Annotated in this window: 52 protein-coding genes and 1 pseudogene (1 of these 53 running past the window's edge); 13 read left to right on the forward strand and 40 right to left on the reverse strand. The window is 52.1% G+C overall.

Annotated elements, in window-relative coordinates; translation table 11 throughout:
* Nucleotides 1–412: 412 nt before the first annotated feature.
* Together ACFO1S_RS00540 and ACFO1S_RS00545 are read right to left on the reverse strand one after the other, a co-directional pair.
* Nucleotides 413–844 carry an SRPBCC family protein gene (locus ACFO1S_RS00540; protein WP_204604049.1) on the reverse strand — a complete coding sequence of 144 codons (432 nt, stop codon included), beginning with the start codon at nt 842–844 and terminating at the stop codon, nt 413–415.
* Nucleotides 841–1,344, reverse strand: coding sequence for a MerR family transcriptional regulator (locus ACFO1S_RS00545; RefSeq protein ID WP_204604048.1), 504 nt, complete (start codon nt 1,342–1,344; stop codon nt 841–843). The genes ACFO1S_RS00540 and ACFO1S_RS00545 overlap by 4 nt, the downstream gene beginning before the upstream one ends.
* Before the next feature lie 223 nt (nt 1,345–1,567).
* Between ACFO1S_RS00545 and ACFO1S_RS00550 the strand changes: the two genes are divergently transcribed.
* Together ACFO1S_RS00550 and ACFO1S_RS00555 are read left to right on the forward strand one after the other, a co-directional pair.
* Entirely contained in the window at nt 1,568–2,065 is a 498-nt protein-coding gene (locus ACFO1S_RS00550; protein ID WP_204604047.1) for an RNA polymerase sigma factor, read from the forward strand.
* Between the two features lie 121 nt (nt 2,066–2,186).
* On the forward strand, nt 2,187–2,642 hold the full coding sequence (locus ACFO1S_RS00555; RefSeq protein WP_204604046.1) for a hypothetical protein: 456 nt from the start codon (nt 2,187–2,189) through the stop codon (nt 2,640–2,642).
* Between the two features lie 58 nt (nt 2,643–2,700).
* Here the strand turns inward: ACFO1S_RS00555 and ACFO1S_RS00560 are convergent, their stop codons facing one another.
* Nucleotides 2,701–3,579 (reverse strand): alpha/beta fold hydrolase, encoded by an 879-nt coding sequence (locus tag ACFO1S_RS00560; RefSeq protein ID WP_204604045.1) that lies wholly within the window; start codon nt 3,577–3,579, stop codon nt 2,701–2,703.
* Nucleotides 3,580–3,732: 153 nt separating this feature from the next.
* Here ACFO1S_RS00560 and ACFO1S_RS00565 point away from each other — a divergent pair, with 153 nt between their 5' ends.
* Nucleotides 3,733–4,446 (forward strand): MerR family transcriptional regulator, encoded by a 714-nt coding sequence (locus ACFO1S_RS00565; protein WP_204604044.1) that lies wholly within the window; start codon nt 3,733–3,735, stop codon nt 4,444–4,446.
* 50 nt (nt 4,447–4,496) lie between these two features.
* Here ACFO1S_RS00565 and ACFO1S_RS00570 read toward each other — a convergent pair whose 3' ends face one another.
* The 3 genes from ACFO1S_RS00570 to ACFO1S_RS00580 form a co-directional block, all read right to left on the reverse strand.
* Nucleotides 4,497–5,168 (reverse strand): YdeI/OmpD-associated family protein, encoded by a 672-nt coding sequence (locus ACFO1S_RS00570; protein ID WP_204604043.1) that lies wholly within the window; start codon nt 5,166–5,168, stop codon nt 4,497–4,499.
* A 198-nt stretch (nt 5,169–5,366) separates the two neighbouring features.
* Nucleotides 5,367–10,832: a cadherin-like beta sandwich domain-containing protein gene (locus tag ACFO1S_RS00575; protein WP_204604042.1), complete on the reverse strand. Its 5,466-nt coding sequence runs from the start codon at nt 10,830–10,832 to the stop codon at nt 5,367–5,369.
* A 165-nt stretch (nt 10,833–10,997) separates the two neighbouring features.
* Nucleotides 10,998–13,046, reverse strand: a complete 2,049-nt coding sequence (locus ACFO1S_RS00580; protein ID WP_204604041.1) for an ATP-binding protein — start codon at nt 13,044–13,046, stop codon at nt 10,998–11,000.
* Between the two features lie 118 nt (nt 13,047–13,164).
* Between ACFO1S_RS00580 and ACFO1S_RS00585 the strand changes: the two genes are divergently transcribed.
* The gene (locus tag ACFO1S_RS00585; protein ID WP_204604040.1) at nt 13,165–13,872 is read left to right on the forward strand and encodes a response regulator transcription factor; all 708 of its coding nucleotides are present in this window, start codon (nt 13,165–13,167) and stop codon (nt 13,870–13,872) included.
* Nucleotides 13,873–14,005: 133 nt separating this feature from the next.
* On the opposite strand, the gene ACFO1S_RS00590 is transcribed toward ACFO1S_RS00585, so the two are convergent.
* The 8 genes from ACFO1S_RS00590 to ACFO1S_RS00625 all read right to left on the reverse strand — a co-directional run bounded on the left by ACFO1S_RS00590 (nt 14,006) and on the right by ACFO1S_RS00625 (nt 21,608).
* Nucleotides 14,006–14,170, reverse strand: coding sequence for a hypothetical protein (locus ACFO1S_RS00590; RefSeq protein ID WP_378126034.1), 165 nt, complete (start codon nt 14,168–14,170; stop codon nt 14,006–14,008).
* Between the two features lie 233 nt (nt 14,171–14,403).
* A complete protein-coding gene (locus ACFO1S_RS00595; RefSeq protein ID WP_204604039.1) occupies nt 14,404–15,210 on the reverse strand; it encodes an ABC transporter ATP-binding protein in 807 nt (268 codons plus the stop codon).
* A complete protein-coding gene (locus ACFO1S_RS00600; protein ID WP_204604038.1) occupies nt 15,210–16,241 on the reverse strand; it encodes a FecCD family ABC transporter permease in 1,032 nt (343 codons plus the stop codon). The genes ACFO1S_RS00595 and ACFO1S_RS00600 overlap by 1 nt, the downstream gene beginning before the upstream one ends.
* A complete protein-coding gene (locus tag ACFO1S_RS00605; protein ID WP_204604037.1) occupies nt 16,238–17,278 on the reverse strand; it encodes a FecCD family ABC transporter permease in 1,041 nt (346 codons plus the stop codon). The genes ACFO1S_RS00600 and ACFO1S_RS00605 overlap by 4 nt, the downstream gene beginning before the upstream one ends.
* Nucleotides 17,271–18,374, reverse strand: a complete 1,104-nt coding sequence (locus tag ACFO1S_RS00610; RefSeq protein WP_204604036.1) for an iron-siderophore ABC transporter substrate-binding protein — start codon at nt 18,372–18,374, stop codon at nt 17,271–17,273. The genes ACFO1S_RS00605 and ACFO1S_RS00610 overlap by 8 nt, the downstream gene beginning before the upstream one ends.
* Before the next feature lie 508 nt (nt 18,375–18,882).
* Nucleotides 18,883–19,593: an ABC transporter permease gene (locus ACFO1S_RS00615; protein ID WP_204604035.1), complete on the reverse strand. Its 711-nt coding sequence runs from the start codon at nt 19,591–19,593 to the stop codon at nt 18,883–18,885.
* Nucleotides 19,590–20,435: an ABC transporter ATP-binding protein gene (locus tag ACFO1S_RS00620; RefSeq protein ID WP_204604034.1), complete on the reverse strand. Its 846-nt coding sequence runs from the start codon at nt 20,433–20,435 to the stop codon at nt 19,590–19,592. The genes ACFO1S_RS00615 and ACFO1S_RS00620 overlap by 4 nt, the downstream gene beginning before the upstream one ends.
* Before the next feature lie 138 nt (nt 20,436–20,573).
* Nucleotides 20,574–21,608 (reverse strand): LytTR family transcriptional regulator DNA-binding domain-containing protein, encoded by a 1,035-nt coding sequence (locus ACFO1S_RS00625; protein WP_204604033.1) that lies wholly within the window; start codon nt 21,606–21,608, stop codon nt 20,574–20,576.
* 275 nt (nt 21,609–21,883) lie between these two features.
* On the opposite strand from ACFO1S_RS00625, the gene ACFO1S_RS00630 reads away from it, so the two are divergent.
* The gene (locus tag ACFO1S_RS00630; RefSeq protein ID WP_204604032.1) at nt 21,884–22,618 is read left to right on the forward strand and encodes a DUF4386 domain-containing protein; all 735 of its coding nucleotides are present in this window, start codon (nt 21,884–21,886) and stop codon (nt 22,616–22,618) included.
* Here the strand turns inward: ACFO1S_RS00630 and ACFO1S_RS00635 are convergent.
* The 7 genes from ACFO1S_RS00635 to ACFO1S_RS00665 form a co-directional block, all read right to left on the reverse strand.
* On the reverse strand, nt 22,611–23,195 hold the full coding sequence (locus ACFO1S_RS00635) for a Crp/Fnr family transcriptional regulator (RefSeq protein WP_204604103.1): 585 nt from the start codon (nt 23,193–23,195) through the stop codon (nt 22,611–22,613). The two genes, ACFO1S_RS00630 and ACFO1S_RS00635, sit on opposite strands and share 8 nt — an antisense overlap.
* A gap of 262 nt (nt 23,196–23,457) precedes the next feature.
* Nucleotides 23,458–24,621, reverse strand: coding sequence for a tryptophan synthase subunit beta (gene trpB / locus ACFO1S_RS00640; RefSeq protein WP_204604031.1), 1,164 nt, complete (start codon nt 24,619–24,621; stop codon nt 23,458–23,460).
* Between the two features lie 101 nt (nt 24,622–24,722).
* Nucleotides 24,723–25,670, reverse strand: a complete 948-nt coding sequence (locus tag ACFO1S_RS00645) for an alpha/beta hydrolase (protein ID WP_378126039.1) — start codon at nt 25,668–25,670, stop codon at nt 24,723–24,725.
* A 264-nt stretch (nt 25,671–25,934) separates the two neighbouring features.
* Nucleotides 25,935–27,302 (reverse strand): sensor histidine kinase, encoded by a 1,368-nt coding sequence (locus ACFO1S_RS00650; RefSeq protein ID WP_204604029.1) that lies wholly within the window; start codon nt 27,300–27,302, stop codon nt 25,935–25,937.
* Complete coding sequence (locus ACFO1S_RS00655) at nt 27,299–27,973, reverse strand: response regulator transcription factor (protein ID WP_204604028.1); 675 nt, start codon at nt 27,971–27,973, stop codon at nt 27,299–27,301. Before ACFO1S_RS00655 ends, ACFO1S_RS00650 begins: the two co-directional genes overlap by 4 nt.
* 309 nt (nt 27,974–28,282) lie before the next feature.
* A complete protein-coding gene (locus ACFO1S_RS00660) occupies nt 28,283–28,888 on the reverse strand; it encodes a DUF4304 domain-containing protein (protein WP_204604027.1) in 606 nt (201 codons plus the stop codon).
* Nucleotides 28,889–28,954: 66 nt separating this feature from the next.
* Complete coding sequence (locus ACFO1S_RS00665; protein WP_204604026.1) at nt 28,955–29,650, reverse strand: hypothetical protein; 696 nt, start codon at nt 29,648–29,650, stop codon at nt 28,955–28,957.
* A gap of 632 nt (nt 29,651–30,282) precedes the next feature.
* Between ACFO1S_RS00665 and ACFO1S_RS00670 the strand changes: the two genes are divergently transcribed.
* Both ACFO1S_RS00670 and nspC read left to right on the forward strand, forming a co-directional pair.
* Nucleotides 30,283–31,524 carry a saccharopine dehydrogenase family protein gene (locus tag ACFO1S_RS00670; protein ID WP_204604025.1) on the forward strand — a complete coding sequence of 414 codons (1,242 nt, stop codon included), beginning with the start codon at nt 30,283–30,285 and terminating at the stop codon, nt 31,522–31,524.
* A 2-nt stretch (nt 31,525–31,526) separates the two neighbouring features.
* The gene (nspC, locus tag ACFO1S_RS00675; RefSeq protein WP_204604024.1) at nt 31,527–32,654 is read left to right on the forward strand and encodes a carboxynorspermidine decarboxylase; all 1,128 of its coding nucleotides are present in this window, start codon (nt 31,527–31,529) and stop codon (nt 32,652–32,654) included.
* Between the two features lie 96 nt (nt 32,655–32,750).
* Here nspC and ACFO1S_RS00680 read toward each other — a convergent pair whose 3' ends face one another.
* Nucleotides 32,751–32,897, reverse strand: a complete 147-nt coding sequence (locus ACFO1S_RS00680) for a hypothetical protein (RefSeq protein WP_204604023.1) — start codon at nt 32,895–32,897, stop codon at nt 32,751–32,753.
* A gap of 71 nt (nt 32,898–32,968) precedes the next feature.
* On the opposite strand from ACFO1S_RS00680, the gene ACFO1S_RS00685 reads away from it, so the two are divergent.
* Nucleotides 32,969–33,670: a glycosyltransferase family 2 protein gene (locus ACFO1S_RS00685; protein WP_204604022.1), complete on the forward strand. Its 702-nt coding sequence runs from the start codon at nt 32,969–32,971 to the stop codon at nt 33,668–33,670.
* 80 nt (nt 33,671–33,750) lie between these two features.
* Here the strand turns inward: ACFO1S_RS00685 and ACFO1S_RS00690 are convergent, their stop codons facing one another.
* A complete protein-coding gene (locus ACFO1S_RS00690; protein WP_204604021.1) occupies nt 33,751–34,092 on the reverse strand; it encodes a DUF1801 domain-containing protein in 342 nt (113 codons plus the stop codon).
* 406 nt (nt 34,093–34,498) lie between these two features.
* Here ACFO1S_RS00690 and ACFO1S_RS00695 point away from each other — a divergent pair, with 406 nt between their 5' ends.
* The gene (locus tag ACFO1S_RS00695) at nt 34,499–34,738 is read left to right on the forward strand and encodes a hypothetical protein (protein ID WP_204604020.1); all 240 of its coding nucleotides are present in this window, start codon (nt 34,499–34,501) and stop codon (nt 34,736–34,738) included.
* Between the two features lie 46 nt (nt 34,739–34,784).
* On the opposite strand, the gene ACFO1S_RS00700 is transcribed toward ACFO1S_RS00695, so the two are convergent.
* The 3 genes from ACFO1S_RS00700 to ACFO1S_RS00710 all read right to left on the reverse strand — a co-directional run bounded on the left by ACFO1S_RS00700 (nt 34,785) and on the right by ACFO1S_RS00710 (nt 36,073).
* Complete coding sequence (locus tag ACFO1S_RS00700; protein ID WP_204604019.1) at nt 34,785–35,249, reverse strand: phage tail protein; 465 nt, start codon at nt 35,247–35,249, stop codon at nt 34,785–34,787.
* Nucleotides 35,250–35,348: 99 nt separating this feature from the next.
* Nucleotides 35,349–35,747 carry an SRPBCC family protein gene (locus ACFO1S_RS00705; protein ID WP_204604018.1) on the reverse strand — a complete coding sequence of 133 codons (399 nt, stop codon included), beginning with the start codon at nt 35,745–35,747 and terminating at the stop codon, nt 35,349–35,351.
* Complete coding sequence (locus tag ACFO1S_RS00710; protein WP_204604017.1) at nt 35,744–36,073, reverse strand: ArsR/SmtB family transcription factor; 330 nt, start codon at nt 36,071–36,073, stop codon at nt 35,744–35,746. Before ACFO1S_RS00710 ends, ACFO1S_RS00705 begins: the two co-directional genes overlap by 4 nt.
* A gap of 259 nt (nt 36,074–36,332) precedes the next feature.
* On the opposite strand from ACFO1S_RS00710, the gene ACFO1S_RS00715 reads away from it, so the two are divergent.
* Nucleotides 36,333–36,668: an ArsR/SmtB family transcription factor gene (locus ACFO1S_RS00715; protein WP_378126042.1), complete on the forward strand. Its 336-nt coding sequence runs from the start codon at nt 36,333–36,335 to the stop codon at nt 36,666–36,668.
* A gap of 95 nt (nt 36,669–36,763) precedes the next feature.
* Here the strand turns inward: ACFO1S_RS00715 and ACFO1S_RS00720 are convergent, their stop codons facing one another.
* From ACFO1S_RS00720 to ACFO1S_RS00730, 3 genes are all read right to left on the reverse strand, one after another.
* Nucleotides 36,764–37,726: a permease prefix domain 1-containing protein gene (locus ACFO1S_RS00720; RefSeq protein ID WP_204604015.1), complete on the reverse strand. Its 963-nt coding sequence runs from the start codon at nt 37,724–37,726 to the stop codon at nt 36,764–36,766.
* Between the two features lie 9 nt (nt 37,727–37,735).
* Complete coding sequence (locus ACFO1S_RS00725; protein WP_204604102.1) at nt 37,736–38,002, reverse strand: PadR family transcriptional regulator; 267 nt, start codon at nt 38,000–38,002, stop codon at nt 37,736–37,738.
* Nucleotides 38,003–38,222: 220 nt separating this feature from the next.
* Nucleotides 38,223–38,666, reverse strand: coding sequence for an SMI1/KNR4 family protein (locus ACFO1S_RS00730; protein ID WP_204604014.1), 444 nt, complete (start codon nt 38,664–38,666; stop codon nt 38,223–38,225).
* A 169-nt stretch (nt 38,667–38,835) separates the two neighbouring features.
* Here ACFO1S_RS00730 and ACFO1S_RS00735 point away from each other — a divergent pair, with 169 nt between their 5' ends.
* Nucleotides 38,836–39,528 (forward strand): YetF domain-containing protein, encoded by a 693-nt coding sequence (locus tag ACFO1S_RS00735; protein ID WP_204604013.1) that lies wholly within the window; start codon nt 38,836–38,838, stop codon nt 39,526–39,528.
* Nucleotides 39,529–39,631: 103 nt separating this feature from the next.
* Here ACFO1S_RS00735 and ACFO1S_RS00740 read toward each other — a convergent pair whose 3' ends face one another.
* From ACFO1S_RS00740 to ACFO1S_RS00765, 6 genes and pseudogenes are all read right to left on the reverse strand, one after another.
* The gene (locus ACFO1S_RS00740) at nt 39,632–40,465 is read right to left on the reverse strand and encodes a hypothetical protein (RefSeq protein WP_204604101.1); all 834 of its coding nucleotides are present in this window, start codon (nt 40,463–40,465) and stop codon (nt 39,632–39,634) included.
* A 42-nt stretch (nt 40,466–40,507) separates the two neighbouring features.
* Nucleotides 40,508–40,681: a hypothetical protein gene (locus tag ACFO1S_RS00745; protein ID WP_378126044.1), complete on the reverse strand. Its 174-nt coding sequence runs from the start codon at nt 40,679–40,681 to the stop codon at nt 40,508–40,510.
* 250 nt (nt 40,682–40,931) lie between these two features.
* Nucleotides 40,932–44,111 (reverse strand): S-layer homology domain-containing protein, encoded by a 3,180-nt coding sequence (locus ACFO1S_RS00750; RefSeq protein WP_204604012.1) that lies wholly within the window; start codon nt 44,109–44,111, stop codon nt 40,932–40,934.
* 86 nt (nt 44,112–44,197) lie between these two features.
* Entirely contained in the window at nt 44,198–45,310 is a 1,113-nt protein-coding gene (locus tag ACFO1S_RS00755; RefSeq protein ID WP_204604011.1) for a response regulator, read from the reverse strand.
* A 7-nt stretch (nt 45,311–45,317) separates the two neighbouring features.
* Complete coding sequence (locus ACFO1S_RS00760) at nt 45,318–48,338, reverse strand: ATP-binding protein (RefSeq protein ID WP_378126047.1); 3,021 nt, start codon at nt 48,336–48,338, stop codon at nt 45,318–45,320.
* Nucleotides 48,339–48,481: 143 nt separating this feature from the next.
* A pseudogene (locus ACFO1S_RS00765) lies at nt 48,482–49,017 on the reverse strand (MerR family transcriptional regulator).
* A gap of 166 nt (nt 49,018–49,183) precedes the next feature.
* On the opposite strand from ACFO1S_RS00765, the gene ACFO1S_RS00770 reads away from it, so the two are divergent.
* On the forward strand, nt 49,184–50,038 hold the full coding sequence (locus ACFO1S_RS00770) for an SDR family NAD(P)-dependent oxidoreductase (RefSeq protein WP_204604008.1): 855 nt from the start codon (nt 49,184–49,186) through the stop codon (nt 50,036–50,038).
* Between the two features lie 271 nt (nt 50,039–50,309).
* On the opposite strand, the gene ACFO1S_RS00775 is transcribed toward ACFO1S_RS00770, so the two are convergent.
* From ACFO1S_RS00775 to ACFO1S_RS00795, 5 genes are all read right to left on the reverse strand, one after another.
* Nucleotides 50,310–50,924 (reverse strand): response regulator, encoded by a 615-nt coding sequence (locus tag ACFO1S_RS00775; protein ID WP_204604007.1) that lies wholly within the window; start codon nt 50,922–50,924, stop codon nt 50,310–50,312.
* A gap of 14 nt (nt 50,925–50,938) precedes the next feature.
* Nucleotides 50,939–53,236: a sensor histidine kinase gene (locus tag ACFO1S_RS00780; RefSeq protein ID WP_204604006.1), complete on the reverse strand. Its 2,298-nt coding sequence runs from the start codon at nt 53,234–53,236 to the stop codon at nt 50,939–50,941.
* A gap of 87 nt (nt 53,237–53,323) precedes the next feature.
* The gene (locus ACFO1S_RS00785) at nt 53,324–55,291 is read right to left on the reverse strand and encodes a serine hydrolase (RefSeq protein WP_204604005.1); all 1,968 of its coding nucleotides are present in this window, start codon (nt 55,289–55,291) and stop codon (nt 53,324–53,326) included.
* A gap of 260 nt (nt 55,292–55,551) precedes the next feature.
* Entirely contained in the window at nt 55,552–56,133 is a 582-nt protein-coding gene (locus ACFO1S_RS00790) for a YdeI/OmpD-associated family protein (protein ID WP_204604100.1), read from the reverse strand.
* A gap of 83 nt (nt 56,134–56,216) precedes the next feature.
* A complete protein-coding gene (locus ACFO1S_RS00795) occupies nt 56,217–56,681 on the reverse strand; it encodes a VOC family protein (RefSeq protein WP_204604004.1) in 465 nt (154 codons plus the stop codon).
* A gap of 100 nt (nt 56,682–56,781) precedes the next feature.
* On the opposite strand from ACFO1S_RS00795, the gene ACFO1S_RS00800 reads away from it, so the two are divergent.
* On the forward strand, nt 56,782–57,671 hold the 5' portion of the coding sequence (locus ACFO1S_RS00800; protein ID WP_204604003.1) for a helix-turn-helix transcriptional regulator. Its footprint extends 61 nt past the window's final position; only the first 890 of its 951 coding nucleotides appear in the window; it begins with the start codon at nt 56,782–56,784; its stop codon lies beyond the right edge, outside the window.

Genomic DNA, 57,671 nt, shown 5'->3' on the forward strand with positions numbered 1-57,671 from the left:
AATAGTGCTGCAAAGTCGAACTAACGGCCTGCACGGAGCAGGTGAGGAGCAGAGTAGTGCTGCAAAGTCGAACTAACGGCCTGCACGGAGCAGGTGAGGAGCAGAATAGTGCTGCAAAGTCGAACTAACGGCCTGCACGGAGCAGGTGAGGAGAGGAATAGTGCTGCAAAGTGGAACTAACGACCACGTAATCGCTATGTCGATGCGCTCTGATGAGTCGCCTCGGTACCACTTGAACATAACATTTTCTCGGACGAGTTAAGGTGACATTTTCTCAGACGTTTGACATCGTTCCGAACCTAAGAAGAGGGAATTCCGAATGCTGGAGATACAGCATGCGAAATTCCCTCTTTAGCTTGCTCAAACTCCGCCGAATTCCGGCCCGGAGCATCCGCCATGGCCGGCCTTCCTGTCAGAGAATGTTGTCCAGAGCTTTAAGCATCTCATTCGTGCCGTGCTCGCGCACCTCCGGCGTATCGTAGCCGTCGAAGAACGCCCCCTGCTCGGTGAAGACCAGCTTCGTCCCGCCCTCCACCGCGATGAGCTCGATCGTGGTCAGCGAAACGGAGATACGCGTATCGCCCGAATCCAGAGAATAGGTATACACGATGCGCTGCCCCGGAACGATCTCTTGATAGTGCGCATCGAAGGTCATAATCGGCCCCTCGGGCGCGCCTCCGGTGCTGTGTTCGCGTCCTCCGACACGGAATTCAAAAACATCGGCCCTGGAAAACCATTGGGCTTTGACATCCGGATCGGCCCACGCCTGGTAGACTCGCTCCGGCGATGCGTCATAGGTTCGTTCGACGACGAAGGTCGCATGTTTGACATAATGCTCGTTCATGTTTTGTCCTCCTTGATTTTTGCTTCTTTATTCGCGGCCAGAAAATCGCCCAATAGATCCAGATGGCGTTCCCAGCCCGTCCGACGCTCGATAACCAGCTTCTCCTGGTTCTTCTTCATTGCTTGCAGAAGCCGAGTGAAATCTTCAACGGATAACGCGGTCTTCCCTTGCAGCTGCTTGGACACATGCTGGAGCTGTTCAAGGAGCTTCTGCTGCAGCTTGATTTGCTCCTTGAGCCGGGTCATTTGCAGGTTGACGATCTCAAGCGGACTGATCTGCTCGCCGGACAGTGCAGATTTGATCTCTTCAAGCGACAGACCCATCTCCTTCAGCGACAGAATCTGCTGCAGCTGCGCCAGATCGGACTCGTCGTACAGCCTGTGGCCGGACTCCGTCTGTCCGGAGGGCGAGAATAAGCCGATCTGGTTGTAAAACCGCAGCGTCCGCACCGTAAGTCCCGTTAGTTGGGCAAGGTCCCCCACCTTCCAATGTCGTTTCATAGCCGCTCCTTCGTTAGCGCTAACTGTTTACCGGTAGCTTAACTATAAAACATGACGTTACGTAAGGTGCAAGCCCTAAATTTATCCGCCCTTGCGATTGGATGGATTTTCAAATTCACGATTGCAGTCATTTGCCTGTCCGATTGCGTCTTTATTAAAAAATAACCCGTCATGAAAAATAACGAAGCTCTCAGTTGTATTAAAAGGGAAAGGGGGAGCCGAGGTGTACAATTCATATGAGCTCAATGAATCTGTGCGACGGGCATTGGATCTCTATTCACAAAGCTTGATCAAAATTGCCTTTACCTATTTGAAAAATATAGCCGATGCAGAAGAAGTGACCCAGGAGGTGTTTGTCGCCTACCTGCAAAAACGCCCTGTATTTGAAAGCAGCGAACACGAGAAAGCGTGGCTGATCCGAACAACCATCAACAAAAGCAAAAACATGCTGAAAACCGGATGGTTCAAAAGCAGAAACCCGGTTCCCGAAGACCTCAGCTACCTCCCGAAGGAAGAAAGTGAGGTGCTGCAGGCGGTACTCGCTTTGGACAAGAAATATCGAATCCCGATTCATCTGCATTATTACGAAGGGTATTCCATCCAGGAAATTGCGGTTATTATGCAGGCCAAGCCTGCAACGGTAGGAACATGGCTTGCCAGAGGACGCTTGCTCTTGAAGGAGAAGATCGGAGGCCTGGACAATGAAGAAATCTGTTTATAAGTCGGCGATGTCCCATGTGAGGTCCAGCGAGGACTTCAAAGAGGCAACGTATCGGAAATTAATGCAAGAGATGCAGAAGACAACGAAAATCGAGAGTTCAACTCAAAAGGAGCGATTACAGATGGAAAAATCGAAAAATAAAAAGCTAACAGGGTGGGCAGTCGGTATCGCAGCTTGCGCCGTATTGACGGTCGGCCTTCTCAATATGAGCCCGAATTCCCCAACGACTACGTCTCAGCCCTCTCCTGTCGCGACGCAGCCCTCCCCTGACATAACGCAGCCCTCTCCTAACGTAACGCAGCGTCCAACGACGGGCAAAGCGGCCGTCAATATCGATGGCGTCATCTCCGAAGTAAGCGCGGACGGCAAGAGCTTCAAGGTGGGCGAATTGTGGGTGACCGTAACTCCGGAAACCCAACTGGGCATCGACGGGCCTACGGCCGCGAAGCCTTCCGAAGAGCTGCTGCAGAAGGAATTCAAAGTCGGCAACATCGTATCCGGATTTACGACTGAGGATATCGCCACGGGACAAGTGAACGCGACTCGTATATACAACAACATAGCCCCTCAGCAATAAGAGACCTCTGGAAGGAAAGAGCTGAGTCGGATGACCTCCGCTCAGCTCTTGATTCATTTTATCGGCTCAACAGCCGATCGATCAGCCACGGCTTAATCAAAGGCAGCACCGTTGCAGGCTGCATCGCCTTGGTATGATCCATATTTTCGCCGCTCACTATGCGAACATCCCAGCCCAAGCACTTGAGCTGCACTTCGCTTCTCTGCAAGATGCCGACGATATCGACCGTTACGTCCCCGAAGTTCGGGCCATAAACGATCGTATCCTTCTCCCCGGCGAAGGCAAGCCTAGGACAGCGCAAGCCTTCAATAGCTTTCGTGTCATCGACCCCCATCAAACCTCTATACAAGGTGTAAAATTGCTTCGTTTGATTCGGATCCAGCTTTACCTGCACGTTATCCCAATCAAAGTCTTCCGCACTTATTTGCTCTTCGGCGATTGGGATATCAGGCTGCTTCTGCTGGTTTAAGGCTCGCTCATAGGTCCTTGCCGTTACGGTCATCATTTCTTGATAGGGTCCCTCATACGGGGGGAAGCCTCCCATAATCAAGCTTTCCAAGCGGTCGGTTCTGATCGCCAATTGCAGGCCGGCCAGCGCCAGCCAGGAGTATCCGTAATAGCTGAACGATCCAACCTTCATCTCATCGGCTATGCGCAAGAAGTCCTTTGCAAGGTTCTCCGGCGTAAGAAGCTCGGGCTGAGGATAGGCAAAAAGATGTCCCTCGTAATCAAAATGCAAAACCTGAAATCGATCGGAAAGGCCTTCCACGAAGCTTCTTCCCAGCTCAGGATCTACTCCCCACAACTTTAGACTTTCGGCTTCCTGACCGAAGACGGATTTTTTAGCTATGGGCAGCATAATGACTTTCCCATCCGGATTACCCGTTAACCCTGCTTCCAACTGCGACCCGTCATTCAATGTAACAAGCTTGTTCAACAGAATCACTCCCCATCTGATATACTCCTAACATATAACATTCATGCAAGCTTTCGATTTATAGCAACGGAGCATTGACTAGGCCTGGGAATTCAGGCTTTTGTATTAACGTAGGACTTTAAGGTTTTACTTTAATATTCGGGGAGTGGAAGAATGAAACGGCGATATACCGCTTCGCAAATTGCCGACGAACTGGGCGTAAGCACGACGACCTTAAGAAGATATGAAGAGCAGGGGCTGATTCCCGATGTGCCAAGGACGGCAGGGAACCATAGAGCCTACTCGCCAGTGCATTTGCAGGCATTTGCGGCGATCCGATCGCTGCTGCATGGCTGTGACATACCCGTTGTGTACGATGTCATGAGAAGAATCAAGAGGGAAGAGACAACCGATGCTCTCTGGCTGGCGAACCATCAGTTGTACCTGACTCAGGAGGAGAAACAACGCGTTGAAGAAATACTCGGCATGATCAGGAACGCCGATTTCAATCAGTATAGGAATGTTAAATTCATGAGTGCGATGACCATCGACAAAGTGGCGCAAGCGGCGGGGGTAAATGCTTCAGCCATTAGGCATTGGGAGAAGGAGGGGTTGATTGTCTCGGAACGGGATAAGGAAAACGGCTATAGAATCTTTACCGAGTCTGAGCTGCGGAAGATTCTAGTGATCAGCAGCTTGAGAAAAACCATCTATTATATTGAAAACCTGAAAGACCTTCTGCAAGAATTAGAAGCTCATCGATTCGCCAAAATAGACCGTTCCTTCCAGCTTGCGCTCGAAAAATTGAACGATAAATTAACGGCGCAGTTCAGGGGAGTAGCAGAGCTAATGAAGTATATAGATATGAAAAGGGCCGCCGGCATCTGAGCCGGGACCCCTAAGACAGACTTTGCAGCGCTCTACTCACACCCTCTGACTTATCTTGTCTCTTTGCGGTAGATTTCCATGCTCTTGTAGCCTTGGCCCAAGATTTGCTTCGTTTCTTCCCGCCGCTTCGCCCGTGTTTCTTCCTGCTTGGCGCTGTAGATATAACGGGCCCAATCCTTGCGGTACCCCGGAGTAAGCGACTGGTAAAAGGCAAGGATCTGGGGAGTATCCTGCAGATCTTTCTCCACATCCGCAATCCGAGAGATATAATCGTCTACGCGTTGACTCGGCTTTGATGAACGATCGTCATTCTTGCGCGTCTCTTCCTTAAAGCCGACAACGGTAAACACATCGTTCAGGCCCACCATCCGCGCAAATTTCATGCTGCTCGTGCCTATGTAGCCGTTCTCATCCGCCCCCAGCCCATCAAACAGACTATCACGGTGAATGTAATGAGGATACACTTTATTTCCCTTTTTGGGGTATGCGGCGTACAGATAGCCGTCTTGATTTAATTGGCGGCGGTCAATTACCTTCTGGACGAGCTCTTGCAACGACTCCATAGTGAGAACATACGCAAAAATCAGATCGTACCCGCTTGCGGTTAGCTGAGTGTCATAATCGACCAGGCCCGATAAGCTATGTTCATTCTCTGGCTCATTTAAGACGGCAACTCTTTTGTATTTATGCAAATTTAATTTCTCTACAATTGTTTTGGACATTTGCGTTCTCCCGTCTATGCTGTCTTTGCTCTCTGATTAATTATAAGCGCTAGTAAGCGGCATTTCACCGATATCCTTTCTTAAACAAGTTGCCCGCGATTCAAAGGGTTAAAACCTGAAAATCAAAAAAGAAAGCCGTTCAGACTGTGAACGGCTTTCAAGATATTTATAATAGAGCAAGCAGTACTGCTTCAAGATCTATTGCTTCAACATACTTTCTTCCTTGTTCACGATCCGGATCAGCTTCATAAGTACGACAACCGCTTCCGCACGCGAGGCGCTAGCCATAGGCGCGTATTGATTGCCGCCTCTCCCTTGTACGATTCCTTGCTTGGCAATTGCCTTGATCGCCCCTTTGGACCAAGCCGGTATAGCCGCATCGTCTGTGAAGGTCGTCGTCTCGTTGGCTGCCGGCTTCACATGCTGTGCATTGGCAAGCATGACCGCCATCTCGGCGCGCGTAATGAGTGCATCGGGCCGGAAGGAGCCGTCCGAATAGCCGCTGATAATTCCTTCCTTAACCGCCAAAGCAATCTCGTTCTTCGCCCAGCTGCCGATCGCATTGTTGTCACTGAAACGCAGTTCCGGTCCTTCACCCTGAATCTTGAGCGCTTTGATTAGCAACACTGCGAATTCAGCTCTTGTAATGGAAGCGTTGGGCCGGAACGTACCGTCGGAATAACCGGTCACCATTCCTGCCGCCGCTGCCTGCACGATAGCTGACGCAGCCCAGTGTCCTTCAATATCGGCGAATTGCGGAGAGGTCGTCCCGTCCGGGCCCTTATTGACAGGCAGCACAGCAAACTTGATGAAGCTGTCGATTTCCACGGCAATGCTGTTGCCTTCGATAACGCCGCCAAGCTCTATCCACACTTGTCGTTTCTCGTCATAAGAGAAAATGGACGCTTGTTGGTTACCTCTCAATAAGGCCGGATCAAAGTACAGGCGGAGCGACAGGCTTTTCGCGACTTTGCCGGACGACTTTTTGAGCAGCTCGTATACGGGGCTGATCAATCGTTCGCCATGGTTTTGCAGCTTCGTTGTATCGGTTATTTTTTTCACCTGCAGGATCATATCCTGCTCCGACGCTCCGCCCGGAATGAGAAGGCTAATTTCGCCTTTACGATGATATTCTCCGGATTGCCCCGCTTTTATGATGATTTCATCATCGCCCGTTATCGCGCTATCGACATTGCCACCGCCGCCGGTGCCCCCAGTGCCTCCGTTGCCGCCTCCTGTTGAAGGATTCGCGGCGACCGTTACGGTTACCGTGTAGTCCTTCGTGCTGCCGTCCTGCGCCGTCACGGTGTACGTCACCGGCGACGTGAAATCGTTCGCCGTCGTTCCGCTCACCTGAGCCGCCGAACCGACCTTCACAGTCGAGCCCGCAGAGCTGCCGAACGTCGCTGCCAAGGCCCGGACGTCTGTTCCGTACGGCACAGTCAGCGAGACGTTCGTTCCGCTGATCGTTCCCGTCACCGCAGGAGATAGTCCCGCAAAGCTGAACGCCGTCAGCTCCTTGTCCGTATTCGCGGCGACCGTTACGGTTACTGTGTAGGCTTTGTTTGTCGATCCATTCTCGGCAGTAACCTTATAGATGACGGCGGACATGAAATCATTGGGGGTCACGCCGCTGGTCTGGGTCACGCCTCCAACTGTCACCGTAGATGCAGGCGAGCTTGCGAATGTCGCTATCAAATCCCCGACATTCGTCCCGTAAGGCACGGTCAGCGCGATATTCGTTCCGACGATCGTTCCCGTCACCGCAGGAATTAATCCCGCAAAGCTGAACGCCGTCATGTCGCTTGCCGAACTCAAGCTTCGCGTCACGGTTATCGTGTATGTTCGCGTTGTAACGCCGTCCTGTGCGAGCACCTTGACTTGAATCGTATTAGAGCCGGTACTCAAGCTCAAATCCGTGCTGTCCGTTCCGCTGGCGACGGCAATCGGATCGCCTCCGTTGACGACCACCGAGATGGTCGCGCCCGCATTCGTAGCGGTTGGCTTAACGGTTACGCTGGAGTATCCGTTCGCCGCCGTCGCCGTATACGACGTTGTGTTCGCATTGAAGCCGGGGCTGAACGCGCCAGAGGATAACGTCAATCCGCTCAATGTGGCAACCGTACTTGCAGCCCGCGTGACAGAAATGGAATAGATTTTTGTCGATCCATTCTGCGCCGTCACCGTAATCTCGAGTGTATTGACGCCTACATTGAGGGCAAGCGCAGAGCTATTCTGACCGCTTGCGACGGACACGGCCGTCCCGCCGTTAACGCTGACCGTCAACGTGGCCGTAGCGTCTGCGACTGTCGGTCTCACCGTTATTGTAGAGGTTGCGTTCGCCACGCCGGCGGCGGTGTACGAAGTCGTAGCGGCAGAGAATGTTGGGCTGAGCATCCCTCCCGTCGTCGTCAATGCGCTCAGATTGGCATTCGAGCTGCCGGCCGCCCTTGTCACCGTCAGCGTGTAGCTCTTCGTATTCGTCCCATCCTGGGAAGCAACCTCGATCGTGATGACGGTGTTTGCGCCGGCCGCAAGTCCAATATTCCCGCTGGCCTGACCGCTTGAGACCGCAGTGCCGTTTACCTTAATCGTCGATCCGGCATTGCTGGCATAGGGGGTAACGGTCAAAGCCGATGAGGCATAGGGAACGCTGACCCCATAGCTCGTCGTGGCCTCTGCGAATGCCGGACTAAGCGTACCCGCCGACAATGTTATGCCGCTCAACCCGGCCCCGGAAGGGTCTGCGCGAACGACGTTCAACGTATATTCGCGGCCGCTATCTCCATTAGCTCCCGTCACGGTTACGGCAACCGGATTGCCGCCAACGGACAGATTCGAGCCTCCGCTTGCGGAAATGACCGCCGACGGATCGACTGCCGTCCCCGAAAGAGTTACGCTATGCACATCATACGCGACTGCCACCGTAGAGGAACGCGATAAATTGTCCGGGGCAGGTACGTTGACGGATGCGCCGCTATTGTCCGTCACCGTTAATCCCGTCAGCCATAACGGCAGCGGCGCTGCGCGGAGATAAGGCGTCGTTGTCGCCCCGATGCTCCACGTGCCGCTGAAATCCCAGCCGCTAAAGCTTCCGCTGGACTTCATCTGCGCCGTCGTATATCCCGTTAATCCGGTAGCCGTCCCCGAGCCGGAGCCCGCGCTTTGCCCGGTCGTCGACGTATTCCAATACCCTCTCGTGAAGGTCGAACTCGTGCGAGTACCGACCAAACCGCCAGCGGCGCTGCCCCCTTGTACCTTTCCCGAAGAGTACACATTCGTGTAGGATCCTTGATTGCTTCGTCCGATCAGCCCTCCGGCCGAAGCCTGATTCGCAGTGGCTTTCCCGGTGGCAAAGCTATTCGATATCGCTCCGCCAATATCTTCTCCGATCAGCCCCCCGACCTTGTTGGAACCGTGGATATCCCCTTCCGCATAGCTCGTTTCAATCACGGAGTACCCTTGTCCGACCAACCCGCCCACCGCTTCCCCGGCGCCAGTGACCGTTGCGACGGAGCTGCTGGCCCTTATCGTGCCGCTGTGCAGGCTTCCGACAAGTCCGCCCACATTGTTGCGCCCGCTGACCGATCCCGATGTCCGTACCTTCGAGACCAGATTGGAATTATGCAGGCCTGCAAGTATGCCGACGTTGTCTTTGCCGACAACGGAAGCCTGAACGATATTGAGATCGAATACGCTGCCGATATAGATGTATTGGAACAAGCCAACCACGTCCTCGTTCGGCCGATCGATCGTTAAGCCCTTGATAACGTGCCCATTGCCGTCCAGCTTGCCCTCGAAATAAATCGGTTCCCAGCCGGCTCCGCCATTAGCCGTTGCATAAACCGAAAGATCGATATCCGCGATAAGGCGGTAGGCTTTCTGGTAATCGTCGCGAATGTCATTGAACTGCTCGGCATTCTCGACGAGATAAGGCGAAGCCTCCGTTCCGTTGCCGCCGGCAAAGCGATTTCGATTAATCGTAAGCGTGTAAGTACGGGTGGTGCCATCGGATGCGGCGACTTTAACTGTGATCGTGTTGTCGCCCAAGCTCAGATTACTGCCGCCCAGCACCGTATACCTAGCGTCGGGATGATTCGGAGTTGCCGTTATCGTTACACCGGTCGACGAATTCGGAACGACCGCGCTGTAAGCGAGCGTACCGCTGCTGAAGCCGGAAATCGGAACGCCGTCGATCCGCAAGTCCGTCAAGGCCGCATCGGAAGACAAGCTGGCCGAGTTCAGCTTATGGATATTCAACGCATAGACCTGCGGGCTTCTCACCCCGTTGGGGTCATTGATCGAAAGCGTGGCCGCATTCGCCCCAGTATTAAACCCGTTCATTCCGGAGACCTCCACGATCGCTCCGACGTTCGCAACAACCGGTACGGCCGTCAGTGAAGATACGTTCCCGGTTATGCTCAGATCGTATTGGCGAACGAGCGAGTGCCATGCAGGCGTAATGTTCCCCGCCGTACCCGCATCGGGGGTTACGGTTAGATCGGTCAACCATAAGGGAGCGTTGCCGCGCAAATAAGGATAGCTCTTTCCCTCCGCGATCGCCCACTTGCTGCCGAAATCAAAGCCTCCGAAGCTTGCAGCCTTGTATAAGTCGCCCCCCGAAAAGCCGGTTATACTCCCTGCGCTAAAGCCGAAGGCCGTCCAGTAGGCTTCGTTATTCCAGTACAAATGCTCGAAGGTCCAATTGTACGTATACCCGGCAAATCCGCCTACGCTGGTGTTGCCCGTTACGGCGCCTATAGCATAGCTTTCGCTGAATTCGGATTCGTAGATATTACCCACGAATCCGCCGACCGCCGTATTTCCGCTAACCGTACCAAGCGCGTAGCTGTCCCGAATGACGCTTCCATAAAAAGCGCTGCCGAGCAGCCCGCCTACCTCGTTATGGCCAGCGACCTCTCCCGATGCGTAGCTTCGCTCCACCGTTCCTGTCATCAGAAGTCCGACGAGCCCGCCGACATACATGTCTTGTCCGTCGACGTTCCCTTCCGCGTAGCTTTCCAATATAAAGGTGTTCGTCGAGTTCGCGCTGGACCCGATCAGCCCTCCGACATGGGACCCGTTCCCCTTGACGGCTACGGCCGCGCCGGAGCTCTGCACCCGCGAATGCTGAACTTCGCCGATCAGGCCTCCGACATAAGAGCCGCCCTCCAATTCCCCGGAAACGTGCACGTTCTCCACCGTGCCATTTAACATATAACCGGCCAGAATACCGCTTTTATCTCCCCCGACGACTTCGGCCTGCACGATGCTCATACTTATAACCGTGCCGCTAACGGACTGGAATAGCCCGACATTGCTTTCATCCCCGCGACGAATGGACAAGCCGGTGATCCGGTGGCCGCCCCCGTCCAGCTTGCCGGCGAATATGCCCCCGATCGGTCGCCACCCTTGCCCTCCATCCGCCGCTGCATAGGAGGATAGATCAATATCCTGAATGACCTTATAGGAAGCGTTGAGATCGTTGCGGATCTCATTTAATTGATCGGCATTCTCGATTACATACGGAGAACCGGAAGAACCGTCGCCGCCCGCGAAGATCGGAGCCGCCTCGACGGGATACAGCGGCATGGACGCCATAATCAGCATTCCGATCATCTTAAGGAGCAAGACGCGATATATTCCCTGCACTGACAACCTCATTTTATTAAACCTCCATATGAACTTGGTAGTAGATACAATAAGCAACCCAAGTAAAATGGAGGTAAAATTGCGCAAAAATGAAACATGCCCCTGCTTAACCCTTCTAAAAGCGCCTGCGTCAGCCTTATTAGCCGTTGCAAGTGCTTAGCCGCTTACAGGGCAGGTTCATCCAGCAGCAACAGGCAGCGTGAAGCAGAAACAGCTCCCTTTTCCCCGCTCGCTCTCCACCCTGACCTCTCCATGATGCCGCTCGACAATCTCCTTGACAATGGCAAGCCCCAGACCGTTTCCGTCTGATGAGCCTCCAGTCTTGCCGCCTCTGTCGGAGCGCTCGAAGATTCGCTCCAGATATTCCGGGGCAATGCCTTCCCCTTCGTCCCGAACGCTGATCTGTACCTTTTCCGACCCAAGAACCGCATTCAAGGTCACCTTGCTGTCAGGGGAAGAGTACTTGCAGGCGTTGTCCACCAGATTGGAGAGCGCTCTTCGAACCGCATGACAGTCTATCTCCATCACGCTCTGATCATCTGCGGGCAAAAGGCATTCGCAAGAACGACCCGTCAGGCGAATATCATGCGCCAGAGCGAGGAACTCCTTCTCCAGCCAACCTCTTACCCGAACGGACTCCAGCGCTTCCGTCGCAGAGGCGTGCTCGAAGCGGCTTAACTGAAAGAGCTCGTCGATAAACCTATTCATATATAGAACCTTCTCGTAGATCTTCTCCAGATGCTTGTTCTTCTCGCCCGGTTCAACCTGAATGCCCAGCAGCATCGCCCGAATTCCGCCCTGTACAACCGTCAGAGGAGTGCGGATATCATGCGAAATGTTCTGCAGAAGCTCATTGCGCTCCTGCTGGATTCTCACAAGCTTCTCCGTCCTTAAGCTGACCGTCTGCTCGAGCTCTTCGTTCCAATGCTCCAGGGTTCTAACCATCCTCTCCTGGTGGAGGATCATTTGCTCCTGCGCAGCTTCCTTATCGATCTGGTTCTGTCTCAATTGATAGGACACGGCGAATGCCAGAATAACAAACTCGGCAACGGAGCCGATCTGGTAGCCGTAATGCGTTAGAATGTTGAATTCCATCAGGCCAAATGTATAGAGAATAGCCGGAATTGCGAGGCCCAGCAATGAGATTAGCGCGAGCACGATGTAACGGGCTGCGCGATTCCCCCGATATACGCTCAAGCAGGTCGCCCAAGTCAAGACGAATACGACTACAGTCTCGTAATAAATCGCCATAGTGGAGAAGCCCGGCCAATGAAAGAGCAGCCCTCCTAGTATTAGGGGGGATAACAGTCCGAGTATTCTAACGATCAATTCCATTCGGGGGGCATACGCGGCGAGCTGCAGCATTTTGTCCAGAAACAGCAGCCCGAACAAAAGACAAACAATGAAGGAAAAAAGAAATACGCCCTCGTAATTGTCGAACGCCCGCAGAAGCAGCTCCAGCAGCCAATGGTCTTCTCCCAATATTTCTTGAAGCAGGCCGTTCCAGATCAGTTGGGAGAGGGCAAACCAGATGAGGTAGAGAGAATAATACAGGTAGGAAACGGTGCGTATGAAAATATACATCGCGAGCATATACGCGAACATAAGCAGGACGAAACCGTAGTAAAGGCCGAAATAGAGATATTCATCACGGAGCTGAACGCGAAATGCGCGCTCGTCGATCAGCTCAAGGGGAACGATCATAGAACCGTCTGTGGCCGCTCTCATATAGACAGTAACGGGCAGATCGGCCGGAAGGCGGATGGAATACGTCCAATAATGATCGGCGATTCTGCTCCGGGTGGCAGTCTCCCCTTCTTCGACTGCGGCTGCAGGCTCTACGTATACGTCGAACGAATCGACAACCGGATTCGAGAGACGGAGCATCCAGTTCTCCTGCGTGGAATAATTCGCGAACGCAGCTCTTATCCAATACGTCTTGGCGGATAAGCCGAAGGCGGTCTGGCCAAGCGCGGGCTTGAACCGATTGGCATAAGCCGGCGACTGTATATCCTCTAGGGTCAATCGCCCCTCCTCATCCGGCAGATAGGCCATATGCGCATTGATGTTGTGACGATTCTCTTGATCCGTAAGCAGAATTTCGCCGCCGGCTTCCAGTCTTGCCGACCCCGACACAAAGTATAGCCATATCAAGGCAACTCCGGCTATGAAGGCCGCTATGGCAAGAAAAAACAACCTATTCTGCTCCGTGATTGACTTTCTCATGTGATCCTCCCGGAATCCGCGTTCTCTCTTCGTCACTTTAATTCAGGGCTTGCGATATTTTTTCGACATTTAATGCTAAAATGGAATTGTATGGCTTGTTGCAGAATCGAGGGGATGGATGTTGGAGGGCAAGGTGATACTCGTCGTCGATGACGATTCCGATATACAAAGCCTGATAACCGCCTTTCTAGTTCACGAAGGCTATATTGTCCGCAACGCGCTCAGCGCGGCTCAAGCTCTGGCCTTACTCGGTCAGGAGGAGCCTGATCTTATTCTGCTGGACATTCAGATGCCGGATATGGATGGCATTACGCTGTGCAATACCATCAGGAAACAATATAATCGGCCGATCCTCTTCGTCACCGGAACCGATCAGCCGAAGGATAAGATCCAATCCCTCCAGTCAGGAGGGGACGATTACATTGCCAAGCCGTTCGATCCAGTCGACCTGGTGCTCAGAGTCAAGGCCAATCTGCGCTGGGGCGCGCTGCTTGATCAACGCGAAGCCGAGAGCTCCGTGCTCGTATTTCCAGGGCTTCAGATTGATCTGCAAAGAATGACAGCTACCGTCAATAACCTGCCCGTACAGCTGCTCCCCAAGGACATGCAGATTCTCTCCGCGCTCGCCAAGCAGCCCAACCAGGTCTTCCATCCGCAGCAGCTTTACCGGCAGGTCTGGGAGAATGATTTCAACTATTCCAGGGATACGGTTAAAGTCCATATTTCCAATCTCCGCAAAAAAATAGAGCCTGATCCGGCTCGGCCCCGCTATATTATAACGGTCAACGGCTTGGGCTATAAATTCAACCCCTACGGCGCCATATAATTCGACTGCCCGAGACGGCGCAAGCGGACAAGCGGCATCCCTTTTCACGAAAGGAATGCCGCTTACCCGACCATGTGAAACGCTTCGCACATTACGCACCCGAAGCTGCGCTCTCATCCCCGGCCCAACCGGGTCACTTCACCATAACAGCGTGAACTCCGAATCTTTTCATTTTGTCCAAATGCTCCTTTGTCAATTTCACGCCGGCGGGAAGCAGAACCATGCCGCTGGGTGTTGTAACTCTATCCGCCAGAATATTTCCCGGAAACACTTCTCTCATTGTTACCTTCTTCGCCATTCCTGATCTACCCTTCACCGTAAAATGTCGTTCTCGAGGAACGTATACGGTACAGCATAATCATGCGAGGTAAAACAGAGGTAAATTGCAGTTAAAAAAGAATAGAGATATCCGTCAGTCCCTCGCACCTCAAGCAAAAATAGTCCCCGACCGGTAAAGGTTAGGGACTATTCCTTATGGGGAGGGCCCGGCCTCGAAAAAGCAATGTCTCTCGAAAGGCGGTTACCCTTCATTTAAGCATCTTGAACATGATGCCGACCTCTCGGTATCACCAGCGGGGAGCCCGAAAGCGGGTCCTCGATTACCGTGCAGTCCATCCCGAAAATGTCTTTGACCAATGTGCTTGTGATTACCTTGGACGGCTCTCCTTCGGCTACAAGCTCTCCTTTGTAAAGCGCGAATATATGATCGGCATAACGCGCGGACAGGTTGATATCATGAAGAACCATCACAATCGTCGTTCCGTGCTTGCGGTTAAGGTCCGTGAGCAGGTCAAGAATTTCGACTTGATAGGTGATATCCAGGAAGGTGGTCGGTTCGTCGAGAAACAGAATGTCGGTTTGCTGCGCCAGAGCCATGGCAATCCAGACGCGCTGTCTTTGACCGCCCGAAAGCTCGTCGATATTGTGATTGGCGAATTCGGTAATATCCATAATGGTCATCGCTTCGGCGACGGCCTCATAATCCTTTTTCGACCATCCGCTGAACAGCGTCTGGTGCGGGAATCTCCCCCGCCCCACCAAATCCGCCACGGAGATCCCTTCCGGAACGATGGGAGATTGCGGGAGCAGTCCGACAACCCGAGCCAGCTGCTTCGGGGGCATTTTGCCAATGGGCTTCCCGTCAATGGTAACCTTGCCGGATATCGGCTTGATCAACCTGGCCATCGTTTTGAGAAGCGTAGACTTGCCGCACCCGTTTGCTCCAATAATCACGCTTATTTTATGGCTGGGAATCACAAGGTCTACGCCATGGATAACCGTTTTATTCTCATAGCCGGCTACGAGCCGTTCGGCTTGAAAAAGATGCGTCGATTTCATTATAGTTCTCCCTTTCGATTCATTCGGATAAGCAAGAAGATCAGATACGGCGCTCCGAGTAATCCGGTGATGATGCCCACAGGGAATCTCACCTCGAAAGCGAATTGTCCGATCAGATCTGCCGCCAGAACCAAATTAACGCCGACAAGACCCGCCGGAATCACGTTGGAGAAGCCGACTCCGACTAATCTTTTGGCGATCGGTCCCGAAAGGAAGGAAACAAAGGCGATGGGGCCCGTCGTAGCGGTCGCGATCGCGATCATGAAGACCGAACTTACGATGAGCGCGATTCTTGTTTTGTCCGTGGCCACTCCGAGGGAAGTAGCCGATTGTTCTCCAAGCTCGAGCAGATTGAGACGTTTGCCCAACAGGATGACGATCGGGGCGAAAATCATGACCGTTAGGACAAGAGGCGGAAGCTCGCGCATCTGGGAGCCGTTGAGGCTGCCGGCAAGCCACCTGAGCGCCGCGGGAATATCCTGCTGCGAGCTGATCAGGATCAGATAGGAGATGACGGCGTCCAGCATAGCCTGCATGCCGATTCCGATCAGAATTAATCGCCCGATCGAGAACGCTCTTCCTCTGGATAAGAAATATATGACGATGACGGTAGCGAGACCGGCGATGACCGATGCTGCGGACACGATGGCCCCGCTGGCATGAAGAACCGTGATGCAAAATACGGCCGCCGCGCTCGAGCCTGAGGTGATCCCGATGACGTTCGGGTTCGCCAGAGGATTGCGCAGCATCGTCTGAAAGACGTATCCGGCAATGCCGAAAGCGAATCCGGCGAACAGACCGGCCAGCATTCTCGGCAGGCGTATCGTATTCACTGCGAAGGACACGCCTTTGACCGAATCCCCCGAAAGCGCCCGGATGACCTCTTTTACCGGATAGATGGTGTTCCCCAGCAAGAGCATTGCGCAGCAAAGCAGGCACGCAAGCACCGCAAGGCAGACAGTGACCAGTATCCATCGGCGGTGTCTTTGACGTCGCCCCACTTTAATCCACTCTACAGATTCATTTCTCATAATGAACGCACTTTCGATCTCATCGCTAAGATGATTAGTATCGGAGCTCCGATAAACGCCGTAACAACGCCGACCTCAAGCTCGCCGGGGCTGCCGATCAGCCTGCCGCTTACATCTGCTATCGTCAAAATAAGGGCACCCGCGATCGCCGACATGGGGATGACAAAACGCAGGTCCGGGCCGAGAATAAGACGCATGACGTGCGTGGACAATAGTCCGACAAAGCCGATAGGGCCCGCCAGCGCGGTGGCTGCGCCGCATAGAATAACGCCGGCCAGAGCCGCAACTAGCCTCAGCACGCCCGTTCGAACGCCCAGTCCGGTGGCGACGTCGTCTCCCAGCGCCAACGCATTAAGCGCCGGGGCCGTAACAATGGCAATCAGAACGCCGACGATCAGAAAAGGAGCGAAGGTCGCGATCGCGCTCCAACTCCCCGAGCCGACGCTTCCCACTTGCCAGAATCTGAACTGATCCATGACGTAGGAGCGCGGAATCAGGATGGCGGCGACCAGAGACGAGATGGCGGCGCTTGTGGCCGCTCCGGCCAAAACAAGCTTAATGGGCGTGGCACCGCCACGCCCCATAGAACCGATTCCGAATACAAAAATCGCAGTTATCGCAGCTCCGGCCAATGCCAGCCATATATATTGATTTGCGGTGCTTATGTTCAAGAACGCAATTCCGGAAACCACAAACAATGCCGCACCCGTGTTCACTCCCAGTATGCTCGGGTCGGCAATCGGGTTGCGGGTGACCGATTGCATGAGCGCGCCGGACACTCCGAGCGCCGCTCCGCAAAGCAAGCTGAAGACGGTTCGGGAAATTCTCTTGCGAACGATATTCGCTCCGTAAGAGTCGATGTCCGGATGAAACAAACCGTCGATCAGCTCGTGGAACCTCACCGGCCGGGAGCCCAAGACGAGAGAGGCAACCGCGCATACGCCGAGCAGAACGATACAGACGACGAGAACCGTCGTAAAGTTTCTTGGCATATGCAGTTTTTGTCGTCTGTCCGTTAAAGCCGAAGAACTACTCATTGATCTTGTCGATAGCTCCTCCGATGAGTTTCAGATATTCGTCGATCGTATAGGCGATCGACAGCGGATTCGGAGTTCCCGCCGCAACCAGAGGCGTGTCGCTGGTAATAAACGCAACGGAGCCTCTCTCGATTGCAGGGATTTTGCCGAGCAGGGAGTCGGCTTTAAGAGCTTGATATAATTCCTCGTTGCCATATCCGACGATCAGATCCGCATCGGACAGAGCTTCGGCGTTCTCGGCGCTCAGGTTTAAGGAGTAGCTCTTCGGATCGGTGATCTGGCTCGTTATGCTTTCCGGATAAACCATTCCCAGTTCGTGAAGGAACGCGACGCGGGAGTCGATCGGCGTATAGATGTGCAGCTTCGACAAATCGTCGGCTTTGAAGTTGACCCAGACGACTTTCTTGCCGCTGATTTGGGGATAAGCTTCCAGCTTCTCGCTGAGCATACTCTCGACATCTTTAATGAGCTGCTCGCCTTCCGCTTTCATGCCCATGCCGGTTGCATTGAATTGAACTTGCTCGCGCCATGTCGTAGTCCAAGGAGCGACCGGGTAGGCGACAACCGGAGCGATTTTGCTGAGAATATCGTAATCCTCCTTCGTGATCCCGGAGTACGCGGCAAGAATAACATCCGGATCGGCATCGGAAATCGCCTCAAAATCAAGGCCGTCCGTATCCTGAAACACATTCGGCTTGCTCACGCCAAGCTCCTCAAGCTTTTTCGCTGTCCAAGGCAACAGCCCGCTGCCATCCTGAACGCCGAAATTCGCCGCCGAGAAGCCTACGGGAACAACGCCAAGAGCGAGAACGACGTCGTGGTTCGCCCATTGGATGGTAACGACTCGTTCAGGCTTGCTTTCGATTACCGTTTCGCCCAAAGCATGCTTGATCACGATCGGATATTCGGCTTGAGCCTCTTGGGAAGCAGGCGCTTCTGATGAAGGCGTTTCGGCGCTTGCCGAAGCGCTCGCAGTCGGAGATGGCGAAGGAGAAGGCGTCGATTCGGATTTTTCGCTGGAGCAGCCCACCAGCAATACCATAATCAAAGCCATAACAATAAGAGTGCTTACGGAGTTTTTTCTTTGTGCGATCATTTTACATACCCTTCCTTATCCTGAGTTGTATTTTTAGAATAGTGCCAGCAATAGGTAATGATAATGATTATCAATTTCACAATTGTATCTTCACTTTGTAAGCCTGTCAATGGCATTTACAAGGCACATGCTGTCTATTTTGTGAACCGGATGCTGCCTGCGCTGACTTCGTGTGGCAAGCAAATCAGCATCCGCCACCCTGGGGATAGCAGACAATTTTCACGTCGAATACGCTTCAGACAAATCGGAAAAGCCAGCCCGATCGCTTATGCGAAGAGGCTGGCTTTTCCGGTCTGTGTGAGGCAATGATGGTCGTTCGCCAAGGGGGGCGATTCGTTTCCCCTTCGCAAGATCGCCGCTGTACGGCTCCGCGTTTATTCGAAAAGGCCGATGACTCCGTCTGGCAGCCAAAACTTCTTGACGATCAATACCGCTGCCAGCACGAGAACAAACAGCACTACATTTTTCACCAGCTTGTTAGGAGGTTTGCTCAACGCCGTCACCCTTTCTACCTGTCGATTCGCTTACGCGCGTATACGCCAACACAGAGAGCGCACGCGGCGACGCTCCATAAGAAAAGCGCGGACAAATGCCGCCCTATGTCGCTTATCCCCCCGCCCTCAAGAAGCCCCGATACCCCGAGCATGAAATGCCGGGTCGGCAGCCAATCGACCACCGCGGTAAACCAGCCGACGTTCATTGAAGACTCCAGCAACGGCCCCATGATGACGACGAGCATCAGCGGCAGACCGACGATTGACGACTCCGTAACGGTGCGAGAGAGAAGACCTATCGTCGTTCCGAACGCCAGAAAGGCGATCAGCAGCAGGACGATTAGAACGGCCAGCCAGAACGGGTTTACGTTTGGAATAACGGATACGGCAACCGATCCGGCCATGACGATCAAGGTGAGCGCCGTGGTAGCCACGCTTTTGCCGATCAGCACCTCGGCCGGCGAAGCCGGGGAAAGCATCAGCATGCGCAGCGTGTTCTTCTCCTTCTCTTCCGCAATCATATTCGCTTGAACGAAAGCGCCGGTAATCGATACCGCCAGCAGAAGAGGAAACGTGAAGATCGACGGATCGGATGTCCCTTTGCGATTGAACAGGAAAGAAAACACGATCGGCATCGCGGCGGTCAGTAAAATTTGCGGGTTTTTGACGGCATCCTTCCATTCCTTAATCACGATGGCCTGTAATCTTCTGAATGAGAACGTCATTGCAAGCTCCTTCCTGTCAATCGCACGAAGAGGTCCCCGAGCGTCGGCTCGTTCGAATGGATCGACAGCAGCCGTCCGGCCCGCATCCATTCCCGGATGCGCTCGGCCCCTTCGCTGTCGTTGTTTACCACGTAGCGCCCGTCTGCAGTCGTCACGTCAATCGTGCGATCCGCATGCTGCAGCTTCAGCCGCTCTGGGGTATCCAGCACGGAGATTCTTCCGTTGTTCAGGAAGGCGACGCGATGGCACAACTGCTCGGCCTCCATCATGTCATGAGTCGTCAGGAAAATGGTCGTTCCTTGTTCATTGAGCTGGCGCAACGCAGCGTGAATCTGGGCCGTGTTCGCCGGATCGAGCGCCGACGTAGGTTCGTCCAGAAACAGCAGCTCGGGCTTGTGCAGCAGCGCCCGCGCGAGCGTCACCCGCTGCTTCATGCCCTTGGATAGCTGATGGACCGGCGTCTTCATCTCCCCCGCCAGATTTACGCTCTCCAGGGTATCGGACACGTTCCGTACGGGAGCCCCATACAATCCGCAGAACAACGACAGGTTGTCAAAAACGGTGAGGCGTTCGTAGATGCCGCTGTTGTCGGTCATGATGCCGATTTTGCTCAGCAGGTACGGGTCTCGCTTGCCAACGGCCCGTCTCCCCAATACAATCGCTTCCCCTGCGCTGGGAAGAAGCTGGGTCGTCAAAATTTTGACCGTCGTCGTCTTCCCCGACCCGCTCGGGCCGAGGAAACCGAAGATCTCCCCTTTGGCAACCTGAAAGCTGATACTGTCCAGCGCCATCTTGTTGCGGTATTTCTTCTCCAATTGATGAACCTCAATTGCTGACTCCACTCCATCGCCTCGCTTTATCTGGATTTGCGGTTTCGCAGCTCCATCTTAACGGGAGGAGGAACGAGGATGCAGTCAATCAAGGGCGAAAGGAGCATTCGGCAGGCTCACTGGAGCATCTCTATCCGTGAGCAGAGCGCTTCAAATTCCGATAATCCTCTTCAGTTCCTCGTAACGGCCTTTGGAAAGCGGGACCGCTCGCTTGCCCCGGTCTGACAAGATGAGGCTGTAGCTGTTCCGCGTCCAGACGATCAGCTCGCGAACGCGCTGCAGATTAACGATGTAAGAACGGTGGCACCGATAAAAATGGAACGGCTCCAGCCTCTGATCCAAATCATTCAGCGTCCACATGCAAGTAAGCGTCTCCGACTCCAAATGAAGCAGTGATTGTCCGTCGCTGCTCTCGACATACAGAATTTCCGCCGGATCGACCAGGATGACTTTGTCCTCCGCTCTGGCCGGAATTTTCGCAATTCGGCTTAGCGACACCTGCTCCGCCTCTCCGTCTTGGCGCGCAGGCAAGCCAATCGGCTCGGATTCATCCCGGGTCGCGAGCCTCTCCATCCCCTGATCGGTTAGCCGGTAAGCATCCCCGGTCAAGGATATGGCGCTTTCCGGCGAGGAGCAGGTGACAAGCACAGCCTTGCCTTGCTCCGTCCAGCTTGCCACCATTCTGCGAACGATCGCGCAGCCCTCCAGATCAAGCCCTTGCTCCGGATTTTCCAGCAGAATCAGCTCCGGGTCGTGGAGCACGCTACGGACAAGGTTAAGACGTCTTCTCTCAGACGCGTTCAAGCGAGCAATCGCCGTGTCCATGGCAGACAGCAAGCCCGCCGACTGAAGCAAATCACCGATCGAACGGCGCACTCCATAGAGGCGGCTCCAGAACTCCAAATAGGCTTTAACCTTCAAGCGGGGATAATCGCCGTCATCCAGCCGGCACAAGCCGATGTGCGCGAGGTGCCCGTCTCTCTTCAGCTGCAGCGGTTTCCCCCGATACAGCACCGATTCAGGCGAGCCGGTAACGGTTCCCGTTATCCTCCCGACAAGAGCGCGTCCCTGCTCGTCATTGCATTGAAGCGCGACGCATTGGCCGGCCACGACCTCTAGATCGATCGGAACCTCCCTCTCGCCATGGCTTGGAATCGGAAGCTGCAACAATTTCAGCAAGACCATAATCGGCCCCCCTTTTGCTTATCTTTCTCTTTTATTTCGAAGAATGCTGATATTTTAAATCTAACTTACGGCTTATTCATTATCAAATGATAAAATAACCGTCTTTAAACCTTTGAATAATGAATGTCCAAGCTCACGTACATTTACGTTAATAGTCAATGCTCGCTTGAGTATCTTTGAGGATTCGGTTCAGCATGCGTCTTGACTTAAGTCAATGAACATCCTCCTCCGCCTGGCTACAATGGAATCACCATAGAGCATGAGGAGACGATTGAATGAACAACACGCTGACAGACAAGTATGCAGAACCGCGAAGATTAGCCCTTATCACCGGCACAGCGCTCATGATCATGACCCTGGCCGCAGCCTTTTCGTACGGCTTTGCGCATGAGAGCCTGCTGGTTCCGGGAGATGCCGACGCCACGCTGCAAAATTTAATATCGCGCAATCCTCTTCTCAAGGCGGAAATTCTAGGCTGGATCATCATTCTGGCGTGCGACATTATCGTCGCTTGGTCCTGCTATGTTTTCTTGAAGCCCGTCAGCAAAAGCCTGTCCTTGCTTGGTGCATGGCTGCGGCTGATGTATTCGGCGATCTTGGGCGTGGCCATCATGAATTTATTATGGGTTCAGCTGCTGTCGACCGACACCGATACACGTTCGAGCTTCGCACCGAATCAGCTTGGAGAACAAGCGATTCTGCATCTGGAAGCCTTTGAATCGATTTGGTCCGTCGGCTTAATCCTCTTCGGGGGGCATTTGCTGATTCTCGGGTTGTTGGCTTGCAGGTCAAAAATCGTACCCTTGTGGATCGGCATCTTGCTGCTGACGGCTTCGCCGGGCTACATTCTCATTCACCTGTTTAATTTATTTCTTGCAGAATACGAAGGAATCGGAAGGGTACTCAATGCGATATTTATCCTGCCCATGACGGCGGGGGAGTTGGGCTTTGGCCTATGGATGCTGTTCAGAGGGGGAAAACGCCCCTTAGGCGACATTCCGACTAAATAGGGCCGCGCATAACTCTCTTCTTGATTCTGCTTAAGGATTCCGGGGTCATCCCCAGATAGCTCGCCAGTTGGTGCTGGGGGACCCGGCGTATCAAGGAAGGACGCTTCGCCAGCAGGGCTCTGAAGCGCTCTGCAGGCGAGGAGGCGATGAAGGACGCGAACTCCTCCTGCACCTGGCTCAAATTCTCTTCAATCATTTTGCGAGTCATCGACTCCAGTTGGGTGTACTTGTTATACATGTTCTGTTCCGTCTCCAGTAAGCCCACGACCATTACGGAGTCCTCAACGCAAGTAAAGGTATGGTCGGACGACTTATCCGATTTGTGACGGTTGAAAATAGCGATGGCCTGCTCTTCGGTATAAAAGTTCGATGTGATCTCTCTTCCCGCTTCATCGACCGAATGCTGTCTTACGCACCCTTCAAGAATAAAATAACATTTTGTAGGGACGTCTCCTTGCCTGAAGAGGACGGTTCCTTTTTCAAATTCCTCGATGTGAAGCTCGTCTATAATAGCCTGCTGCTCCTCTTCGCTAAGAGAGGTCAACTTGGTCATATATTTGGCAAGGATATCCTTCATCACAATCGCGCACTCTCCTCTCTCCTGTGCCGTTGACTCGAACCGGGGATTATTCACGGCAGCCGCCTTCTCCGCAACTCCCTGGTTCCCCTCGATATTGTCGCGTCCGATCAGCTTCATCTCTTTATATCCCTTAATATAGCTATCTTTGACTCAAATAGAAACGGCCTGCGACCTGCAGTTCCAGAATAGAACTAGCAGTATCACAGGCTTAATAACGGGAGGGAGACGAGCTACACCCGCACCAATGGGATGCGCCTTATTATTTCGTCAGCATTTGAAACACTTGCTCAACGTCCTTATCCCCGCGACCGGACAAGTTGACGATGAGGATCTGATCCTTGCCCATCGCCGGAGCCATCTTCTTGGCGTGAGCGACCGCATGCGCGCTCTCAAGGGCAGGAATGATTCCCTCTACGCGAGACAGCTCCTGAAACGCCTCCAGCACTTCCTCGTTGGTAACCGTCGCATATTCGGCCCGGCCCGTCACCTTCAAGTGGCTATGCTCCGGCCCGATTCCCGGATAGTCGAGCCCCGCAGCGATCGAATAAGTTTTCTTGGGTTGGCCCTCCTCGTCCAGCAGCACCAGACACTTGAAGCCATGAATGATGCTCGGGACGCCCTGGGTCAAGGACGGCGCCTGGTCGGGCTCGACGCCGATCAGCCGGACGCTCGGTTCGTCGATGTAGTGGGCGAACGCGCCGATCGCATTGCTGCCGCCGCCCGCGCAAGCGACTATCGCATCCGGAAGACGCCCTTCCTTCTCGATGATCTGCCGCTTCGACTCTTCGCTGATGACCGCTTGGAAGTGCTTGACCATCGTCGGGAACGGATGCGGACCGACTGCGGAGCCAAGCAGATAGAACGTATTCTTGTAGTTGCGAACGAGATCGTCCAGTGCCTCGTCCACCGCGTCCTTAAGACGCCCCTGGCCCTTGTTGACCGGCACGACGGTCGCGCCGAGCAGCTCCATCCGGAATACGTTCAACGCCTGGCGGCGCGTATCTTCTGCCCCCATATAGATGACGCACTCCATATTAAACATGGCGCAGGCCGTCGCCGTAGCGACGCCGTGCTGGCCGGCTCCGGTCTCGGCGATGATCCGCTTGGCCCCCATACGCTTGGCAAGCAGTATCTGGCCAATGGCGTTATTGATCTTATGTGCCCCTGTATGGTTTAGATCCTCGCGCTTGAGGTAGATCTTGGCTCCGCCCCAAGCTTCGGACAGCCGTTCGGCATACGTCAGCGGGCTCTCGCGGCCAACGTATTCACGAAGGTAATAGCGAAGCTCTTCCTTGAAGTCCGGATCGTCTCTGAACTTGTAGAATTGTTCGCTCAAATAGTTCAGCACTTCCTGCAATTCCGGCGGAACGAAGCTTCCTCCGAACTCTCCGAAGTATCCTTCTTGGTGCATTTGTTGGCTCATACGTAAGCGCCTCCATTAATATAAATGGTCATCTTCCCAACCTATCATACCAGAAATTCCGAGCGGCAGCGCTTATGTCCTTGAAGCACTTCAGTCAACAGCTACCGAGCCGCTTGAGCTTCCTTCATGAATGCCATAAAGCCTTCGGCAATCTCTTTAGAGCGGGTATGGTGCAAATAATGCTCCCCATCCAGCGGCACTACTTTTCCGTGTACGGAACTTCGGACCTGCTCCTCATGCAAGGGAACCCAATCTTCAAAGCTGGGATTTATCGCTTGTACAAATAAAAGAACGGGAATATCCGCCGGGAAGGTTAAGCGCTCGGCCCCTTTGAAGTTAGAGGCGATATTTTTCATTTCGTTCATGGTTGTGGCGTTGTTCCCGTTTTTGTTCGAGATCAGCCGCATTTGTTCCTTGGTGCGGTCGTCGAACGCCAAGGAGGCATAGGGGTCGCCGCTTACTTTCTTAATCAATCTGAGAAGACCGGATTGCTTGAGAAACCGGAACGTCTTGATCGGCAGCTTAACGTCCATGCCGGGCTGATTCGGAACGCTGCTGTCGATTCCGACGAATGCGCTCACTTCGTTCGGATATTTGTTCGCGTAATCCAATCCGTAGATGCCTGCAATGGAATGGCCCATTAAAATATAGCGTTCGATTTGCAGCTGCCGCAACGCCTCATGAACCTCGCCGACGATATTTTCCGTGCTGCGCACCTTGTCGGTTTCATCGCTTAACCCATATCCGAAGGGCTCGATCGCAACTACCTTGTAGAAGGAAGCCAGTTCGTCCATCAGCAGCTTAAAATCAAGCGCCGGCGCCGCCGTTCCGTAGCCCGGCAGAAGCACGACGGTTTCTTCGCCGCTTCCTTGGATCATGACGTTCATGTTTTTTCCGTCCACCTGCACGTATTGCCCATAGGCTTCTATTCGTCCTTCCTCCGATTTGTTGCTTATCAGATTCACAACGAAAACAATGACTAGAAAAAGCCCGATAGCTATAGTTAAGATTCCTGCCGATTTGAGCAAAAGGCGAAGCGTTTTTCTCATTCTCCCGCTCCTCCCCGTACTCGCTGCCTCTCGTTGTTTCACTCGCATCTTCTCCTGTCCTTGCCGGTTGTCCGGCTGTTATATCGTGCCGCTAAGGAAACCTTATACGATGCAGATGTACTCCCCATGACGATAAGATGAACGGAAGATGAACAACCAAAAAAATGTTACGGCATCCTGTGCAAGGAAGGTTGCTCAGGATGCCGTAACATGGAGAAGATAAGCATAATGTCAGAGTGCCGAATGAAGCAGCCGGAAGCCGGATTACGCTGTCGGCGGTGCAATCGGCAAGGTGACAATGACGGTCGTTCCCCGTCCAGGTTCGCTTTCCACTCGGATATCGCCTTGATGGAGCGATACGATCTGTTTAACGATGGCAAGCCCCATGCCGCTTCCGCTATACTTCCGGCTATGCGAACGATCGGCCTTGAAGAACCGCTCGAAGATACGCTTCCGGTCCTCGGGGGAAATGCCAATGCCTGTGTCGGCGATGCGAACTGTCGCGGTTTTCGTTTCTTGCTGAATGCTGACGGTGATCACGCCGTCATCCGCGGAAAATTTGATGCTGTTGCCGATGATATTCGTCCATACTTGGTTCAATTGATCGTAATCGGCCGTTAGTCGAACGGCCTTCAAGTCGAGCTCGAAACGAATGCTGCGCGCCGACCACTGGGGCTGAAGCGCGACGATGACCCGTCTGACCTGTTCATCCAGGCTGAACTCGTCCAGCCGCGGCTGCTGCGACCGGGATTCCAGCAAACTCAGCTTTAACAGGCTGTCGCTCATCTTGGACATCCGATCCGCTTCCGCAATAATAATGTCCAGATAACGGCTTCGTTCGTTTGCCTGGAGGTCGACTTTCTTGAGCGCCAGAGCATAGCCGGATATCGAGGTGAGCGGCGACTGAATCTCATGCGACACGTTCGCTACGAAATCCTTACGCATTTGCTCCAGCTGCTGCAGATCGTGCGTCATGGCTTCGAAGCTTCGGGCCAAAGCGCCCAGCTCGCCCTTCTGCTTAATGTTCAGCTTGACGTTGAAATCTCCGCCCGCGATATGCTTGGTCGCTCTCGTCAGCTTCTTGATCGGCCTAATCAGAAACACGGAAGCGATCAAGATCATTAAGCTTCCCGTTGCCAGCGCAAAAATAGTAAAGTTCAACATCCACGTAAGAATAAAAGGGGCGGATGGCGGGCCGATCGGTTCTACGAACATGGCATTCGCGCCCGTGTAGGTCGTAAACGGCAATCCCAAGAGCGCGGTGGAAATGCCGCTCGGGTTAACTTGAACGATCTCCCCGCCCAGCACTTGGTTCACCTGTTCCGGAGTGACGGGGATGGGCTTGTGTCCTTTGATCGCTCCATAGGACCGAAGCTGACCCGTTTCTTCGAAAATGCGAATATGATAGGATTTGAGCTGGTTCATTCCGCTTACGAAAGCGTCGGCTTCATGCAGCGGAAGCGTCTCGTAAATCCGGGCGATGTCCCGACCGAAGGAGAGCAGGGGGATTTGCAGGTTTTCGTTCAACTGATCTTTATATATCCAGGTTGCCGCGAAAAAGGAAATGCCCGTGCCCCCGATCACGGAGACCAGAAAGATCAGGACGACCCTTGTATATAGAGATTTGATCATTCGCTTGCCTCTAACCGGTAACCAAGTCCGCGCACCGTCTCGATACGGAAACCGGGCGTCGCCGCGAACCGTTCCCGCAGACGCTTAATATGCACGTCGATCGTCCGATTGTCTCCGGCATAATCCATGCCCCATATTTGATCGATCAACTGCTCGCGCGTATAGACCTGTCCGGGCGTTTCCGCGAGCTTATACAGCAATTCGAACTCCTTGAGAGGCAACGAAAGCGACTCCGCCCCTATCGTCACCTTGTAGGTCTGGCGGTCAAGAGCGACCTCGCCAAGCTGGATCGTCTGCACGGAGCCGATCCGGTAACGCTTCAGCAATGCCCTGACCCGAACGGCCAGCTCCAACGGATCGAACGGCTTCGTCAAATAGTCGTCTGTCCCGAGCTCGAAGCCTTTGACCTTCTCCCAGGTTTCGCCTCTCGCGGTCAGCATAAGCAACGGAAGATCGGAGTTGGCCCTTCTGAGCTCCTTGCACAGCGTCCAACCGTCCATTATCGGCATCATAATATCGAGCACGACAAGATCGACATGCGTTGAGGCGTAGAGGGCCAGAGCTTCCCTGCCATTCGTGGCTTCTACCGTTGCGAATCCGTCGTTGCGCAGAAATAAACAGACGAGCTCTCGAATGTTCGCATCGTCGTCTGCAACCAGTATCGTAGGCATCTCTTCCCTCCTCTCCTGATTTCCTTCTCCTGTTTAAAGTAACCATTATACGATAAGGAAAACCGCCAGGGAAGTCGCCCTGACGGTTCTTAGCAAGGATACAGCGGGGCTTTCCCCGCCGCGACGTTATCGGGATGCACGCGAGCGGGCTCACACAATATAGAAATCCTCGACTCGATGACTCCATCATTGTACGAGACTTGCTTGGCTAGAAACCTTTTCAATATTTGATGTCGCTTGTACATGCTCCAATATGCGTTGCCAGACCGCTTCGGCCATACCCGCTCACCGCCAATAAATTTAGGGAACTCATCCGAATTCCACCCCGTATTTCTCGAAGACGGCCCTATATTTCTTTTCGAAAATCGTCCAGCGCGTTTCCGTTCCGTGCTTCTCGTGCAAGGCCTTCAAATAACGTTTGGCCTCCGCTTCGTCCTGAGACTGCAAGAGCAAATGAAAGCTCTCTTCCCCAAGATGCAAATAAGGTCCGGAGATGTAATAATCGACAATGGCTCTGGCGCTGGTCATCGTGTCGTAGAAACGGACGACCGCCTCCAGTCCGTTCAGCAACGCTTCCCTCAATTCGTCCCTGTTCGTATCGGGCGTGATCGAGAAACGGTCCGGAACCTCCCCGGCGATCTGCTCCATTCTTGCCCGGAAGTGGCAATCCGTCTCCTGGGGCGCCGCCAGAATCTCTTTCGATTGGATCTCCGCCAGCTCCGCCGAATAAATCCCGCAGTTCACGTAAAACATGACATTGTCTGCCGAATTGCCGGAGGATTTCTGAAAATTAAACAGGTAGACGAGGCGGTCCGCGATTTTACTGAAATTCGGACCCTTCCTGGCGAAGCCGTGCTTGGAAAGGAACGGCTTTACGTCCTGTTTCATCATATCGTTAAAGAGCTGCTGCAACACGATCCCCCCTGAAGATAGCTAGTCGATTGTTGTTGTGAATGCTCAGCTCGGATGCGCGACGTCAAATCATGGCGCGACTTGCGTCCGTTTCGCGGAAGCGAACGCATCCCGGTTCAAGCCGGCAGGCTCATCGCAATGAAAGCCCAACCAGTAGTCTCCGTAACGCTCCATCACAAGTACGTCCCCGCAACGGTAAAAAGAATGCGTGGGTCCCTCTTCTTCGGAACCGCTGTAGCGCCCGTTAAGCCACACTTCCTCGATGGGCTTGTCGAACAACGACCTTATCTCATCCATTCCCCCCTTTATCGTATAAAGATGCTTGCAGCCGAACGCGACCTCCTGCAGGCAAAAGCTTTTCAAAAACGGATACAACGAGCCGTTTACGATGACATGGCCTTCAGCAGCGTCGTCCCAGAGCAGGCGCTCGTCGCAATAGACGGGCGAATCGGGATTGCCGGCCTCCGCTTGGCAAGTCCAGTTCGCTTGGTTTTCCTCAAGAAACGTAATCCTGCCGTTGTCTCTTTTCAGCCGCTCCACCGAATATAGGCAATCCTGGCGCTGGAATATTTCCGGAGAATTCTCGAGGTGATCCTCCGTGCCAGCCTTCCAACGTCCTGCGAACGCGTACAGCTCCCGCAACGCCTTCGGCAGATCGGCCGGAAGCTCTTCCTCGGGCACTCCATAGGAGCGATCGTAGCCTCCGTACCAGTCGATCAGAAATTCCTTCAAGTCGTCCAATTGGTTCGTGTCTTTCAGAAGCATCGTCAGATTCCTCCCTCAAGTCGAGTGCCTGTTGCGCGAATGCCATGATGCGGCTCTTCCATCCTTCCAATCCGACAAATTATGACGATTTTTTTAAATTTCTCTCATCTACTCGTTTTTTCTCAATTTTTCTTGTTGATATATTTAGAGTTTATGATATTATAAGATTGCCTTATTTGGAAAGCGGCTATTCAAAATATACGGAATACGGAGTTCTTTCCAAGCAGATAATTTTTGACCACTTCCGACGAGAAGTTGAGGCCAACGGACAGCCGGGTCAAATGCCGACTGGCAACTTTAGTTGCCTTATTGATTGAGTTAAAAGCTCAAATTTTATGAGTTGGTTACTTTACAACCAGTGCATTCGCACACAACTTGTGAAACGGTCAATAAGAGTGGCATAGTGATTATTTGCTATTTAGACTCTGATTCGTTAACGATATATTTTGAATATTAAATAGCTTCCTGACAAAAGCTATGTCCTGTCAATGCGGACATTTAATATTCGTATTTATATCTAAACAAGTGTGATACGCGATGATGCGTTTTTACCCACTTGTTTTTTTTATTGCGTAAAAACCGATCATCTGGGCCGTCAATCAAACAAATTCTATTGCAAGGGAGATCGAGAAATGGGAAAAGCACTAATCATCGGTTGTGGCGGAGTGGCTTCTGTAGCCATCCACAAATGCGTACAAAACAGCGAGGTTTTTGAAGAGATCTGCATCGCTAGCCGGACCAAGTCGAAATGCGACGATCTGAAGGCCAAGCTGGACGGCGGCAAGACGAAAATCACGACCGCTCAAGTGGATGCCAACAACGTGGACGAGCTCATCGCTTTGATAGAAGAGGTTAAACCGGATATTGTCATGAACCTGGCGCTGCCGTATCAGGATTTGACGATCATGGACGCTTGCCTGGCCACCAAAACCCATTACATGGATACGGCCAATTACGAGCCGGAAGACACCGCGAAGTTCGAGTACAAATGGCAATGGGATTACCGCGAGCGTTTCGAGAAAGCCGGCATTACCGCTCTGCTCGGCAGCGGATTCGACCCAGGCGTAACGGGCGTATTCTCGGCTTACGCGTTGAAGCATTACTTCGACGAGATCGAATATATCGACATTCTGGACTGCAACGGCGGCGACCACGGTTATCCGTTCGCGACGAATTTCAACCCGGAGATCAATATCCGCGAGGTTTCCGCCAACGGGAGATACTGGGAGAACGGCGAATGGATCGAAACCAAGCCCATGGAAATCAAACGGGAGTATAACTTCGCCGAGGTCGGCCAGAAGGATATGTATTTGCTCTACCATGAAGAGCTGGAGTCCCTTGCGGTCAACATTCCGGGACTTAAGCGTATCCGCTTCTTCATGACCTTCGGTCAAAGCTACCTGACTCACCTCAAGGCATTGGAGAACGTTGGCATGACTTCCATCGAGCCGATCGAATTCGAAGGAAAGCAAATCATCCCTCTCCAGTTCTTGAAGGCCGTATTGCCTGATCCGGCTTCGCTGGGACCGCGCACTGTCGGCAAAACGAACATCGGCTGCATTTTCCAAGGCAAAAAAGACGGCAAAGATAAAACGTACTATGTGTACAATGTATGCGATCACCAGGCGTGCTACAAGGAAGTGGGCTCTCAGGCCATCTCCTATACGACCGGCGTTCCAGCCATGATCGGTGCGGCTATGGTTCTTACCGGAAAGTGGAACAAGCCTGGCGTCTACAATGTCGAAGAATTCGATCCGGATCCGTTCATGGAAGAGTTGAACAAATGGGGACTTCCATGGGTAGAAGACTTTAATCCCGTACTGGTTGACGATGGCGAAGAAGCTGTTCAAAAGCAACCGGCGCTGGTTCGATAAAGATGCGCTTTAATGAATTGCCAACGCCTTGTTTTGTCGTCGATGAAGCGCTCATCGAGAAAAATCTTAAAATCCTGAACGGCGTTATGCAGCGAACGGGAGCTAAGATTATTTTGGCCCAAAAAGCATTCTCTATGACAACGATGTACCCCCTCATCGGCGAATACTTGAACGGCACGACTGCAAGCGGCTTGTTCGAAGCCCGGCTAGGCCACGAAGAAATGGGCAAAGAAAACCATGTCTTTGCCCCCGCATATCGGGAAGACGAGATCGATGAGATCATCTCCATCTGCGACCACCTGATCTTTAATTCCTTCTCCCAGCTGGAGAAGTTTAAGGACAAGGCTCTACAGGCGGGCCGGAAGGTAGGCCTCCGCATTAACCCGGAATGTTCGACGCAAGTCGGTCATGAAATCTATGACCCGTGCTCGCCGGGCTCCAGATTCGGCGTCAAACGGGAGGATTTTCGCCCGGACTTGCTGGATGGCGTCACCGGACTGCACTTCCATACGCTCTGCCAGCAAAACTCCGACGACCTGGAGACCACGCTGCGGGCGGTCGAAGCCAAATTCGGAGAGTGGCTGCCGCAGATGGAATGGATCAATTTCGGCGGCGGGCATCATATTACGAGAGACGATTACGATCTCGCCACCCTCGAAGCTTGCATTAAGCGAATGCAGGAGCAGTACGGATTAAAGGTCTATTTGGAGCCGGGGGAAGCCGTCGCGCTCAACGCAGGCTACCTCGTCGCCTCCGTATTGGACCTTCACAAGAACGGAATCGAGATCGCGATTCTGGATACGTCCGCGACTTGCCATATGCCGGACGTCCTGGAGATGCCGTATCGCCCCCCTCTTCTGGAGAGCGGCGAACCCGGAGAGAAGCCGTATACGTATCGGCTCACCGGTCAAACCTGCCTAACCGGAGATGTGATCGGGGATTATTCGTTCGATCAGCCCTTGCAATGCGGCGATCGAGTCGTCTTCGGGGACATGGCGATCTACTCTATGGTGAAGACCAACACCTTTAACGGCATGGCTCTTCCGGCCATTGCCGTCAAACGTAAAGATGGCGATTACCAAGTGGTGCGCCAATTCGGCTATCAAGATTTCAAGACGAGACTCGCGTAGTCATGCTGACACCGGTATTTAACCGGTGTCAGTTTTTTTAGTTGCGTTAAAAAACCGCCCGCGAAGCAAGTTCGGGCGGTTCGAGCAACGGTGCAATTAATTGATCGGCCCGACCTTCTGCAGCAAGCGCTGCAGAGTTGCGGCTACTTCAGCACGGGTCATGCTGCCTTGCGGAACGAGCTTGTTAGAGGTGCGCCCGTTCATGCCGATCAGGTCTGTACGGTGGATTCTAAGTTCGCCCAAGCCAATTTCATGAATTCGAATCTTATAGAAATGGGGAAAAGCCAACGAGTGGGAGAGGAAAGGGAAAGCTCATGACCGAACTTGGTGTGTCCATTATCACATGCACGAATCAGCCCGGTTTTTTCATGAACATTTTGAACAATTACCGGATTCAACGCTACAAGCGCAAGGAATTGATTATTATCCTAAATAAGGACAGCATCGATCTATTGGAATGGCGAAAAAAAGCCTCTGTTTATCCCAACATCACCGTATATCAGGTGCCCGAGCGGATCTCGTTGGGCCAATGCTTGAATTGCGGCATTTGCAGATCCAAATACTCCCTTATCGCTAAATTCGACCACGACGATTATTATTCCCCCTACTATTTAAGAGAACAAGTTCAGTCGCTCCTGCACACTAAAAGCCCTGTCGTTGGAAAGCACGCCTGTTTGGTCTATCTGGCCGCAAGCAACAAGCTTATCGTTCGGTCCCCCCGCGAAAAGAACAAATTCGTGAAATTCATTCAAGGGGGAACAATCTTATTTCGGAGGAAAATCCTCAAAAATGTACGCTTCCCGGACCTTTCGCTTGGTGAAGACGTCGAATTTTTGCGGAACTGCTCCAAGAAAGGCTATCCTATACGCGCTACTTCTACCTGCAATTACGTCTATGTTCGTCGAAAAAATAAAAGCACCCATACATGGAAGGTAGGCGACCATAGCTTCCTGCCAGGCAGCCGTCCCGTTGCCGTAACCAAGTATTATCGCCGTTTCGCCGTACGCAAATATTGAGCAATTCCGCGATCCAGCGGTTTTCCGGCCATATACCCATCAAGCAATGCCGCGTCATAATGGAGGTGGGCGGTTTGGCGCTAAAGCGTACTGGAGGCTTGCTTCACCCATTCGGTCAGCATTCCGCCGTCGATCTGTTGGCCGCCGCGAAACTTGACCGTCTTCCGTTCCGGAGGGCCGTCGAACAATCCTTCGGGAAGCTCCAGCCCCGATGCGTTGAAGATCGTGAAGCTCACGGCGTCCTTCGAAGTCGAGATCACCGCAGCATATTTTTTGTTTTTCAGAAAATGGGGCTTGTTGTACTGTATGCGCTCCTGAACATCGGGAATCGCATTGTGAACGACTTGGCGCAGCTCACGGCACAATCCCGCTTGCCATGGCTCTTTGACTTTTTCGATAAAATCCGTAACCTCTTGGTTCATATGATTTGCTCCTCTCGTGTTCTTGCTTTATTCCCCGATTTGCTTCTACATAAGCAACAAACGGGAAACACCGGAATCGACAGATCGATAAAAAAAATTCTATATATTTATTCTGAAGTACTTTAGGGCCTATGTACAGCCTCATTCCTCTAATTCCAGTTCCCGTTCGGAACACCTCTCCGTAACCGGCACGTTATCATACTCCCCTAACCTCGTCTCGTCAAGAAATAATGCGAGAACGAGCGACATAACGGGGAACCCCCTCTTATGCTTTGGAAATCGGAATGAATATCCGCGTATGAAGAATGAGATCGCTTTTTCCAATTCATCCGGTTTCACGTAAAATTTTCTTAAGACGGAGCACAATGATATCTAGATCAATGAAAGACAGGAAAGGAGAAGCCTCATGCACAGAGTGGACAAAATCAGATTTACGCTCTTTTACGGAGAATCGCCGGAAGCGGAAGGTTATGGGTACATGGAGTTAAACGCGGAGGGAAATATGATCGCGCTCTACAATAGCTATGGCGAGGAGATCGACATGTATGGCGGACACGAATTCGTCAGGGTACGGACGGTCGGCAAATTCGATAACGAAGACCGCGATCACTTTTATTCCTTGTTGGAAACGGATGGCGTAGGTTAGGAGCTGGTATATCCAGCCCCTTCATTCGGCCTCGGCATGCCTGACTTCAATATTGTCCTTTAATAACAAAAAATGAGCCTCGGATTGTTCCCGCCAGCTTAGACTTCTGCCTGGCGAACTTAAACTTCTCTTCTAGCTCCTTCGGGACCTCCATCCCTTCGGAAAGCTTAAAGCCGACGGCTCGCTTCTTAGGATCATCAACCGTATACATGACATTAAGCCCAAGGCCATCCTCATAAAAGACGTAAGTGAACTGGATATTTTCCACTTGAAAACGCGACGTTTCTAAAGGCTTGGCCGCAAACTCAATATTCCGTTCTTCCTTCAATATTCGATTCACGTAATCCAGGCTTTCCTGACTTTCGCCAGCAGGTACAACCGTAAATTCATGCTTGTATTTGTTCATAAAGTAACGGGCTTCATTGGCGCGTAAACCCGCGAGAGCTTCTGCTACAGGCGAGGATTCCAAACCAACCGTAGACACATTTTTGAAATCAACGATATACGACATTTTCATCCCTCGTTTTCTCACGATATTTCGAAAATTATACAATATTAAACCGACTGCGAACAGCAGGCAGCCGGTTTTGTTTATCGGGACACCCGGCGATTATTGCTCCAGCACCTTTTCAAGATTGCCGCACCAGCTCGTCCAACCCCACTTGGCGCCTTCGAGTCCTTGTACAGTCGAGATTCCGGTTTGTTCGAGATGAAGATTTACCTTGCCGTCCCCCAGATCCGTGAGCGTCCAGGTGACCGTATGCTTCTCCTCTCCGCTCGCCCAAGTATAGGACAACCGGTTCGGCGGTTCCACGGCAAGCACTTCGCCATCCACAACGCCATCCCAATTGCCAACCGGCTGCAAGCGGAACTGAAAACGGTGGCCTACATCGGGTTTAAAATCATTTTCAGTGATCCACCTGGCAAGCTTGCCTGAATCCGTCAAGGCGGTCCAAAGCTTCTCGATCGAGGTCGTGTACTGAAAATCCAAAGTCATTGTTTCACTCATTCCTCTTCCTCCTCTAATAGTCGTTTTAAACCCAGCATGCCATTAATCCAGAACTTGTTGTAGTTTGCCACCCAATCTTGAATTTCTCTCAGCGGGGAGGCATTTAGCCGATATCGGGTTTCTTTGCCGACTTTGCGATCCAGCACCAGCCCGGCTTCTTTCAGGATAGCCAGATGCTTGGATACCGCTGTGCGGCCCATGTGAAACTGTGCCGTTAATTGATGAAGCGGCAGCTCCTCCGACTCTGCCAACAGACGAATTAATCGACGTCTTGTTGGATCCGCGATCGCCTCGAATACATCGCGCAAGTTGTTGTTGTCGTTCACAACACCCCCTCCTAGATTCTTTAAGGAAAACTTAGTCAGGTTGAAACCTATCCCTGTGATGACTCCCAACCGGACACCTTTTGGTGATGTTTTGATTGTAGGACACCATTTGGTGTCCAGTCAACAGTTTTTTTCGTCTTCTCATGAAAACTGTAGATTAGTCTAAAGAAAGGAGGTTGGAGGGTACCTATTGACGGACTCTATATAGTGTCCTAAAATCAAGGCATCATTTGGTGTTTTATTTCATGCAAGGGAGTTGGTGGTGTTGAGCGCAGTTGCACAGACACGGGATGTCTATTATGCCGTGGCCGATCCGACCCGGCGTGAGATCATTCGATTGCTGGCGGATGCGAATGAATTGCCGCTCCATCGGTTGACTCCGCATTTTCCAATGGGTCGCACCGCTGTCTCCAAGCATTTGACCATTTTGAAGGAAGCCGGACTCGTGTCCGAGCGTAGAGTCGGCCGGGAGATGCGAAACCGTCTTAATCCGGCACCGTTGAAGGAGCTTCAGGATTGGTTGTCGTATTACGAGAAATTCTGGAAACAAAATATGCTTCGTCTGGATCAGCTTCTTATGGAGGAACAGGAATGAATCCAGACTGTCGCTCGATTTCAGTTCAGAAGCTAACGGCAGGTTTAAGAGCCATCCTTTGCGGGATGGCCCTATCAGAAAGATATTCTAACCATCTATGAAGAGACTTTACCGCGATTCAGGATACGATAGACATTGTTGAGCATGCCGTGCAGGATTCCGGTGATCGGGAAGATGGCCCAATTCACGTCCCAGCGATGATAAACGAATCCCGTAAACAGGAACGCCGCCGTCGCCAACGGCCATATTATCGCCCCCACGACTCCCGCGATCCGTTCCTCTTCCTTCTTCTCTGCGGCGATGAACGGCTCCTCAAGAAGCTTCGTGTAAGCTCCCTGGATGTTGCCGTAATAGATGAACAGGAACACCGCAACGCCAGCCATCAGCAGGAAGGCCGAGACCCCATAGGGAGCGAAGTCATCGTCGATGTAAGCCGCCGCGAAGATCAAGGCAGGCGATAGGACGCATAGGCAGACGCCCGTGATCAGAGCAAGACGGTAAGTCGGAGCATAAAGGGCTTGGCCGTGCTGAAGCTCCATCCTAAGCGTATAGGGCAACTGAAACCCTTGCTCCAGGCTCTTGAAGCGATCAAGCTTCATCCCGCTGTGAATGAACATCCCTACGGCCGCAGCGACCAGCACGAACATTCCGACCATCCCGAGCAGCGAGCCCATATCCTCCGAACCGTAATTTTCGAATAGTGTATCCATTGCAATCAACAGGGCCACCCCGCTGGCGCAGAGCAACACGCCGAGACCGGTCCATCGTCCGGAGCTTCGTTTGGCAGCCGCATACTCGTAAGCCTCATCTTCCGTCAGCATAGGCAGAGCCTGCTCCGGTGCGGCCGGATGGATGCCGAGCTCGGCCGTCAATTCCTCAATATTGCCGAATTCCGATATTACGATGCCGATCGCCTCATTCTCCGACATGCCTGCCCGCTTCAGCTCCAAGTACTTCTCTTCCATCCCCGACAGCATTTCCTGCTTTAGACGCTGCATCTCCAGAGTCTTCGGCAGACTGGCAAACATATTATTCAGATAAACGATGATCGTCTCCATGCTCTATCCCTACTCCCTGATAAATTGGTTAATCACTTCCTGCGTGACCTTCCACTCCTCGCATTTCTCCTTGTAATAGGTGAGGCCCAGCGGAGTGATTCGGTAATATGTGCGCCGCTTGCCGAGGCTCTCATTCCGGTAGAAGGATTCGATGTACCCGTTCTTCTCCAGACGCGTGAAAGCCGAATACAGCGTGGTCTCCTTCATGACGTACTTCTCCTGCGTCAACTGCCTTATATTCTTGGAAATTTCGTACCCGTAGGACTCCCCATCCAGTTGGAGAAATAATGAAGGAAATTTATGAGTTCACGTAAGATACCCGGAGTTTAAAGCATTAATAAAGAGAGCGTCAGCTTGAAGAACGCTCTCTTACTTGTGTATGTAAAGAAGGCCGCTATCGTACGGACAAAGCTCAGGGTAAAGCACCGACAAGGGCTGCCGTGCTTGGCTCAGCATTCTTGAATTGCCAGGATTAATGTGAACATGATCATACCTATCACCATTCATAAAAGTTATCCTCGATCAGCATCTCGAAGGAATCCGCTAATACCTTCATTTCCCCGGTATCGTGATAACAGATACAAACCTTTCCCTCTCGATCGATGATAATCGGATCGCCGGACCCATCTATAGAAATGACATAACCGGTTCGTACAACCTCTGCATAGGGAAGCTCCTTTAATTGCTCTCGGAACTCCAGCGTCAAATCGACAACAGTTTCCTTTCCAATACTAGAGCCATTTACGAAGGCATGTACGGCAATCCCTGCAAATGCCCCACCGAACGTCCTGATAAAATGTACGTAGTCCTCATGAAATTGTATGTTCAGTTGCCGCTGCGCCTCGGCAATTTCCTCTTGGCTCGCCGGAACGCCTACTAGTGTGCTTGTGTCCTCCCGATGCAGAAAAGCCTTTAATCTCTCCATCAACGCCTCTTTCATAGGTTAATTTCCTCCCCTAACAATTCTGATTTCCTGGCGGTCTTCTCATCATCCAATATCTCATACGGTTCTCCGCGCAGTCTGTAACGGCAAGTAATCGCGAGTAAAAGTATAGGAAATGGAAGGAAGGGCTAATTTAAGTATATCTGTTATGCAAGGAGCTCGGCACATGACGTATGGAGAAATTCTATTTCGAACGGCAACGTCCTTCGTTACATTACTCGTTCTGACCCGTCTGCTCGGTAAAAAACAAGTCGGACATCTAACGTTTTTCAATTATGTTACAGGAATCACCCTCGGCTCCACTACTGCCGAGATTATCGTCAGCAGACAAATCACGCTGCTGCAAGGCATATCTAGCTTGGTCCTGTGGTCGCTCATGGCGTTCATCATCGCCTTGACCGGTTTGCGCTCCGTCAGAGCGCGCGAGATTCTCGACGGCCAGCCTACGATTCTCATCAAACAAGGAAAGATTCTGGAGAAGGCGTTGGCTAAACAGCACCTCAACATCGACGATTTAAGCATGTTGCTTCGGAACAAGGATGTCTTCTCCCCCGAAGAGGTCGAATTTGCAATTCTGGAGCCTGACGGTCAACTCAGCGTGTTAAGAAAAGAAGAACTGCTGCCTGCAACAAAAAAGGATATAAAAGCACCCGTTACGCCTGTTTACAGAATCCCGACTGAACTTATCGTTGACGGTAGAATCGTAGAGAAAAATCTTGTAAAAATGGATGTCTCCGTTGTCTGGCTTAACCAACAGTTAAAGAAAGCCGGCATTCATTCTATGGATCAAGTATTTTACGCAGAGCTCCAATTGGACGGGACGCTGTATATTGACAAATATCAAGATTCAATCCCATAAACGGGTCTATCGGTGAAAAAAAAGGAGCTTGTCGCGGCATGACAGCTCCTAGAAATCCATTTAGTTAACGTTAACTTTTTCGCCGCTTCTTAACTTGCGAGCTCTACATTGTATATGTGCTAAGTAAAGACGGCCATACGGAGATTTTCTCGCGACAGGACGGACATACGGTTTCCCCCGCTAAGTAATGCAGATGCCCTGCCAAGGTTTGCTCTCCAATCGCTGCCGCCCGCTCCGCTAGCGCGCGTACTTCCTCATCTGCAAATGATGCTGCCGGAACGATTGGATGGGGCTCCTGGCCAGCGTGAAAAACAGGATCTTGTTCATAGGCTTGAAGAATTCCTTCATGCTCTTCATTAGGCCATATGAACACATCTTCCTCACAGGCCGGACACACGGCCACATACTCATCACCGTTAGTAAACGTCATCAACATGTTGGCAGGGGCATAGGAGCCGCGATAGGCAGCATCCGCAACAAGAGTGTAACGCTTCTCTATCTCATCTACGGTTGGTTGGGCTGCATAGGTGAATACTTCCTTTGTAAGCGCCCTGAGCTTGCCAATTGCCTCAACATAATCGCGATACAATTCCGTGCATACGGAGCTGCCTACATTCTCGGCTAGTTCAGCCCAAGATGCCGGGAATGACGCCTTATCTCTCTCATCGCGGCTTGCCTCGATGATACCGCAATTGATAAACAGTTCTTTGCGCACTTCCGCATCCGATGTGGAGCCTGCCAGTTGTGCCAAGAACGGCATCGCTGCGTAAGTAGCTGTATATATCGTATTTTGATGGAACAAATACTCCTGAAAAAGTTCGTCAAAAACCTCCTGGCTATATTCCTGCATTAGCTGCTGTAATAACACAGGGACGTTGTCTGCAGAGCCATACGGTCCTGTCAGCTTTCCCCACACGTCGCTATTCCATTTAAGCAAGCTTTCCCTCCGTTCCCAATTTCCAATCTTGTCCAACCTACGCTACTCAAAAAGGACAAAGGCATTCTCGATTCCAATCATGTTTTTCAGAGCTTTACCTAATGCGTAATGGTTGGGTGTATCCTTCTTAACAACACAAAGTATATTTCCTGCTTTGCCTTTTGTGAGATTAGTTGTAAAGCTTAACTTTTGTCCCTGCCCATATTTTTCTATCATCGCTTATGTTCCCTAACGGAATCCACTCAGGTGTTTCCATTCGACATCTACCTTTTATGGCCAATAGTCAGTATATAGAACATCTCCTTCATGAATGGCTGCTGGACACTTCCATTTTACCAAAGGATAGCCTCTTTCGTTATTAGCAGTATTTTTGATAGAAATCGATGTGAGAAGAGGCTCACCCTCAGTCATAAAAATGACTTATGGATGAGCCTCTTGTTTTTCCTTGCCTATATTCGATTACAAACTACTCGCTCAGCCATTCTCCGCTTTCGGCTCGAAGCGTGTACGCGTGATCCGTCGAAGCTTCCTCGATGTTTGCGTATGCCCAATGGGACGGGTCCACATCCGGCCAGCTCTGCTTCACGGTCCCGTTAAGCGGCCCCCGCTTCAGCAGCCGATTCAGAATGGTCACCGCTTCGGCGCGGGTGAGCTTATCGCTCGGACGGAACGTCAGATCCGGGTAGCCGTCCATATAGCCGGATAGCGTTGCGATCATACCGCTTGCCCAATGAGATGTCGGTACGTCCGAGAATGTGCGGGAAGGCACGCTGTCCGGCTTCAAATACCGATAAGCGATGGCGGCCATCTCCGCGCGCGTGATCGAAGCGTCCGCCCGGAAGGTTCCGTCCGGGAAACCGATCAGCAGACCCGACTTCTCCGCCCGGCTAATATTCGGGACAGCCCAGTACGTAGCCGCAACATCCGGGAACGACGTCCCAGCCGGAACCGAGGATGTTGGTACAATGCCGCTGTTGACCAGCAGCGTTGCCATCTCCGCCCTCGTAATGCTGCGCTCCGCTCCGAATGTGCCGTCCGGATAGCCGTTAACATACTTGGCATGGGTCCGGGACTGCTGTTCGGCGCCTTTGAATGCAGCCATATGCAGGATTGTGAACGTGCTGAACTTGTTAACGCCGAATTGCAAGCCAAGCTTGCCATTCGTTCCGGTAACCGCCTTGCCGGTTACCACTTCTTTCTCTCCATCCGAATGCTCGATAAAGATGCCCATTTGCTTCAAATACGCCGCTCGTTCTTGCGCATCTTGCGGCAGAACGACATCCCGCAAAGGAAGCGTCAGCGTAATCGCCCTGCTGGACAGATTCGTCTCAATGGTCATCGGACGAGCTACGACTTGGATGGCGTCATTGCCGGCTAGCTTCCTGACGACCTGTTCCTTTCGGGCGCGCTCCTCGATTTCTTGACGAAGCGCAGCCTCTCTAACGGGAACGAGACGGAAGTAGAAATCTGTGTCCAATCCGTCCAACGAAGCGATCGGAACGCGAATGACCGCGTTATCGGTATAGATTTCCAGGTCAATCTTGTTTTTCTGAAGCACCGCCAGCGCGTTCCGCGGCACGTTCACGCGGACTTCGCCGACTTCGTCCTTGACGTCGGGGATAACGATTCTGGCCACATGCTGCTTGGCTGCCGCAGCCCGCTGGGCGACTTCGTTAGCCTTGGCTTCGTTGAACGTCACTAGGTCGGATATTTTCCCATTGGCCTGCCTCGTCCGCTCGATCTCGACTTTGGCGGTGTCGGCCGATTGCTCTCCGCCGATGACGACATCCACCATAATGATTTCCTTGCCGCTGCTTGGCCCAGATGCATTGCTATTATTGTTGTTATTGCTATTATCGACGGGCGCCTGTTTCACTTGACTGCTCAGAACCTTTATATCCGACCAGTAGGCTATTTTCTGCTCGCCTTCCTCCTCGTACACCGCCAGGACATAAATGTGCTGCCCCGGAGAGACGACCAGTTCGTCGCCCGACTGAAGCTCCGTGTCGTAGCCGAGATCGGACGGATCCTCGCCGACATAAGGCTGCTTGACGCCGCCCGCATTTCCGATCCGATATTTCAGAACCAGTTCGCCGTAGCGCTCGTCCTGCAGACTCCCCTCCGCGATCTTCGCCGCCGTTGTGCCGATCTCGCTGCCGGGAGACCAGGACAAACCGCCGAAGGACGGCGCCGGATTGACCGTTTCGCCGTGTCGATTGTCCCCCCAGCCGACCAGGGTGCCGTCCGACTTCAGCGCGATCAGATGGGACCTTCCCGCTGCGATGGCTACGACGCCGTCAAGCCCGGGCGGCGGTTGCAGTTGTTCGCCGTCTCCCCATACGACGACATGCCCATCTCTCTTAAGCGCCACGGAATAGTTGTCATTCGCATCGACCGCCACGACGTCCGACAAGTTTTCCGGGACCGGATCCAGGTAATAGGGACCCCACATTCTGACAGTCCCGTCCGACAGCAACGCCAGCGTGTGATTGAGTCCCGATGCGATGGCCGTCGTTTCCGGCAGGTCGTCAGGCACTGACGTCGCCCCCATCGAACCCGAGCCCCAACTGACGACCGCATTATCCCACGTCAGCGCTGCCGCATGGTTATACCCGCCAGAGATGGACTTGAACGGGGCATGGATGTTTTTCCACTGCTCTGAAATTCTGTAAGATCCCCAACTGACAACCGTCCCGTCCTTCTTCAGGGCGGCGGAGGCGAACCCTCCCAACACGAGCCCGACGACGTCGTCCTCATCTAAGAGTTCATCGGGAACGGTACACCCCTCACCCAAAGCCACAACGGAACCGCTTGCCTTAATCGCATAGCCGCACTCGTCGGACGCGTAAACCGCCTGTACGCCGATCAGGCCGTCAGGCAATTCAATCTTCTGATCGTGAATCCTACCATAGGCCTTGACCGTACCGTCATCCTGAAGCGCCAGCGTAAATCCATCCCCGGCCGCAATTCGCGTATGGGGAATTGGCAGTTGGACAGGCGATGTGGCATAGGTAATATTCAGCTTGGGAATGGAGGGCCCGGAGGATGGGAAGTTGAAGAAACGCTTCCCCGGATCATCCGCCCAAGAGCCCGTCAGTACGAGATCGAGTTCGTCTTCTCCTTCGGCGATCCTGTCGCGCACCAACGGCGCAATATTGAATTTTACCCATTTGCCGCCTTCATCCGTTACGGCAAACGTTCGGGAATGTAAAACGCCGCTATGAGGCCAATCAGCAGGGGCCTCCGAAGCCGTTGCGGGTTCAGTCCAGCTCCCGTTATACTGGTGAATCGTCAGCTCGGGACCGCCTTCGTCATTGGCATAATTATCGGTTACAAACAGCTCTAGATTGGCCTCAAGCACCGTTCCGGCAAACCCGTTCAAGTCGAATTTGAGTACGCCTGCGAACGAGTTGCCCGCATTGGTGCCGATCGATATCGTATCCGGGCAAGACACGGTTGTGTTCCAATTGACCACGGAATTTTTGTACTCGCAGCTTGCCAGCAGCTCGCCGGCAACCGTGGCCGTCGAAGCTGGCTCCGCGCTCGCCGTGCCGGCCATCGCGATTGGCGGAACCGCCAGAACAACGGCCAGCAGCAGTTGAAGCTTTATTCTGGACAACAAGCGCAACAAGGATCGTTCTTTCAAAGTCAATCTCCCTCTCTGCAGTAAATTCATACGTTGCATGAGAGAAGATTAGCAATCGGCCTCTAAACATTTTCCAAACAAATCAATTACTCGCGAATATGTTCATTGGGAGTCAGCCCCAGGTCGGTCCGAAAGGTCGTTTCTTTAAGCCGAAGCACCTTGTCTGCGGCCGCCGCGTCGCCCATAGCCTTCAAATGCAGCGCCAGACGGTCATAATATATTTCCTCATAAGGATGCAGTTCGATCAGCTTTCGCAGTAGACGTTCCTTCAGCGAAGCGACAGCCGCGCCTTCCTCCAATTGCTCCAGATGTCGAATGACTGTCGCGCGCAACTCGTATCTCCTGCTATTCGCCCAACTGTAGTTTTCCGTCTCGAAGTAATCGCCGCGGTAGAGCGACAGCAGCTCCTCCGCGTCGCTCGCCCGCCTCCCTTTCCCGAGCAGCTCTTCCAGCCGCGCTACATCGCTGGCGATTTGGTCCATTCGCACCCAATAACGCTCATCTCCGACTCCGATTATGTCCGGAAAACCCGCCGTCTTCAGCGTATTGCGCATATAGTACATCGTCGTATGAAAAAGCGCCTGCGCGCGTTCGGAATCCAATTGCGGCCACAGCTGCTCGAGTATGCGCAGCCGATATACGGGAGTTCCGCCATGGTGCCACAAGAAACTGAACATTTCCTTCGTCTTTTTCGTCCGCCATGTGATTAAACGGTCCTCGGCGTCGTACAGCTCCATGCTTTCGAGCAGTTTCAGAGACAGCCTTTTTTCGCGGGACTCCGCGGACATCATGCCGTCTGGGCCGGGGAGTGTCCTGGCGGTCCTCCGAGCCGCTTTCTCACGAAGCTCCGCGTGCCTCTCCAACGTGTTGAGGAGCCGGTGCTTGGCTACGGGTTTAAGCAAATAACCGATCGCTTTCGTCTCGAAAGCATCGACCGCATAGGTATGGTGTGCCGTCACATACACAATGTTGGCATCGGGAAAAACCGCGAGAAGCGAGGCTGAAGCCGCAAGCCCGTTCGTCTCCGGCATTTCGATATCGAGGAAGATCAGATCCGGCTGCATCCCTTCGGACTGTGCGATCGCTTCGGACACCAAACGGAATTTGCCGAGCACCGTTACCCCGCCAACCTCCTGCAGCAGAATCTCCATCACGTCGAGCGCGATCTCCTCGTCGTCAATTAATATCGCTTTTATCATGATTGCATCACCTTGCCTCCGGTATTTGCAGCTTGATCTGTGTGCCTTCGCTTGAACTGCTGCGAATATCCAATCCGCCGCCGCATACCATTTGCAGACGACGGTTGACATTGCCGATCCCGACGCCGGCTGCCCTCCCTTCCTTCAGCACGAGCAGCAATTCCTCGCCCATCCCGACACCGTCGTCTGCCACGAGGATCTCCGCCCCTCCTTCACGCCGGCGGGCAACTATCCGCAGCGTGCCTCCAGACGGCTTCGGGCCTATGCCGTGCCGCACCGCATTTTCTACGATTGGCTGAAGCGTCAGCGGCGGCAGCATGCATTTGAAACCCGCCTCGATCTCCATTTGGACAGTCAGCCTGTCGCCGAAACGCAGCTGTTCGATTGCCAAATAGGCCGAGACCAATTCCATCTCGCGTTCGAACGGAACGAGTTGCCCTGAGAAGACGAATGTAAATTTGGCCCGCAAGTAGGTCGTCAGATGGTGAATCGTCTCCCTCAGCTTGTCTACATTCCGATAACTGAGTCCAACGAGGGCATTCATGCTGTTGTACAGGAAATGCGGCGTAATTTGGGCCTGCAGGAAATCCATCTCCCGACGTACCGCACGTTCCGAGGAGCTCTTCATCGCCAGCAGAGACTGCACCCTCGCCCGCAATTCGGCCAACTCGAACGGCTTCTGTACAATATCGTTCGCGCCGGCGGCGAACGAGGCCACGATATCGCCCGTCTGTCCGGAAGCGGTCATCATCAGCACCGGCAGCTCCGCAAGTCCTTGCAGCAGTCTAATCTCCCGGCATACGTCAAGTCCGGAGATGCCAGGCATCATCAGATCGAGCAGCAGCAGGTCCGGTTTAATCTTGTTGCGGCGCAAGGCTTCAAGCGCTTCTTCTCCGCTTCCGACCGCCGTATACCCATGACGCATGGAAGAAACCTCATCGATAAGCACCTTCAGATTGGACGGTTCGTCGTCTACGATCAGAAGGTGAAACTCGGCCGTTTGATGGTCCTGCATCGGCGCTGATAACGGGGATGGCAATACCCCTTCGGCGCTCGCGGCGGTAGCCGCTTCTTCTGACGCCAAATCAATCGGCAGCGTGAACGTGAACAGCGAGCCTACGCCGACTGTGGATTCCACCTCCAATCGGCCCCCTTGCAGCTCCACCAATTGCTTGGCAATATTCAGTCCCAGGCCGAGTCCCTCGCGGGCATACCCAAGCTGCTCCAACTGTACGAACGGCTGAAACAAGACGGCAATTTCATGTGTAGGAATGCCTCTCCCCGTATCCGTCACCGAGATGGCCAGCTCGTCCCCCCTCCGCTCTGCGGAGAGGATGACCGTTCCTCTTTTCGTATATTTCAGCCCGTTCTCCAGCAGGTTGTACAAGATCTGCTTCAACCGGTTCTCGTCCGCAAGGATGAGCGGCAGCTTTGCGGGCAGCGCATTGATAAGCTGCACCTCCTTATTGACCGGCGAGATGGATAACGTCTCCATTACGAACCGAACAGACAGACCCAAGTTGACCGATGTCCTATGGATCAGAAGCTGTCCGTGACGAATCCGGTTCAGATCGAGAATATCGTGCACGAGTCCCGTAAGCCGTCTGCCCAGCAGATGCAGCATACGAATATTGTCGCGATGCTCGGCTCGAAGGGGGATCGCCTGATTGTCCAGCAGCGCCTGCGACAGATTCACAATCCCGTGCAGCGGCGTTCGCAGTTCGTGCGAGGTTTTAACCAGAAATTCGTCCTTCTGGCGATCGTATCGCAGCAATCGTTCAGACAGCCGTTCGCTTCTCCGGTAGCTCAGCTGAAGCTGCTCGGACATGAGCAGGGCTTGCGACAAGACAAGCAGCGCCGGCGTCACGACCATATAATAGGGATTATCTAGCGCAAGCTGGTAACGCAATTGCGCATATAACCAACTGACAATCAGAAAGAAAATACCCAGCATAATATAATGGCTGCTTTGGTCTCCGCGGCTGCGGCTTCGGAAGACGGCATAGAACATACTCCCGAAAGCGGCCGCTTCAATTGCAATCCCGACGTCAAGGAAACTGACCAAATGACGATTGGGAACCAGCAGAATCATCGCAAGGTAAGCGTAGGCCAGTCTCCGAAGCCAAACAAACACCACGTTATCCCTTTCCTTCAGGTACCGATATACATAATACGTGAAGAAGAAAAAAGACAGGAGCGGCAATAGGAAGAGCATTCTTTGAAGCCACGGAAACGTCAAACCGGGCACAAAACCAAGCGCCAATATTTCGTTGTCGATGCTGAAGAACAGTCCGAGCGACAGACAGAATAGGCAAAAATGCATCAGATGCGGCTCCCGGCGCCACTGTCTGAACATGCCCGCATAATACAATCCGAATGCAAGCAGGATCGTCGTCAGGATCATATCGGCGAGTTTGGAATCTTCGCGCCGCTTCATCACGTCTTCAGCGAGTCCAAATTCCGGCGGCTGAACCAACCCGCCTTCCATATAGTTAAAGCTGGCCACCTGAATAATAATCTCAACGGTTCCCGAATTCGCTTGGACGGTGCCGAAGAAAGGCGCATTGCTCGGCACGAAGCCTTCCCCCGATAGGGAAGGACGGCCGCTGCCGCCCAGATCGATGCCATTCATGAATATGCGGCTGGACATTCGGACTTTTTTCGCCCGTATGCTGTACAATTCCGCTTCATTCGTACGAATGAGCAGCCGATATGTACCGGCTCCGTAACCGTTCTTGTCTCCTGAAGCCAGTTTGTTTTTCCAGCCCCCGGGCACTTGAATGAAACGGCCTTCGAGCTCGCCGCCCGTCCTGAAATCTTCCGGCCCTAGCAGCTTCCCTTCATAGAACTCCCACTCCCCGCGCAGCGAGAGGACTCCCTGCTCCGAAAAATCCCATTTCGTCGCGTCGAGCAATCCGCCGCTTGCCCTCACGGCGTGCGTCGGAGGATTAAGCCATTGAAACACATTCACGATCGTAACGATGACGAACAAGACGATCATTCCAAGCAATATCGCATTTTTCCTCACTATGGCCTCACCATCTTCTCCAGCAATGCCTACACTATCGGCTGTTGTCGACCGTCGTTAAGAATGCAATCGGATCGAATTCGTTGAACATGTCCAGTATACTTTATACGCCTGCCATCCGCATCAACACCGTACGGCCAACCCTACCGATTCAGCCTGCAAAGTGTCTCATTTAGAAAGAAAAAGACCGTGGATCGGGTCCACGGCCTTGGTCCTATACAGAGGGTCATCTGAACAGTCGAGACCGACTTGGGGTTGGGTTCTTCCCTCCTGTTTTCGAACAGACGTCCTGAATTTCATCCGAGCCGTCCCGCCTGTACCTTCTCTTCTCCAACTTCATGTCGATAAAATCGACGACCTGCTGCAGAGAGGCGATTTGGCTGACGATATTTTCCCGGTGGCTCTTTAAGAGTTCCACCAGTTCGGGATATTCCGCAGGATCGGCATCGACGGAAACCTCCAAAAAAGGCCGCATTTCTTCCAGCGGCATCCCCGTTTTTTTCAGACAAGAGATCAGCAGGATGGTCTCGATGTCCTCCTGCCGATAGATGCGGTGCCCGTTGTCCTTCCGTTCTGCCCGGGGGAGCAGCGCGATCTTCTCGTAATAACGAATCGTATCTTCAGAAATTCCGGTTTGCTTGGCGGTTTGCTTTATCGTAAAAGTTTGCTCTTCCTTCATCTTGTCCCCTCCCCGGAGGCTCTTTTTGTGCATTATACATCTTGGAGCTGGCTCCAAGTCAAGTCTCTTAACCGTTGGACATTTTTCCGGCTTGACTTGGAGTCGACTCCAAGTTATAGAGTGAGCATTATCAAGAGAAATATCCGGTATTAGGAGGAGACATGCAATGAATCAGGGACAACGTGAAAATATCGCCGCGATTACGGGCGCAAACGCAGGGATCGGGTTGGCATTAACCCGGAGATTGCTGTCGGACAACTGGCAAGTGGTCGCTTTGAACCGTTCCGACTTTCCGTCCGACGATAGGATAATTCAAGAAGCAGTCCAGAGGGGATCGCTTCGCATCTATAAGACGGACGATCTTGCCGATTATGCCAGCTTGAGACGGACTTTAGAAGAGATCAAAAGCAAGGAGCAACGGATCGATATTTTGTTTAACAATGCCGGAAGGTCCTTCTCCGAGCTGAGCTATTCGAAACAAGGACGCGAGTATCATTATGAGCTGATGACGGTCGTTCCGTATATCATTCTGATGGAATTAAAGGAACTGATACAAAGCGGCAGCTTAAAAACGGTGATCAACACCTCGTCTTCAGCACTCAAATTTACGAAAGAGTTGAGTATCGAAAGCCTGGAGCGCCCCAAAGTCTTTCGCAAGCTGATTGGTCCTTATGCCGCCTCCAAGCTAGCGCTCTCGCTGTGGACTCAGGCCATCGCACCGCAGCTTGCCGAGGATAATATCAAAATCCGCAGCGTTGACCCGGGCGGCAACAACACGCTAAGAAAGGGGAAGAAATCTGGATTGCCCCCAGTCGTTACCCTGTTGATGAAGCTGTTTTTCTCTCCGCCAACCCACGGCGCGGGCAGGCTGTATGAAGGCGCGCTCGGTCAACACCGGCATGAAACCGGCGTGTTTTTGCTGAAAGATCAGGTTGCGGAATTAAAATTTAAAGATCAAGCTAGGAATATTTTGGAAGGAATGAATGCGATTTACGAACGCGAATTTTGTTCTCTATCCTAAAAATCTGGACTTGAAGTTTGGCGAGCTCCTATATCGCGCTCTCCTGCGGCTGGACCTATCCTTCATTTAGGGTACGGTTCAGCTTAACGCGTAAATAGTTGTCTTTGGGCACCACAAGGTCATATAGAGCCGTATAGGGGCTAAGCGCAAACGAGATTTGAGGCTGGAACATGGGCTTCAACCCTTTCACCTAGAGAACTTTTTCAGTGGCCTCCTTCGCATGAGGGCTCTTTTTTTGCTGTCGAAGTTAAGAGGGGAACCCCGGTCCTACTCAGTAAAGCAGTCCCAGCTCAAACCCCTTCACGATGGCGCCGATGCGCGTTTTTACGCCAAGCTTCTGGTTAATCGAAGCTAGATGGTATTCGACTGTACGCTGGCTGATAGCTAGCTCCAACGAGATTTCTTTATTCGTCTTTTCCTTCGCAAGCAGTTGAAGCACTTCCCGCTCGGCAGGGGTCAAAGCGTCAGGAGAACCGCCCGAGGCTCTAATGTTCTCCGGAACAAGAATGTGGCCGAGCATGCTTTGTTTGATCGCATTGATGATTTTGGTGTAGGACGCCTGCTTCGATAGGTAAGCGTGGACGCCGATTTTGTAAGCCTTGTGGTAGAACTCTTCGTACGTGTAGCCGGATAGCAAAATGATTTTCAGGGAATTGCCGTAACGTTCTTTTAACTGCTGGGCTAATTGAAAACCGTCCGTGTGCGGCAGCGAAATATCCAGAACCACGACGTCGGGACAGACTAGCTCGGTTTGGACGATAAATTCGCGAGGGTCGGTGAACGTGTGCAGCACTTCAATGCCGGGCTCGGCGTCGAGGCGGTTCTTGAGCCCCTCAAGAACAAGGGGGTGGTCGTCCAGCAAATAGACGCGTATATTATCGGTCATACGACAATCTCTCCTTAACAAAGAGGTAGTTTAAGGGTAACCGATGTTCCTTGGCCGGGAACGGAATCGATATCGGCCGTTCCTCCCATATGCTCCATCTGATCGCAGACGGACAACAGTCCGAAACGGGAACCGCCGGCGGCCGATTTCCCAGAGGGCGAAGCAGTCGTAAAGCCTTTGCCGTTATCCATAACGCTGCAAAAGACGTAGTCCCGGTTCATCCAGACGCGGACGTGCATTTCCGACGCTTGCGCATGTTTGAATACGTTAACGATCAGCTCGCGTACGGCTCGGAACAGGTTCGCTTTGACAAAGGCGGGAAAGGGCTCCGGCGAAGGCGCTTCATAATGAAGGGCGACGGCGATTTCATTCTGGCGATTCATGTCCCGAAGAAGCCACTGCAGAGCTTCCTGCAAATCCCCTTTGTCCAGAATATGCGGATACAAATGGTCGCTCAGCGATCGGATGCTGCGCTGCGAATCGTAAAGGCATTTCAACCATGTAGCGTTGCGTTCTCGCTCATACCGGCCGGTATCGTGCAGCTCCTCCAGATCCCGGGACAGGAAGATCAAGTTTTGCAGCAGGTCGTCATGCAGGAAGTAGGAAATTCTGATCTTCTCGGCCTCTCTCGCTTCCAGCAGCAATTGATTATACGTCCGGAAATCGTGGAACTGGCGCTCCTGAAGATCGATTTGATCTTTATTTAGCTCATATTCATACCTTGCACGCACCAGCTGGCGTGCATTCGAAAGCATGTGGATCACTTCCTCACGGAGCTTCCCAATGATCCCGATCTCCTCCGATGAGAAAGGCGAGCGGTTCGTTTTCGGTCCGAGGCATAGGTAACCGAGCTTTTGATCTTCCTGTCCGTGTAACAGCTCCATCACTTGAGCGTATTCTTTGCTGTTGCTCCAATCTTGGTTGTCCGGCGCTGATGCGACCCCGGGACCGAATTTGTCTTCATAGATTCCCGTTTTATACACAAGGGGCAAAACATTGTCATCGAAATAAACGAGCGTAAGGCCTTGTACCTCGATCCTATCGTGGAGCAAGTCGGCGAATAGCTTTAGAATGTCGCGGATATTGTTCTTCTCGGCTAACTGCAACGACATTCGGAGCTTCTGATGTTCAAGCCATTCTTTATTACGGTTCTTATGCCGCAGCAAGCGGAGGAGAAGACGCCGGTAACCGTAAGTGAGCAGCCCGAACAGGATACAAAGTCCGGCGGCATATAGCGCCGACCCCCAAGCCGCAGCCAACAGGAACAAAGCAAGCGCGAAGCCGCAGTAGAAGGTGCTTAAAACTATTCTAGGAACGTAAAATTTCCAATCCAGCATCTGACGCTGGACAAGCAGATAAGTCAGCGTGCCGGATATCGGAACAAGTCCAATGAGTGTATATTCCGCAGATACGAAATAGTCCGCCCACAGAAGCCGGGGAATCGCGTAAAGCAGTACATAAGGCATCAGGCTGGTAAATACGCCGAGAAACAGGATAAAAAGCTGGTTTCTCTCGATTCGGTCGAACTTGGACCAATAAAATGCCGTAATGCACGCTATGAGGATTAACGTGATGATGAGAGCAACGTTTAGCGCATCCGTTACCCAGCTATACGTTATCTGTCGGACAATGGAGAACGTGGCGAAAGCGGAAAAGGCGGCTGAGTATGCTTGGTAGCCAAGCAACAGGGGACGGAATCGGGAATAGATGGACCGGAACGCAAACAGCAAGTAAAAGGAAAGGATGACATAAGGCAGCCAAATGGCGCAGTAGACGAAAATGTAGTTGGATAAATAGATCTCATCGGAGAACATGGCAACAATACAGAAGGCAATGATCACGTTCAACAGGAAGAATCGCCGAAAGAGTCGGGACTCGGGATTTTTCCGGACGGAATACCAGCCGACTCCGACGAGGAACGCTTCCATTAGGAACGCAAAGCCGTTCTCTAGCTTATCGGTCCGAGTCGGCTTGATCGCTATCGAGTACTGGCGTCCTTCCGAGCCCACCACTTCGAGCCTATTTGCGCCAGTCAGTATTTTCTCGTTATCCGACACGAACAGCCTTGGGTCAGGCCGTCCATCGAAGGACACGATGCGGTCGCCTGGCTCAATGCTTAAGCCGGAAGCGATTGAATCTTGCAGAATACCGGCAACGATCCATTCCGATGATGAGTTCCGCTCGACCAGAATACCCGGGCTTGGATTCGTTAGCGAATGGAATTGGATATAGGAAGCCGCGCCAAGGAAGAGCGCTAGACAAATCAAAATGAACAAACGGTTTATACGCGGATACTGTAAGATGCCGGGCATGGTTCACAATCCTTTGAGCGGGTTTCCTTCCATCATAATGGAAAACAAGCGATCCGTCTCGAATCGCCTGCTCCTTTCAATGAGTTTCTATAAAAGCTTCTGAAGGAATAAATAAATCAACGCGGCTGCTTCCTGATTCAGCATGTTATCTTTCGGCCTGTAGTCCACCGGACCGGTCGACGGCTGCACGTCGGGGCCGAACAGTTGCCGTCCGACAACATATTGAACCCCTTCGGATGCCCAGGAAGAGACGGAGCCTTGCAGCTCTGCTCGCACCGGAGCCGCACCCAGTCCGAGTTTGGCCAACCGCCAGATGAAGGTAGCCGCTTGCTCGCGGGTTAACAGCTTGTCGGTACCGAACTTGCCGCCTGGCTGCCCTTGAATGATACCGAACTCGTAAGCCGTCTGGATCGCCGCTTCATACGGGCTTCCTCCCGTATCGGTAAACGAAGAGGGGCGATTAGAAAGCTGAAAGCCGGTTAACGGCATGATCTGAGCAATGAACTGGCCTCTGGAAATCGGCTCGGCCGGTTCGAAGTCGGCTGCGTCGCCCTTGATGGCGCCTAATTGAACCAAGGGGTAGATATACTTGGCATAAGGGTGATTCTCGGGAACATCCTTGAATTTCGGCGGCTCGGGAAGCTTCTCCGCCCAACTGTCGAGCAGGTTGTAAGAGAAGTAGAGAATGTTACCTTCCGCATCCGTCTTAAACCCGGCGGGAGTTCCCTCTTCGTCGTAGAATAACAGGTCGCTTGCTTGCCGCAAAGTATGTTTGCCGTATACATCCTCTACAATCAATGCGCCGTCCACCGCCGAAATATCATAGCGGAATGCGGGGGTGCGCATATGACGGTACATTCCCTCGAAGCGGCGCAATTGCTGCTTGGTCGGTTCGGGGCTTACGAAAGTCGGCCCATCGCCCGTTGCCGGGAAATAACGGTTCATGAACTGTTCGAAGAAAGTTTCGCGCAAATTACCCTTGTCGCTGTTCAGGCCGAGGAACATTCCGGCGTTCTGATCGGGCAGCAGCCACAGATTCGAATGAAAACCCGACAAATCGCCGCCTTTCTCCACGACCGTATAGCCGTTGTAGTCTTTGGGGTAGTTGGTTTCGAGGGCATAGCCTATGCCCGGAATGTCCGGATGAATCGTGACGCTCTTGTTCTCCATGGCTCTTACGGACGCTTCTTTCAGAATACGAGCGTTGTCGGCTTGGCCGCCGTTCAGCATCGCAAGGAGGAACTTCGCCATGTCGGCTCCCGTAGTAAACATGCCGCCTTCCGGTGCGCTGTCGGGTACGTTCGGATATTGCTCCACTGGCATTAGCGTGTTGTCATGGGGAGTCGCGATCGCTTTTCTTACCTCGTCGCCGAAGATGAAGGTACTGTTCTTCATTCCGAGAGGCTGGAACAAATTCTTGGCCATGTAATCCTGAAAGGGCATGCCCGATACTTTCTCGATAATGTATCCTTGCAAAGAAAAGCCGTAGTTGTCGTAGCTGAACGTTTCGCCCGGTTTGCGCACGACCGTCGGGACCGCGTCTTTTAAAAACTGATCTAGCGTATAGGGCGCATCCGAACCGGAGCTGACGGTGTCCGCAATGTCGAACCCGCTCGTATGGGTCATCAGATGCTTTAACGTTAACGGATAGTCGGTTTTATTCGGAATTTGAAGATCCGGCAAATAAGCTTGCACGTCTTGGTCCAAATCGATCTTGCCGGCTTCGGCCAGCTGCATAATGCCAACCGACGTAAATAACTTGGATACGGAAGCGATGCGGAAAAGGGTTTTATCGGCGTCGACCGGCTTCTTGGCTGCTATGTCGGCATAGCCATACCCTTCGTTCAGGACAATTTGCCCGTCTTTGACGACGACGAGGACGGCGCCGGCCAATTGATCCTTTACTTCCTTTTGTTGAAAAAATTGTTTAGCGAACATTGCGACATCGGTCTTGTCTAGCTTGACGGCTGAAGGGTTGGCGGGTATATCCGCTGCCATCGCCGATGTTGGAATCCATAGTATGGCAACGAACAAGAGCAGGAATATTTTTTTCAAGTTCGACTCTCCTTTGATGAATTGTTGTACTCCTATGCTATCATCCGGGACCCGATCTGAAATCCGTAGGAAGGGGTGGAAACGCGGGGAGCTCACGCATTTGTATTGCGCGATCGCGCAAAGAAAAGTGGTAATCATTCACAATATGTAGTTAAATATTTTTCGGAAATTGTACAATATGGAAGAATGGCTAATGTAATGGGATGAATTACGAAGCCTCTTCAATAGGCTCTATGATTCCGCCCTACTTGTGATAAGGTTCAGCTTAACGCGTAATCATCCAGTAGGCGTCCTTTATCATTCCATTGACCGTATATTTTATTTTCTCTGGTGTTTGTTATAAACTTGTCTAATCTGCTCCTATACAATTCCGGCTGATTCTTAACGCTCTGTATCGTATCGATCCGAACCCTTTTGTAAAGATCCGGGAATGCCATAAAATTTTCGTATACCTGCTTCTCTTCTTTCAGCCTCTGCTCGATCACTTCATCTATTCTAAAAGAATTGTGATCCATATCAGGGAGAACCCTTCTTCCCTCGTCTCTCATTAATCCCAGCTTTTCGAGACGCCGAACACGTTCTTTATTCAATTCAGTCCATGAGCTTTTTTTACTTCTAGGCGACAGCCTCTGAGCTATCGCTGTTTCTGAATATTTCTTTTTAAAGCCATCGATCCATCCGTAGCACAAAGCCCCTTCGACCGCGTCCAAATATAACAATGTATCAGGGGTGGGCGTCATACTAACCAATACCCAGCAAGACTTTGCATTCTTACCGTTGTTTTGCAGCCAATTCATTAGATCTTCTCTCGATTTTGCCGGAATTAAATTATCGATTTCCATAGCTATCATTCCCATCTCCTAGGGTAGTCTATATACTAAACATTAAAAAATGGCCTTCGATTGCAAGACCATTTTTTAACGATTTACTTTTTGCTGGAAATGACTTTATCAAGAAACAAGTCTGCATCGCTATTGAATTTCCAAGTAACCCCGAACTTATCAACCAGCATGCCGAAGCACGAAGACCACGGCCAATTGGATAACGGCATTGTAACCTTGCCGCCTACGGACAAATTGTTAAAGTATTCCTCCATTTTTTGTTTATCATCAAAGACAAGACTAATCAATAGGTTGTTCCCTTGCACCAATTCACCTGTTACCGCCTTCATGGAAGACAAAAGATCCGACATCATGATTTTCCCGCCTGCGAATTCGATTGCACACTCCATGATCATATTCAACTCATTATCCGGCAATGGATAGTTTGGATCTTGAGGAATATCCTTAAATTTCACTTTCTTCACGTCGTTTGCGTTAAACGCCTCCGAATAAAATTCAATCGCTTGTTCTGCAATTCCATCAAAGTTCAAATAGACAATAGCCGACATAAGTTAATACCCCCTTCTTGAGATACATGAAGTATAATGCATAAAAGGTGACAACTATATGTCACCATTCGAAGATAAAGTAGGGGAAAAGAGGAGAAACATGGACAAGGTTGAGAGACTTATTTCTATAATCATGATTTTACTGAAAAAAGATATCGTCTCAACAACAGAATTCGCGCATCTATTTAACGTTTCCAAAAGAACGATTCTTCGCGATATGGAAACACTGAGCTTATCCAGCATCCCTATTTATTCCATCACTGGAGTTAATGGCGGCTACGGTATTATGAACGAATACAAGGTTGATAAACGACTTTTAAGCAACTCCGACTTAGTGAACATATTAACTGCATTGAATGGATTGGAACAAATCCTAATTAGCGAAGAAGTTAAAATGACGATAAAAAAAATAGAAGCAATGGTTAGTCCATTGCCTCTGGTTAGTTCAATTCAAGTGTCATTTTATGATTGGAAGGGACGGTCCGAGATCGTTCAAACCTTGAAGACATGTCAGGATGCCATATCCATGAGAAGGTTAGTTTCATTCGATTATATAGATAAAAATGGAGCCGCGACAAATAGAATTGTCGAGCCCTACCAGCTTCATTTTAGCGAATCAAGCTGGTATCTGAAAGGCTTCTGTTTACATCGTATGAGATATAGAACGTTTAAATTGTCTCGGATCGATCATCTTAATATGGACGAAAAAACATTTAACCCTAGAGATGGTCTATTAGCGCAGGAACGCGACGCAACCTATCAGCCGGAAGCAGTCGCTATCAAAGCATTGATTACGCCAAGCATTAAAGATCAATTCATTGAAAGGTATGGTCGAAAGAGTATTGAGAATTATAGTCCCGACTATTTATTAGCAACAATATATGTCCCTCAAAACAGTATAGGATTCCGGTTTTTGGCGAGCTTCGGTACGAATCTACAGATAGTAGAACCGGAAGCCTATAGGGATGACTTTCGAAATTATTTAACTGA

It is taken from the genome of Cohnella boryungensis (genome assembly GCF_042651945.1).
GTDB classification, from domain to species: Bacteria; Bacillota; Bacilli; order Paenibacillales; family Paenibacillaceae; genus Cohnella; species Cohnella boryungensis.

What these genes read in the sequence shown, in the direction of transcription:
- ACFO1S_RS00540 (WP_204604049.1), bottom strand. Translation starts at nt 844, where the DNA reads ATGAACGAGCATTATGTCAAACATGCGACCTTCGTCGTCGAACGAACC.
- ACFO1S_RS00545 (WP_204604048.1), bottom strand. Translation starts at nt 1,344, where the DNA reads ATGAAACGACATTGGAAGGTGGGGGACCTTGCCCAACTAACGGGACTT.
- ACFO1S_RS00555 (WP_204604046.1), top strand. Translation starts at nt 2,187, where the DNA reads ATGGAAAAATCGAAAAATAAAAAGCTAACAGGGTGGGCAGTCGGTATC.
- ACFO1S_RS00565 (WP_204604044.1), top strand. Translation starts at nt 3,733, where the DNA reads ATGAAACGGCGATATACCGCTTCGCAAATTGCCGACGAACTGGGCGTA.
- ACFO1S_RS00570 (WP_204604043.1), bottom strand. Translation starts at nt 5,168, where the DNA reads ATGTCCAAAACAATTGTAGAGAAATTAAATTTGCATAAATACAAAAGA.
- ACFO1S_RS00575 (WP_204604042.1), bottom strand. Translation starts at nt 10,832, where the DNA reads ATGAGGTTGTCAGTGCAGGGAATATATCGCGTCTTGCTCCTTAAGATG.
- ACFO1S_RS00580 (WP_204604041.1), bottom strand. Translation starts at nt 13,046, where the DNA reads ATGAGAAAGTCAATCACGGAGCAGAATAGGTTGTTTTTTCTTGCCATA.
- ACFO1S_RS00585 (WP_204604040.1), top strand. Translation starts at nt 13,165, where the DNA reads ATGTTGGAGGGCAAGGTGATACTCGTCGTCGATGACGATTCCGATATA.
- ACFO1S_RS00590 (WP_378126034.1), bottom strand. Translation starts at nt 14,170, where the DNA reads ATGGCGAAGAAGGTAACAATGAGAGAAGTGTTTCCGGGAAATATTCTG.
- ACFO1S_RS00595 (WP_204604039.1), bottom strand. Translation starts at nt 15,210, where the DNA reads ATGAAATCGACGCATCTTTTTCAAGCCGAACGGCTCGTAGCCGGCTAT.
- ACFO1S_RS00600 (WP_204604038.1), bottom strand. Translation starts at nt 16,241, where the DNA reads ATGAGAAATGAATCTGTAGAGTGGATTAAAGTGGGGCGACGTCAAAGA.
- ACFO1S_RS00605 (WP_204604037.1), bottom strand. Translation starts at nt 17,278, where the DNA reads ATGAGTAGTTCTTCGGCTTTAACGGACAGACGACAAAAACTGCATATG.
- ACFO1S_RS00610 (WP_204604036.1), bottom strand. Translation starts at nt 18,374, where the DNA reads ATGATCGCACAAAGAAAAAACTCCGTAAGCACTCTTATTGTTATGGCT.
- ACFO1S_RS00615 (WP_204604035.1), bottom strand. Translation starts at nt 19,593, where the DNA reads ATGACGTTCTCATTCAGAAGATTACAGGCCATCGTGATTAAGGAATGG.
- ACFO1S_RS00625 (WP_204604033.1), bottom strand. Translation starts at nt 21,608, where the DNA reads ATGGTCTTGCTGAAATTGTTGCAGCTTCCGATTCCAAGCCATGGCGAG.
- ACFO1S_RS00630 (WP_204604032.1), top strand. Translation starts at nt 21,884, where the DNA reads ATGAACAACACGCTGACAGACAAGTATGCAGAACCGCGAAGATTAGCC.
- ACFO1S_RS00635 (WP_204604103.1), bottom strand. Translation starts at nt 23,195, where the DNA reads ATGAAGGATATCCTTGCCAAATATATGACCAAGTTGACCTCTCTTAGC.
- trpB (WP_204604031.1), bottom strand. Translation starts at nt 24,621, where the DNA reads ATGAGCCAACAAATGCACCAAGAAGGATACTTCGGAGAGTTCGGAGGA.
- ACFO1S_RS00645 (WP_378126039.1), bottom strand. Translation starts at nt 25,670, where the DNA reads ATGAGAAAAACGCTTCGCCTTTTGCTCAAATCGGCAGGAATCTTAACT.
- ACFO1S_RS00650 (WP_204604029.1), bottom strand. Translation starts at nt 27,302, where the DNA reads ATGATCAAATCTCTATATACAAGGGTCGTCCTGATCTTTCTGGTCTCC.
- ACFO1S_RS00655 (WP_204604028.1), bottom strand. Translation starts at nt 27,973, where the DNA reads ATGCCTACGATACTGGTTGCAGACGACGATGCGAACATTCGAGAGCTC.
- ACFO1S_RS00665 (WP_204604026.1), bottom strand. Translation starts at nt 29,650, where the DNA reads ATGCTTCTGAAAGACACGAACCAATTGGACGACTTGAAGGAATTTCTG.
- ACFO1S_RS00670 (WP_204604025.1), top strand. Translation starts at nt 30,283, where the DNA reads ATGGGAAAAGCACTAATCATCGGTTGTGGCGGAGTGGCTTCTGTAGCC.
- nspC (WP_204604024.1), top strand. Translation starts at nt 31,527, where the DNA reads ATGCGCTTTAATGAATTGCCAACGCCTTGTTTTGTCGTCGATGAAGCG.
- ACFO1S_RS00685 (WP_204604022.1), top strand. Translation starts at nt 32,969, where the DNA reads ATGACCGAACTTGGTGTGTCCATTATCACATGCACGAATCAGCCCGGT.
- ACFO1S_RS00690 (WP_204604021.1), bottom strand. Translation starts at nt 34,092, where the DNA reads ATGAACCAAGAGGTTACGGATTTTATCGAAAAAGTCAAAGAGCCATGG.
- ACFO1S_RS00695 (WP_204604020.1), top strand. Translation starts at nt 34,499, where the DNA reads ATGCACAGAGTGGACAAAATCAGATTTACGCTCTTTTACGGAGAATCG.
- ACFO1S_RS00700 (WP_204604019.1), bottom strand. Translation starts at nt 35,249, where the DNA reads ATGTCGTATATCGTTGATTTCAAAAATGTGTCTACGGTTGGTTTGGAA.
- ACFO1S_RS00705 (WP_204604018.1), bottom strand. Translation starts at nt 35,747, where the DNA reads ATGAGTGAAACAATGACTTTGGATTTTCAGTACACGACCTCGATCGAG.
- ACFO1S_RS00720 (WP_204604015.1), bottom strand. Translation starts at nt 37,726, where the DNA reads ATGGAGACGATCATCGTTTATCTGAATAATATGTTTGCCAGTCTGCCG.
- ACFO1S_RS00730 (WP_204604014.1), bottom strand. Translation starts at nt 38,666, where the DNA reads ATGAAAGAGGCGTTGATGGAGAGATTAAAGGCTTTTCTGCATCGGGAG.
- ACFO1S_RS00735 (WP_204604013.1), top strand. Translation starts at nt 38,836, where the DNA reads ATGACGTATGGAGAAATTCTATTTCGAACGGCAACGTCCTTCGTTACA.
- ACFO1S_RS00745 (WP_378126044.1), bottom strand. Translation starts at nt 40,681, where the DNA reads ATGATAGAAAAATATGGGCAGGGACAAAAGTTAAGCTTTACAACTAAT.
- ACFO1S_RS00755 (WP_204604011.1), bottom strand. Translation starts at nt 45,310, where the DNA reads ATGATAAAAGCGATATTAATTGACGACGAGGAGATCGCGCTCGACGTG.
- ACFO1S_RS00770 (WP_204604008.1), top strand. Translation starts at nt 49,184, where the DNA reads ATGAATCAGGGACAACGTGAAAATATCGCCGCGATTACGGGCGCAAAC.
- ACFO1S_RS00775 (WP_204604007.1), bottom strand. Translation starts at nt 50,924, where the DNA reads ATGACCGATAATATACGCGTCTATTTGCTGGACGACCACCCCCTTGTT.
- ACFO1S_RS00780 (WP_204604006.1), bottom strand. Translation starts at nt 53,236, where the DNA reads ATGCCCGGCATCTTACAGTATCCGCGTATAAACCGTTTGTTCATTTTG.
- ACFO1S_RS00790 (WP_204604100.1), bottom strand. Translation starts at nt 56,133, where the DNA reads ATGGAAATCGATAATTTAATTCCGGCAAAATCGAGAGAAGATCTAATG.
- ACFO1S_RS00795 (WP_204604004.1), bottom strand. Translation starts at nt 56,681, where the DNA reads ATGTCGGCTATTGTCTATTTGAACTTTGATGGAATTGCAGAACAAGCG.